Annotated in this window: 56 protein-coding genes and 1 pseudogene (2 of these 57 only partly in view); 29 read left to right on the forward strand and 28 right to left on the reverse strand. The window is 53.9% G+C overall.

Annotation, left to right across the window (positions count from 1 at the left end; all coding sequences use genetic code 11):
• The 6 genes from ACXIZX_RS22355 to ACXIZX_RS22380 form a co-directional block, all read left to right on the forward strand.
• Positions 1-751, forward strand: partial view of a metal ABC transporter substrate-binding protein gene (locus ACXIZX_RS22355; RefSeq protein ID WP_479405072.1) — the 3' portion only. Its footprint begins 152 nt before the window's first position; only the last 751 of its 903 coding nucleotides appear in the window; its start codon lies off the left edge, out of view; it ends in the stop codon at positions 749-751.
• Positions 748-1,554, forward strand: coding sequence for a manganese/iron ABC transporter ATP-binding protein (locus ACXIZX_RS22360; RefSeq protein ID WP_179452669.1), 807 nt, complete (start codon positions 748-750; stop codon positions 1,552-1,554). The genes ACXIZX_RS22355 and ACXIZX_RS22360 overlap by 4 nt, the downstream gene beginning before the upstream one ends.
• Positions 1,538-2,401: an iron/manganese ABC transporter permease subunit SitC gene (gene sitC / locus ACXIZX_RS22365; RefSeq protein ID WP_154157176.1), complete on the forward strand. Its 864-nt coding sequence runs from the start codon at positions 1,538-1,540 to the stop codon at positions 2,399-2,401. The genes ACXIZX_RS22360 and sitC overlap by 17 nt, the downstream gene beginning before the upstream one ends.
• The gene (locus ACXIZX_RS22370; protein WP_061719518.1) at positions 2,394-3,230 is read left to right on the forward strand and encodes a metal ABC transporter permease; all 837 of its coding nucleotides are present in this window, start codon (positions 2,394-2,396) and stop codon (positions 3,228-3,230) included. Before sitC ends, ACXIZX_RS22370 begins: the two co-directional genes overlap by 8 nt.
• 141 nt (positions 3,231-3,371) lie before the next feature.
• Positions 3,372-3,929, forward strand: coding sequence for a type IV toxin-antitoxin system AbiEi family antitoxin (abiEi, locus tag ACXIZX_RS22375; RefSeq protein WP_479405073.1), 558 nt, complete (start codon positions 3,372-3,374; stop codon positions 3,927-3,929).
• Complete coding sequence (locus ACXIZX_RS22380; protein ID WP_479405074.1) at positions 3,926-4,846, forward strand: nucleotidyl transferase AbiEii/AbiGii toxin family protein; 921 nt, start codon at positions 3,926-3,928, stop codon at positions 4,844-4,846. The genes abiEi and ACXIZX_RS22380 overlap by 4 nt, the downstream gene beginning before the upstream one ends.
• Before the next feature lie 109 nt (positions 4,847-4,955).
• On the opposite strand, the gene ACXIZX_RS22385 is transcribed toward ACXIZX_RS22380, so the two are convergent.
• The 5 genes from ACXIZX_RS22385 to ACXIZX_RS22405 all read right to left on the reverse strand — a co-directional run bounded on the left by ACXIZX_RS22385 (position 4,956) and on the right by ACXIZX_RS22405 (position 13,737).
• Positions 4,956-10,934: an autotransporter outer membrane beta-barrel domain-containing protein gene (locus tag ACXIZX_RS22385; protein ID WP_479405075.1), complete on the reverse strand. Its 5,979-nt coding sequence runs from the start codon at positions 10,932-10,934 to the stop codon at positions 4,956-4,958.
• Positions 10,935-11,283: 349 nt separating this feature from the next.
• Positions 11,284-11,844 carry a dCTP deaminase gene (locus ACXIZX_RS22390; protein WP_479405076.1) on the reverse strand — a complete coding sequence of 187 codons (561 nt, stop codon included), beginning with the start codon at positions 11,842-11,844 and terminating at the stop codon, positions 11,284-11,286.
• Positions 11,831-12,565: a dCTP deaminase domain-containing protein gene (locus tag ACXIZX_RS22395; RefSeq protein ID WP_479405077.1), complete on the reverse strand. Its 735-nt coding sequence runs from the start codon at positions 12,563-12,565 to the stop codon at positions 11,831-11,833. Before ACXIZX_RS22395 ends, ACXIZX_RS22390 begins: the two co-directional genes overlap by 14 nt.
• The gene (locus tag ACXIZX_RS22400; RefSeq protein ID WP_479405078.1) at positions 12,566-13,099 is read right to left on the reverse strand and encodes a dCTP deaminase domain-containing protein; all 534 of its coding nucleotides are present in this window, start codon (positions 13,097-13,099) and stop codon (positions 12,566-12,568) included.
• Between the two features lie 176 nt (positions 13,100-13,275).
• On the reverse strand, positions 13,276-13,737 hold the full coding sequence (locus ACXIZX_RS22405; RefSeq protein WP_479405079.1) for an Lrp/AsnC family transcriptional regulator: 462 nt from the start codon (positions 13,735-13,737) through the stop codon (positions 13,276-13,278).
• 235 nt (positions 13,738-13,972) lie between these two features.
• Between ACXIZX_RS22405 and ACXIZX_RS22410 the strand changes: the two genes are divergently transcribed.
• Entirely contained in the window at positions 13,973-14,395 is a 423-nt protein-coding gene (locus ACXIZX_RS22410; protein ID WP_479405080.1) for a DUF2000 domain-containing protein, read from the forward strand.
• Here ACXIZX_RS22410 and ACXIZX_RS22415 read toward each other — a convergent pair.
• The gene (locus ACXIZX_RS22415) at positions 14,392-15,294 is read right to left on the reverse strand and encodes a cupin domain-containing protein (protein WP_479405081.1); all 903 of its coding nucleotides are present in this window, start codon (positions 15,292-15,294) and stop codon (positions 14,392-14,394) included. The genes ACXIZX_RS22410 and ACXIZX_RS22415 overlap by 4 nt on opposite strands.
• A gap of 99 nt (positions 15,295-15,393) precedes the next feature.
• Here ACXIZX_RS22415 and ACXIZX_RS22420 point away from each other — a divergent pair, with 99 nt between their 5' ends.
• Positions 15,394-16,140 carry an SDR family oxidoreductase gene (locus ACXIZX_RS22420; RefSeq protein ID WP_479405082.1) on the forward strand — a complete coding sequence of 249 codons (747 nt, stop codon included), beginning with the start codon at positions 15,394-15,396 and terminating at the stop codon, positions 16,138-16,140.
• On the opposite strand, the gene ACXIZX_RS22425 is transcribed toward ACXIZX_RS22420, so the two are convergent.
• On the reverse strand, positions 16,137-16,739 hold the full coding sequence (locus ACXIZX_RS22425) for a helix-turn-helix domain-containing protein (RefSeq protein WP_179452678.1): 603 nt from the start codon (positions 16,737-16,739) through the stop codon (positions 16,137-16,139). The genes ACXIZX_RS22420 and ACXIZX_RS22425 overlap by 4 nt on opposite strands.
• 43 nt (positions 16,740-16,782) lie before the next feature.
• On the opposite strand from ACXIZX_RS22425, the gene ACXIZX_RS22430 reads away from it, so the two are divergent.
• The 3 genes from ACXIZX_RS22430 to ACXIZX_RS22440 are packed head-to-tail and all read left to right on the forward strand — an operon-like array spanning position 16,783 to position 18,368.
• Positions 16,783-17,478 (forward strand): B3/B4 domain-containing protein, encoded by a 696-nt coding sequence (locus ACXIZX_RS22430; RefSeq protein ID WP_179452679.1) that lies wholly within the window; start codon positions 16,783-16,785, stop codon positions 17,476-17,478.
• Positions 17,479-17,521: 43 nt separating this feature from the next.
• A complete protein-coding gene (locus ACXIZX_RS22435) occupies positions 17,522-17,986 on the forward strand; it encodes a GNAT family N-acetyltransferase (protein ID WP_179452680.1) in 465 nt (154 codons plus the stop codon).
• A gap of 10 nt (positions 17,987-17,996) precedes the next feature.
• A complete protein-coding gene (locus tag ACXIZX_RS22440) occupies positions 17,997-18,368 on the forward strand; it encodes a RidA family protein (protein WP_179452681.1) in 372 nt (123 codons plus the stop codon).
• On the opposite strand, the gene ACXIZX_RS22445 is transcribed toward ACXIZX_RS22440, so the two are convergent.
• The 3 genes from ACXIZX_RS22445 to ACXIZX_RS22455 form a co-directional block, all read right to left on the reverse strand.
• Positions 18,355-18,777, reverse strand: a complete 423-nt coding sequence (locus tag ACXIZX_RS22445; RefSeq protein WP_179452682.1) for a nucleotide triphosphate diphosphatase NUDT15 — start codon at positions 18,775-18,777, stop codon at positions 18,355-18,357. The two genes, ACXIZX_RS22440 and ACXIZX_RS22445, sit on opposite strands and share 14 nt — an antisense overlap.
• 40 nt (positions 18,778-18,817) lie before the next feature.
• Positions 18,818-19,321, reverse strand: a complete 504-nt coding sequence (locus tag ACXIZX_RS22450; RefSeq protein ID WP_179452683.1) for a DUF1543 domain-containing protein — start codon at positions 19,319-19,321, stop codon at positions 18,818-18,820.
• Between the two features lie 96 nt (positions 19,322-19,417).
• Positions 19,418-20,566, reverse strand: a complete 1,149-nt coding sequence (locus ACXIZX_RS22455; RefSeq protein WP_479405083.1) for an MFS transporter — start codon at positions 20,564-20,566, stop codon at positions 19,418-19,420.
• Positions 20,567-20,830: 264 nt separating this feature from the next.
• On the opposite strand from ACXIZX_RS22455, the gene ACXIZX_RS22460 reads away from it, so the two are divergent.
• On the forward strand, positions 20,831-21,325 hold the full coding sequence (locus tag ACXIZX_RS22460) for a MarR family winged helix-turn-helix transcriptional regulator (RefSeq protein WP_479405084.1): 495 nt from the start codon (positions 20,831-20,833) through the stop codon (positions 21,323-21,325).
• A 91-nt stretch (positions 21,326-21,416) separates the two neighbouring features.
• The gene (gene cybB / locus ACXIZX_RS22465; protein ID WP_179452685.1) at positions 21,417-21,956 is read left to right on the forward strand and encodes a cytochrome b561; all 540 of its coding nucleotides are present in this window, start codon (positions 21,417-21,419) and stop codon (positions 21,954-21,956) included.
• Here cybB and ACXIZX_RS22470 read toward each other — a convergent pair.
• A complete protein-coding gene (locus ACXIZX_RS22470; protein ID WP_008108770.1) occupies positions 21,953-22,831 on the reverse strand; it encodes an AraC family transcriptional regulator in 879 nt (292 codons plus the stop codon). The genes cybB and ACXIZX_RS22470 overlap by 4 nt on opposite strands.
• Before the next feature lie 111 nt (positions 22,832-22,942).
• On the opposite strand from ACXIZX_RS22470, the gene ACXIZX_RS22475 reads away from it, so the two are divergent.
• Positions 22,943-23,941: a class I SAM-dependent methyltransferase gene (locus tag ACXIZX_RS22475; protein ID WP_479405085.1), complete on the forward strand. Its 999-nt coding sequence runs from the start codon at positions 22,943-22,945 to the stop codon at positions 23,939-23,941.
• On the opposite strand, the gene ACXIZX_RS22480 is transcribed toward ACXIZX_RS22475, so the two are convergent.
• Positions 23,925-24,278 carry an MmcQ/YjbR family DNA-binding protein gene (locus ACXIZX_RS22480; RefSeq protein WP_110866968.1) on the reverse strand — a complete coding sequence of 118 codons (354 nt, stop codon included), beginning with the start codon at positions 24,276-24,278 and terminating at the stop codon, positions 23,925-23,927. The two genes, ACXIZX_RS22475 and ACXIZX_RS22480, sit on opposite strands and share 17 nt — an antisense overlap.
• 125 nt (positions 24,279-24,403) lie before the next feature.
• Here ACXIZX_RS22480 and ACXIZX_RS22485 point away from each other — a divergent pair, with 125 nt between their 5' ends.
• Positions 24,404-25,519, forward strand: a complete 1,116-nt coding sequence (locus tag ACXIZX_RS22485) for a metallophosphoesterase (protein WP_479405086.1) — start codon at positions 24,404-24,406, stop codon at positions 25,517-25,519.
• Positions 25,520-25,527: 8 nt separating this feature from the next.
• Here ACXIZX_RS22485 and ACXIZX_RS22490 read toward each other — a convergent pair whose 3' ends face one another.
• A complete protein-coding gene (locus ACXIZX_RS22490) occupies positions 25,528-26,151 on the reverse strand; it encodes a TetR/AcrR family transcriptional regulator (RefSeq protein WP_479405087.1) in 624 nt (207 codons plus the stop codon).
• 137 nt (positions 26,152-26,288) lie between these two features.
• Here ACXIZX_RS22490 and ACXIZX_RS22495 point away from each other — a divergent pair, with 137 nt between their 5' ends.
• On the forward strand, positions 26,289-27,512 hold the full coding sequence (locus ACXIZX_RS22495; protein WP_479405088.1) for an MFS transporter: 1,224 nt from the start codon (positions 26,289-26,291) through the stop codon (positions 27,510-27,512).
• On the opposite strand, the gene ACXIZX_RS22500 is transcribed toward ACXIZX_RS22495, so the two are convergent.
• Positions 27,484-28,125, reverse strand: a complete 642-nt coding sequence (locus tag ACXIZX_RS22500; protein ID WP_479405089.1) for an HD domain-containing protein — start codon at positions 28,123-28,125, stop codon at positions 27,484-27,486. The genes ACXIZX_RS22495 and ACXIZX_RS22500 overlap by 29 nt on opposite strands.
• A 113-nt stretch (positions 28,126-28,238) precedes the next feature.
• On the opposite strand from ACXIZX_RS22500, the gene ACXIZX_RS22505 reads away from it, so the two are divergent.
• Positions 28,239-29,201 carry a GlxA family transcriptional regulator gene (locus ACXIZX_RS22505; RefSeq protein WP_479405090.1) on the forward strand — a complete coding sequence of 321 codons (963 nt, stop codon included), beginning with the start codon at positions 28,239-28,241 and terminating at the stop codon, positions 29,199-29,201.
• A gap of 31 nt (positions 29,202-29,232) precedes the next feature.
• Here ACXIZX_RS22505 and ACXIZX_RS22510 read toward each other — a convergent pair whose 3' ends face one another.
• Positions 29,233-30,069, reverse strand: a complete 837-nt coding sequence (locus tag ACXIZX_RS22510; RefSeq protein ID WP_479405091.1) for an alpha/beta fold hydrolase — start codon at positions 30,067-30,069, stop codon at positions 29,233-29,235.
• Positions 30,070-30,180: 111 nt separating this feature from the next.
• Between ACXIZX_RS22510 and ACXIZX_RS22515 the strand changes: the two genes are divergently transcribed.
• Complete coding sequence (locus ACXIZX_RS22515) at positions 30,181-31,176, forward strand: GlxA family transcriptional regulator (RefSeq protein ID WP_479405092.1); 996 nt, start codon at positions 30,181-30,183, stop codon at positions 31,174-31,176.
• A gap of 71 nt (positions 31,177-31,247) precedes the next feature.
• Positions 31,248-32,453 (forward strand): MFS transporter, encoded by a 1,206-nt coding sequence (locus tag ACXIZX_RS22520; RefSeq protein ID WP_479405093.1) that lies wholly within the window; start codon positions 31,248-31,250, stop codon positions 32,451-32,453.
• Here the strand turns inward: ACXIZX_RS22520 and ACXIZX_RS22525 are convergent.
• A complete protein-coding gene (locus ACXIZX_RS22525) occupies positions 32,450-34,390 on the reverse strand; it encodes a methyl-accepting chemotaxis protein (RefSeq protein WP_479405094.1) in 1,941 nt (646 codons plus the stop codon). The genes ACXIZX_RS22520 and ACXIZX_RS22525 overlap by 4 nt on opposite strands.
• Positions 34,391-34,654: 264 nt before the next feature.
• On the opposite strand from ACXIZX_RS22525, the gene ACXIZX_RS22530 reads away from it, so the two are divergent.
• Positions 34,655-35,761, forward strand: a complete 1,107-nt coding sequence (locus tag ACXIZX_RS22530; protein ID WP_479405388.1) for a Fic family protein — start codon at positions 34,655-34,657, stop codon at positions 35,759-35,761.
• Positions 35,762-35,803: 42 nt separating this feature from the next.
• Here ACXIZX_RS22530 and ACXIZX_RS22535 read toward each other — a convergent pair whose 3' ends face one another.
• The 3 genes from ACXIZX_RS22535 to ACXIZX_RS22545 form a co-directional block, all read right to left on the reverse strand.
• On the reverse strand, positions 35,804-36,139 hold the full coding sequence (locus ACXIZX_RS22535; RefSeq protein WP_179452697.1) for a YebG family protein: 336 nt from the start codon (positions 36,137-36,139) through the stop codon (positions 35,804-35,806).
• Positions 36,140-36,212: 73 nt separating this feature from the next.
• A complete protein-coding gene (locus ACXIZX_RS22540) occupies positions 36,213-37,007 on the reverse strand; it encodes an SIR2 family protein (protein ID WP_008108794.1) in 795 nt (264 codons plus the stop codon).
• Positions 37,004-37,564 (reverse strand): non-canonical purine NTP pyrophosphatase, encoded by a 561-nt coding sequence (locus tag ACXIZX_RS22545; RefSeq protein WP_008108796.1) that lies wholly within the window; start codon positions 37,562-37,564, stop codon positions 37,004-37,006. Before ACXIZX_RS22545 ends, ACXIZX_RS22540 begins: the two co-directional genes overlap by 4 nt.
• 199 nt (positions 37,565-37,763) lie before the next feature.
• Here ACXIZX_RS22545 and ACXIZX_RS22550 point away from each other — a divergent pair, with 199 nt between their 5' ends.
• Positions 37,764-39,125: a putative bifunctional diguanylate cyclase/phosphodiesterase gene (locus tag ACXIZX_RS22550; protein WP_479405095.1), complete on the forward strand. Its 1,362-nt coding sequence runs from the start codon at positions 37,764-37,766 to the stop codon at positions 39,123-39,125.
• A gap of 188 nt (positions 39,126-39,313) precedes the next feature.
• Here ACXIZX_RS22550 and ACXIZX_RS22555 read toward each other — a convergent pair whose 3' ends face one another.
• The 9 genes from ACXIZX_RS22555 to ACXIZX_RS22595 form a co-directional block, all read right to left on the reverse strand.
• Positions 39,314-39,739 (reverse strand): hypothetical protein, encoded by a 426-nt coding sequence (locus ACXIZX_RS22555; RefSeq protein ID WP_286176355.1) that lies wholly within the window; start codon positions 39,737-39,739, stop codon positions 39,314-39,316.
• A 328-nt stretch (positions 39,740-40,067) separates the two neighbouring features.
• Positions 40,068-40,973: an ABC transporter substrate-binding protein gene (locus ACXIZX_RS22560; protein ID WP_479405096.1), complete on the reverse strand. Its 906-nt coding sequence runs from the start codon at positions 40,971-40,973 to the stop codon at positions 40,068-40,070.
• Entirely contained in the window at positions 40,973-41,767 is a 795-nt protein-coding gene (locus ACXIZX_RS22565) for an amino acid ABC transporter ATP-binding protein (RefSeq protein ID WP_479405097.1), read from the reverse strand. The genes ACXIZX_RS22560 and ACXIZX_RS22565 overlap by 1 nt, the downstream gene beginning before the upstream one ends.
• The gene (locus ACXIZX_RS22570) at positions 41,751-42,677 is read right to left on the reverse strand and encodes an amino acid ABC transporter permease (protein ID WP_008108808.1); all 927 of its coding nucleotides are present in this window, start codon (positions 42,675-42,677) and stop codon (positions 41,751-41,753) included. The genes ACXIZX_RS22565 and ACXIZX_RS22570 overlap by 17 nt, the downstream gene beginning before the upstream one ends.
• 9 nt (positions 42,678-42,686) lie before the next feature.
• Positions 42,687-43,199, reverse strand: coding sequence for a GNAT family N-acetyltransferase (locus ACXIZX_RS22575; protein ID WP_479405098.1), 513 nt, complete (start codon positions 43,197-43,199; stop codon positions 42,687-42,689).
• A 9-nt stretch (positions 43,200-43,208) separates the two neighbouring features.
• Entirely contained in the window at positions 43,209-44,141 is a 933-nt protein-coding gene (locus tag ACXIZX_RS22580; RefSeq protein WP_008108813.1) for an ABC transporter substrate-binding protein, read from the reverse strand.
• Positions 44,142-44,159: 18 nt separating this feature from the next.
• Positions 44,160-45,473 (reverse strand): LLM class flavin-dependent oxidoreductase, encoded by a 1,314-nt coding sequence (locus tag ACXIZX_RS22585; RefSeq protein WP_479405099.1) that lies wholly within the window; start codon positions 45,471-45,473, stop codon positions 44,160-44,162.
• An 82-nt stretch (positions 45,474-45,555) separates the two neighbouring features.
• Positions 45,556-46,713, reverse strand: a complete 1,158-nt coding sequence (locus tag ACXIZX_RS22590) for an amidohydrolase (RefSeq protein WP_222212584.1) — start codon at positions 46,711-46,713, stop codon at positions 45,556-45,558.
• 22 nt (positions 46,714-46,735) lie between these two features.
• Entirely contained in the window at positions 46,736-47,731 is a 996-nt protein-coding gene (locus tag ACXIZX_RS22595) for an MsnO8 family LLM class oxidoreductase (protein ID WP_179452703.1), read from the reverse strand.
• A gap of 370 nt (positions 47,732-48,101) precedes the next feature.
• On the opposite strand from ACXIZX_RS22595, the gene ACXIZX_RS22600 reads away from it, so the two are divergent.
• From ACXIZX_RS22600 to ACXIZX_RS22635, 8 genes and pseudogenes are all read left to right on the forward strand, one after another.
• Positions 48,102-49,079, forward strand: a complete 978-nt coding sequence (locus ACXIZX_RS22600) for a TRAP transporter substrate-binding protein (RefSeq protein WP_008108819.1) — start codon at positions 48,102-48,104, stop codon at positions 49,077-49,079.
• Between the two features lie 48 nt (positions 49,080-49,127).
• On the forward strand, positions 49,128-49,634 hold the full coding sequence (locus tag ACXIZX_RS22605; RefSeq protein ID WP_256698800.1) for a TRAP transporter small permease: 507 nt from the start codon (positions 49,128-49,130) through the stop codon (positions 49,632-49,634).
• A 12-nt stretch (positions 49,635-49,646) separates the two neighbouring features.
• Positions 49,647-50,933: a TRAP transporter large permease gene (locus ACXIZX_RS22610; protein ID WP_008108821.1), complete on the forward strand. Its 1,287-nt coding sequence runs from the start codon at positions 49,647-49,649 to the stop codon at positions 50,931-50,933.
• A gap of 224 nt (positions 50,934-51,157) precedes the next feature.
• Positions 51,158-52,780, forward strand: coding sequence for a TIGR04028 family ABC transporter substrate-binding protein (locus ACXIZX_RS22615; RefSeq protein ID WP_479405100.1), 1,623 nt, complete (start codon positions 51,158-51,160; stop codon positions 52,778-52,780).
• Between the two features lie 12 nt (positions 52,781-52,792).
• Entirely contained in the window at positions 52,793-53,737 is a 945-nt protein-coding gene (locus ACXIZX_RS22620; protein ID WP_175501720.1) for an ABC transporter permease, read from the forward strand.
• Positions 53,734-54,582 (forward strand): annotated as a pseudogene (locus ACXIZX_RS22625) (ABC transporter permease). The gene ACXIZX_RS22620 and the pseudogene ACXIZX_RS22625 overlap by 4 nt, the downstream one beginning before the upstream one ends.
• Entirely contained in the window at positions 54,579-56,189 is a 1,611-nt protein-coding gene (locus tag ACXIZX_RS22630; RefSeq protein ID WP_479405101.1) for a dipeptide ABC transporter ATP-binding protein, read from the forward strand. Before ACXIZX_RS22625 ends, ACXIZX_RS22630 begins: the two are co-directional and overlap by 4 nt.
• A protein-coding gene (locus ACXIZX_RS22635) for a putative FMN-dependent luciferase-like monooxygenase (protein WP_479405102.1) crosses the window boundary here: on the forward strand, positions 56,186-56,271 show its beginning. Its footprint extends 904 nt past the window's final position; only the first 86 of its 990 coding nucleotides appear in the window; the start codon lies at positions 56,186-56,188; its stop codon lies beyond the right edge, outside the window. The genes ACXIZX_RS22630 and ACXIZX_RS22635 overlap by 4 nt, the downstream gene beginning before the upstream one ends.

Raw genomic sequence — 56,271 nt, forward strand, 5'->3', positions numbered from 1 at the left:
GTCGATTACCAAAACCGGCGCAGAAATCCACGAATACCAACCCACGCCAGGCGATATTCGTCGCGCGCAGGGTGCCAATCTGATTTTGGTAAATGGCTTTAACCTGGAATTGTGGTTCAGCCGTTTTTATCAGCGTCTCAAGGATGTGCCGCAAGTCACCGTGACGCAAGGCATTGAACCGATGGGCATTACTGAAGGCCCGTACAACGGCAAACCGAATCCGCATGCGTGGATGTCACCGGATAACGCGCTGATCTACGTCGATAACATTCGTAACGCGTTGCAGAAATACGATCCCGCCAATGCCGCCATTTATCAGGCCAACGCCGAGCGTTACAAAGCGCAGATTCAGCAGACCATCGCGCCGATGCGTGCCGCTATCGACAAGCTGCCCGCCGATAAACGCTGGTTGGTGACCAGTGAAGGTGCGTTCTCTTATCTGGCGCGCGATTTCGGTTTGAAAGAGCTCTATTTATGGCCGATAAACGCCGATCAGCAAGGCACGCCGCAGCAGGTGCGTAAAGTGATCGATGCGGTGCGCGATCATCAAATTCCTGCCATCTTTAGTGAAAGCACCATCTCTGCCAAACCCGCGCAGCAAGTGGCGCGTGAAGCCGGCATTCATTACGGCGGCGTGTTGTACGTCGATTCGCTGAGCAACAGCGATGGCCCGGTGCCGACCTATCTGGATCTCTTGCGCGTCACCACTGAAACCGTGGTGAAAGGCATCACAGAAGGAAGCCAGAAATGAACCCAGCCGCAGGTTTACTCGTCGAGAATGTCGGTGTCACCTATCGCAACGGCCACACGGCGCTGCGCAAAGCCTCTTTTAGCGTGCCCGCAGGCAGCATTACCGCGCTGATTGGTGTTAACGGCTCTGGCAAATCCACGCTTTTCAAAGCGATCATGGGATTTGTGCCGCTCTCCTCAGGCGCGGTAACGCTGGCGGGTTTGCCGGCCAATAAGGCGCTGAAACACAACATCGTTTCCTATGTTCCACAAGCGGAGGAAGTGGACTGGAGCTTCCCGGTGTTGGTGGAAGATGTGGTGATGATGGGCCGCTACGGCTATATGGGCATGCTGCGTATTCCGCGTGCCGCCGATAAACTGAGCGTTGATCAGGCGCTGGAACGCGTGGGAATGAGCGCCTATCGCCATCGTCAGATTGGCGAATTGTCAGGCGGGCAGAAGAAACGCGTGTTTCTGGCACGCGCGCTGGCGCAAAGTGGGCAAATTATCCTGCTGGACGAGCCGTTTACCGGCGTTGACGTCAAAACCGAAGCCGCGATTATCGCCCTGCTGAAAGAGTTGCGCGACGAAGGCCGCACCATGCTGGTTTCTACTCACGATCTCAACGCCATCCCCGATTTCTGCGATCGCTGCGTGCTGGTGAAAAACACCGTGCTGGCGAGCGGCCTGCTGCATGACACTTTCACCGCCGATAATCTGGCGCAGACTTTTGATGGCGCGCTGCATGAGCGTAACGCGGTGCTGATGCAGCTGATGAAAGACAAAAATCCGGACCGGGGAGCGAACCATGTCGTGGATTATTGAGCCGTTTGGCTATCAATACATGCTGAATGCGATGTGGATCGCGGCGCTGGTCGGCGCGATTTGCGCCTTTCTCTCCTGCTTTCTGATGCTGAAAGGCTGGTCACTGATTGGCGATGCGCTGTCGCACTCGATTGTGCCCGGCGTGGCGGGCGCGTATATGCTCGGACTGCCCTTTTCGCTCGGCGCGTTTCTTTCCGGCGGGCTGGCGGCGGGCAGCATGCTGTTCCTCAATCAGCGCACGCGCTTAAAAGAAGATGCCATCATCGGCCTGATCTTCTCGTCGTTTTTCGGCATCGGCCTGTTTCTGGTGTCGCTCAATCCCACGTCTGTGAATATTCAAACCATCGTGCTGGGCAATATTTTGTCGGTTGCGCCCGCCGATATCTGGCAGCTCGGCGCGATTGGCTTTATCACCCTGACCATTTTGCTATTGAAGTGGAAAGATTTGATGGTGACCTTCTTCGACGAGAGCCACGCACGTTCCCTCGGTTTGAATACGCTGCGGCTGAAGATCCTGTTCTTTACCCTTCTCTCTGCGTCCACCGTCGCCGCGCTGCAAACCGTCGGCGCGTTTATGGTGATTTGTCTGGTGGTGACGCCCGGCGCGACCGCCTATCTGCTAACCGACCGTTTCCCGCGTCTGTTAATGATCGCCGTCGCCATTGGCAGCATCACCAGCTTCCTCGGTGCCTGGAGCAGCTACTTCCTTGATGGCGCGACCGGCGGCGTGATTGTGGTGGCACAAACGCTGGTATTTTTAGTGGCCTTTGTCTTCGCACCAAAACATGGCGTGCTGGCGGCGCGCCGCCGTGCGCGTCAGACTCTGGAGGACGGCGTAAATGGCTGAATTATTGTTGAGTCCTTTCCAGTTCGAATTCATGAACATGGCGCTGATCACCACTTTGGTGCTGTCGCTGCCGTGCGCGATGCTGTCGGCGTTTCTGGTGCTTAAAGGTTGGTCATTGCTCGGTGATGCGATGAGCCACGCGGTGTTTCCTGGCGTGGTCATCGCCTGGCTAATTGGCTTGCCGTACGCCATCGGCGCGTTTGTCGCCGGGATGCTGTGTGCCGTCGCGACTGGCTACATTAGCGAAAACAGCCGCATCAAACCCGACACGGTGATGGGCATCGTCTTCTCCGGTATGTTTGGCGCCGGTTTGGTGCTGTATTTGAAACTGCAGCCTGAAGTACATCTCGACCACATTTTGTTCGGCGATATGTTGGGCATCAGCCTGGCGGATATCATCCAGACCGCGGCCATCGCGGTGATTGTCAGCCTGCTGATTGGCATTAAGTGGCGCGATTTATTGCTGCACGCGTTCGATCCCAATCAGGCACGCGCTTGCGGCATTAACGGTAAATTAATGCATTACGGCTTGCTGTGTTTGATCTCGCTAACCATCGTCGCCGCGCTAAAATCGGTGGGCGTGATTCTTTCGATTTCGATGCTGATCGCGCCCGGCGCTATCGCCTTGCTGCTGGCGCGTCGTTTCGTGCAGGTGATGTTGCTGGCAATTGGCATTGCGATGGTGACAGGTTTCAGCGGCGTATACGCCTCATTCTTCCTCGATAGCGCGCCGGGTCCAACTATTGTAGTGATCTACGCGGCGCTGTTCGTGCTGGCGTTTTTGTATGTCACGGTGAGGGATCGCCGCACGCAGCAAGCGCATGGATGATGAAGTGGTCGCCATGAATTAAGTCACCTCTAACCCCTCATTCTTGAGGGGTTGAAAACAACTTATCTTGACTCACTCTATTTCACATCCTACTGTTATGTTAATGCTAACCCATTAAACATGAGGGGTTGAGATTAACTAATGAAAAGACTCGAGCTGATGAGTAAGCTTGCCGAGATGGACCGTAAAGGTATTTATGTGCTGCCAAAGAAGGATCTCGCGAAGCTCTTCCCACTTGAATCCGACAAATCGATGGAGCAATCGTTAAAGCGGATGGTCGATGATAAGTTGCTGCAGCGAGTCGCGCGTGGCCTGTATGTGAATCCGAACGCTTCATCCAGAAACCGCTGGATGATGGAAGAAATTGCTAAAGCACTTCGTCCGGGAAGCATGTCTTATGTGAGCCTTGAATCTGTGTTATCGGAATATGGGGTAATTTCTCAGATTCCTATTAATCGTATGACATTAATGACAACCGGTGCCAGTGGTTTAATTTATACGCCTTTTGGCACAATTGAATTCACCCATACCAAACGTAACGTTGCGCAAATTGTCAAAAACACCCTGGTCGCTAAAGGCCGGCCTTTACGCATCGCCACCCAAACTGCAGCAATTCGTGATCTGTTACGCGTTGGACGAAACACCAATATGGTGGAAGAAGAAGCAATGCAAGCATACCAGGAAGGGGAAATTGCATGATCATTGATAAAACCGATTTTAATCAACTCGTCGATTTAGCGATGGCTAATGCCTCACTGTCGAAGATGCGCCCGGTCGTTGAAAAGGAATTACTTCATTATGAAATTTTTCAAGCGCTTGATGCTGAAGGGTTGCTAAAAGACATTGTATTTCAGGGAGGAACATCGCTAAGGCTATGTCGAGGATCAGATCGTTTTAGCGAGGACCTCGACTTTGCTGGTGGTAGCGACTTCTCAGCAGATAGCATGCAAAAAATTAAGGCCTGTGTTGAGAGGCGAATCGGCGAGCGATTTGGGCTTAATGTCGTGGTAAACAATAAGCCCGCTAAAGTAGGAGAAGACGGCATAAATCACGTTCGCGTGGAAAAATGGTGGATCTCCATTGAAACCGCCCCAGAAAATCCCGCCATGCCACGCCAGAAAATAAAATTAGAAATCGCCAACATTCCCGCCTACACCCGCGAATTAGTCGCGCTTAGAATCAACTATGATTTTTTAGTCGGAATGCCAGTAGTGCTGGTTAACACCGAAACCCTTGATGAAATTCTGGCAGATAAAGTATTGGCTTTCCCTACTTCACTACTCGATAACCAGGGAAGAGCTGTAGCTGCAGACTCGGTAAAAATTCGTCATCGTGATATTTGGGACCTGGCTTGGTTGATCACACGTGGTGCGAAGCTCGTTCCTGAACTCGTTACAGCAAAAATCAAAGATTATGGTGTGGTGAATTACCCTGGCTTAGTTGAGCATGCGATCAAGCAACTTCCGGATATTCTCAGGAGCCGTGAATTTAACGCGCAAATGAGCCGTTTTATTGACTCCTCCACGCTAGAAAGAACGCTTTCTGTTGAAAGTTATCTCAGTTATCTGGATACATCCGTGCGTGGCTTATTTATGGAAATGAAAGCTGCCCTTTAAGGATAGAGCAGTGGCTGAGCTGGATCTGCTGCTGGAGATTGATGTGGTGATTATGGTGCCGCTGCAAGTTCCATATAAACGCGGTCGCCATTGATGGCGACCGCGTAGATTAAAACGACCACCTCACGCCCGCGTTATAGCGCCAGCCTTTGGCGCCGTTGCCATCAATCTCTTTGCGGTAATCGGCTTCGGCGTACAGCGCAACGTCCTTATTCAGCGTGGCGCTGCCGCCTAAGCCAACATCCCACATCTGACCAAACTTCCCGCTCTCAAAGGTTTGGCTGCCTTCCGCATCCGCCGAATCAATTTTAGTTTTCGCGGTGCCACCCCAGCCTTTGTAGTAGTTGGCGCGAAGGTACGGCGTGTAGGCATTCTGGCTGGCGTCCAGCCAGGTGCGATCCAGACGCGCGCCGAGTCGGCCGATGGTTTGATCGTAATCGTTGTACGACACGCGCGTGCGATCGCGATCGGTGAAGCTGTCCATTTTCATCTGTAGCCAGGTGATTTGCGCCTGCGGTTCAAGTCGCACGCCGTTGGCGAAGGTAAACGGATAGCCCGATTCAACCGATGCCGTCCAGCCGTTACCTTTCGGTGATGCCACCTCTTTCTGCCGTGCAATGTCGGTTTCTCCGCGATACCAACCCCAACTCAGCGAGCCATCCAGGTAGAATCCGCTGTCGCGCAGCCAGGTGCCGTACAGAGAAATGCTGTCGCTGTCGAAGCTGGTGGAGCTGTAACCGTCGGCGGCGTGAGGGCGAATCCGCGTGTTACCGCGCGTATAGGCCACGCCGCCGCGCAGGCTGTCTTGCGGGCCGTCGGCGCGCAGCACGTTGCCGCCCAGTTGAACCGCGCTGTAATCCAAATCGAAGTCGTAGCCGTAATCGGCCAAACCGCGATTGCTTTGGTATTTCAGATTGGAGCCGAGATAGCGAATAAACATCTCGCCGCCCACTACATCGGGCGCGGTTTGCTGCTGACGCAGTTCGCCAAGACGTTTATGCAGATCGTCGGTCACCGCCAACGAGTAATAGGCCAAACCAACCGGCGCGGAGATGTAGGACGGCACCTGCGGCGTCACCGCCAGCCGCGCAGCACGCTGATTGCTGCCCGCTTGCGGCTGGCACAGCGAACCGTCTTCACAGACAAAGGTGTTAGCGAGTCGATAATCCCATGTGCCCGCTGTGGAATTACCCGGCGCGAAGCTGGCTAAGCCGTATTGCCACGGACCCGACGCCACATAGCCGCCCTTCAGCGCAAAGCTGGCGGCATTGGCGCTGCCGGTGACCTGCGCCAGCGACACACCTTCACTGGCGGCAATTACGCCGTCGTTATTGCTATCCAGCAGCGGACCGCCGACCAGCGTATCCTCGATCAAGGTGGTGCCAGAGACATTGCCGTTTACGCGCAGGTTGTCACTCTGCGTGGCGGTTGAGTTGAGCTTCAGGCTGCCGCCCGCCGACGCCAGTTCGCCATCAATGGTTAAAACATTGGCCGCCGCGTTGCCGCCGTTAGTGAGGTCCAGCGTACCGGCGTTATTCACCACCAGCGAATCATCGGTCGCGCCTTGCAGCAGCGGATTGATGTTATCGCCAGCATACAGCGTACTGCCGGCGTCGATATTGATGGTGCTGTGCGCGAGTTTGATGTTGTCGGTTAGCGTCCATTTGGTGGCGAAGAAGTTGAGCGTGCTCCAGCCCGCGCCGAGGTTGGTGCCTTTGCTGGCATCATCGCGGGCAAATGAGCCGCCGCGCGCGGTTAACTCACTCAGATTGAGCGTGCTACCTGCGCCGTTTTCGGTGGTGATGTGGCGGGTGTCGGCCAGGCTAACTTTCTGCACCGTCGCCTGATTCGCCGCGCCGTTGCCCATCGTCAGGCTGCCGTTCAGCGTGCCGCCGGTAACGATCAGTTCATCGCTGCCGTCGCCGGTATTTACATCACCGATCACCGAACCATCCAGCAATGCGATAACATTACTGCCAGCGCCGCCCGCCACCACCACTTGATCCGGGAATGGCGCGTTGATGGTTCCCTGATTGATGAACAGCGTTTGCCCACCGCGCAGATCAATCAGCGGCGACACGCGACTTTGTGAACTGATGGTTCCCTGATTGATCACCTGGTTGGCATTGCGGGTGACAATCGCCGAGCCGCCATCCGCATCGAGAATGTCGATCACGCCGCGAGAAATCACTCTTCCGTCGGTGTTAGCGCGAATGCCCGTACCTTCACCCGACACCACAATCGAGTAATCTTTACCCAGCACCAGACTGTTGGTGGTGCTGACCCCATCGACATTTTCGAAAAGGTAGCCTGTGCCGTTGCCAGCCACATTGATGCGCACTTTACCGTTGGGATCCAACGACGTCACTGAACGCACACCATTGCCGCCGTAAACATCCAACACCACGTTTTTCAGGGAGATATTGGTGCTTTCGGCAATATTGTTGATCGCGCTGCCGCTGCTGTAGCTGAGAATAGTGATGTCGTTAGCTTCAAAGCCGCGAGCACCAGGCTCCAGTCGCACTCCATCCGCACCGCCTCGCGCCTGAATGGTGCTTGCGTCCTGACCATCGCCAACAATATTTAGCCAGCCAGCGTTACCGACTCGTATCGCTGCGATCCCATCATCGACCTGCAACCGGCCTTTTATCGGCACGTATTGGTTATAGCCGCTGCCGACATCGACGCCGATGCCGGAAGCAATGAAGATGCTGCCACGGTTGGTCAAATGGCCGCCGTTGTAGATGCGCGCGCCGGTGCTATTGTAACCGGTGAAATTCACCGAGCCTTGCTGCTGATTGACGAGGTGCGCGCCTGAACTGACGTCAAACGCGGTAATATTGTCTGCGCTGCCGGTGATCGGTGCGGCGACGGATACTTGCGTTCCGCCGCCGCTAGCGATTGCCGCCGTGCTAAATTCACCGTGCATCGCAATGTTACTGGTGATGAACGCTTTTGCATTGTCGCTGGCACGCAGCACTGTGACATTTTTGCCCGTGGTGAAGTAACTATCGGTGCTGGACACCAACGCGCCCGGACCGCTGACATCGATGCCGGTGGTGCGGTTTCCATATAGCGCGACGCTGCCCGGCGTTGCGGCATCCAGCCTCGCACCATTAACGATCTCATACAACAGCGCATTGTCGGCTCCGACTTGAGTAACGCCGCCGTGGGTGATCAAGCGCGTTCCGGGATCGGCGGCACGAAAACCGAATTGGTTGGGATCGTGAAACTCCACGCTATTGCCATCTCCCAACTCCAACAAGCCGCCAGCAAATACCGATCCTGCCATCGCGTTAGGGCCGTAAAGGTTGATAGTGCCGCTTTGGTAGATCCGCGCCAGCTCATTAAAGGCCACCACACCTTTGCTGGTGAACAAGTTCATGCCATCGACGCTATAAACGTTCAACAAACCGTTGTTGAATACCTGCGTCAAGCTTTGCCCATCACCGTATTGCGGATCGCCATTGGCATATAGGCCGGTACTGTTGCCTGTCACGGTAATTACGCCACGGTTAAAGGCGAACGCGCCAGATTCCGCCCGAATCCCGGTGGTGTTTCTCCCGCCTAAAGTGATGTCGCCGGTGTTAATCAGTTGCGCCTGATTTTTGACGATCAGCGCTTCCTGATCGTTGGCAACACCGCTCAGTGGCGCATGGTTGACCAACAACGTATCGGGATTGAACTGGGTTGCTGGATTGATCGCTTCGCCTTGCAGCGTGTATTTGTTGCCGTCAGCAATAGCGGCCGTCGCGCCGACGCCAATCAATTTGATGCGCGCGTTGGCATCAATGGTGGCTTGCGCACCATCGGTAATTTCAATACCGCGCGCATACATGCCAGAAATATTGAACCTGCCGCCATTAGTATTCACGTCAGTATACTGGCCGCTGCCGTACACGCCGGTGGCGAAGCTGTTGGTCATCGACAGCGTGCGGCCTGTGCCATCGAAGTCTGCGCCATCCTCAACGCGGAAAATCGTGCCGCCGTAAACCGATGAGAGATAACTGCCGTTGGCGGGTAAATTGATTCTGGCGTTGGGACCAATGGCGTAGAAACTGATTTGTCGTCCGGTGAACAGACTTGAGCTGGGCACGGAAACGGGAATTGAATTGGCGCTGACATCAATGGCGGCACTGCCTTCCGCGCGAATACCAATCCCGTTGGTGCCGCCGAGGCGAATCGGCCCGGTAAGATTGGCGTAGGCGGTGCCGCCGGGATCGCCCTTCACCCAAACCGCCGTGTTATAGGATGTTCCGTAGCGATCGCCATCGCCGAGAACGTTAATCGCACCGCTGGAATATGCCTCGGAATCATTGCCATCACGTGCGATGACTTTAAGACCGGTGCTGTTGAAGCCATTCACATTGATGGCTCCGGCATTGATCACTTTGTTGCTAAGGCTGCCGGAATCGAGCACCAACATGCCAACGTTTTCTGCCGGATTGGGCTGCGCCTGGCCGTTGATATCAATCACGCCGTTGTTGATGGTAGTCGCGTGCGGAGCCAGTTCCACGCGCATGCCCGTGGCATTTTGTACTTTGGAGCCGATAACAATATGGCCGTTATTGATGGCGCTGGAATCAAGCAGTTGCGAGATGCCGTTGACGCCGCCGCTCATGTTGACCGCGACATCTTGCGTGGCATCATTTTTGCGATTTTGCGGTGAACGTCCGATGTAAATCGTGCCGTCTTTGGCGTTCACAAAGCTACCTTGCCCATCGCTGCTCGGCATCACGCCAGACGCTGAGCCACCGTTGGAAACGTCACTGACGCCGACATTGATATTACCGTGATTGACTACCTTGCTGTTGTAGGTGGTGATGCCCGCGCTGTATCCAGCACCGGGTTGCAGATTGATCACGCCACGATTGATAAATTTGCTGCCATACGCGGCGCTAACCGCGGTTCCGCCGTTGCCGATAGTGCTGAGATCCACGCCTTTGCCATCAGCGTTGTTAAGGAAGCCACTGTTGATGACGCCGTTATTAAATCCACGCGCGCCCTGTAGTAATTCCAAACCCGAACCGGTGCTGGAAAGCTTGCCGTTGATAATCGCTTTCGCGCCGTTGCTGGCGCGCATTACCGCGCTATCGCTGTTCACCACTTCGAGCGTTTTGCCACGATTGATTTTGACTGTCGCTTTTGGCCCATCAGCGCTGAGTACCACTTGATCGAATATCGGCAACGCCACTTCATCATCGTAATTGTTGGTGCTCATGCGATACACCACGCGGCCATCGCGCAGTTTAAAAGCTTTATTAAATTCGGTGTTGTAGTTTTCGGTAATGATGTTGCCGTTGGAGAGTTGACCAATCAGCCAGTCATTGTATTTGCGCAATTCGTAGAGATTAGTGACGTTGAATTGTGTGGTGCCACCATCGTAAGTGCCCACGCTAAATTCACCGGCATATTCCACCACGTTGTCGACATCATAAGCTAAACGATCGCCACCATACGGCGTGGTGCCCGCGGTAAAGGTGATGCGGTTGTTAGAATTCCAGTTCAAATTCCCTTTCTTACTGGCGGTAAATAACTGGCTTTGCTTCGCTGCCATTGACCAGCTATTACTGAAGGAATTGATTGCGGCATCGTGTTTACCAATATCGACGTTCAAGGTTCCGTTGCTGACTGACGCAACACGCGCATCGATATATTGTTTGTCATTAACATCAAAATAATCTGGTACGACGGTTTCGAGATTAACCGAAGGTAAATCAACCAGTTCCGCGCTATTAAACACCTGATAATTGTTATAGATATGATAATTGGGATCGAGAATGCCAATGGTGTAATTCTGCGGCCCAATTTGTAATCGTTCCGCACCAATGACGTTATCATTGATAATACGGCCAATCGACCGCAACTCGCCAATCGTAACGCTGCCCACGCCACTTTCACCGGGTGTAAAGCGCGGCAATCCGCTTAGGGTTTGCGTGCTGCCATTGCAAAGACAATAAGCGCCAACTTTATTGTCATTCACTTCAGGCGTGTAAGGTCTTAATATCGCAGCCGTTGTCGGCAACACAGGGAACATTACGCCTTGCGCGGCCACAAGGCTTAGTAACACCGGATTTAATTTAAACACGTTGTTTTCCTCATGCAGAGAAAAGACAAAACGCGCACGGTTTATTACCGCTGCGCTTTAGGTTTGTTTAAGTAATTGAATTATTTTGTTTCAGGTTTTTAATGTTTGAAATCGGATGAAATGAGTATCGACGCTTTGTCTGGGAAACGTCCAGTTTGAGTTAAGGAATTGTGAGATGGGAGAGAGGATTTAGGAATTTAGCTAAAAAGTGCAATATTAATGATGGTGCTAAAACAATCCTAACCTTACATAGAAGTAGTTAGAAAAGTTTCTTAAGACTGAAATTTTCATTGATTATCATAAGACCTAAAATGAGTCTCTGCTTGAAGAAAAGACTCATTTAATCTATTTAGTTCTCATATCCATCAAAGTTTGGAATTGTAGGAAATTCAGAATTAGCATACCTTCCAGAATATGGGGAACTAGTCTTCATTGAGCAACCAAATAAATATAACTGACCAATCTTACTAAAAAAAGGTATTTCAATACAGTATTTAGATAGATTAACTATTTCTAAGGTTATATGTCCTTCAAAACCTGGTTCAATTTGTCCATCGTTGCATGTTATCTGTACAAAAAGTCTAGCTAAACTTCCTTTGGTTTGTATTAATCCAAATACGTCATTCGGCAATTTGTAACGGTCATGGCTACATGCAAGTATCTGCTCACCAGGTTTAAGAGTAATGCTGCTTTTTTTATGGGAATCTTCATCAAAACAATATAAGTCGTCGATATCGTCATTAGAGTAGCCATAACGTATTATTTTATCTTGCCCTTCAGCCAGATCTCTTAATTTATAAATATTATTTGAAAGTCTGACTTGTAAGCAAAAAGTTTCAACTAAATTTTTATTGGCACAAATAGATTCCTCGGTAACAAGTGACTTAAGATTATCATCAATTATCAACATTATCATTATCTCCCTTAATGCCACTTTTCAACTGCAGTGCAGAATTTTCTATAGGTTTTTCTTTATGAAATACGCCATAACCAGTAAAAACGAGTGATAATAATGCGATGAGCATCATAACAAAACTTGGGCCATATGACACCCATTGTTGTTTACATATATTCCACATCCTTTTAATACGGCCTTTTTTAGGCATATTTGTACTTTCTGAGTTTGTGGCTTCTATAAAATCTGGTGTATGAGCGGTTTGAAAAAAAATGGCTGAAGCAATTTTCTGTCCTTTCTTTAACTCTACTTTTTTTGTAGAGTAATTTACCAGCCTCAACTTTAGAACTCCAGAATAACCAGGTTCAATTTTGGCGCTTGGTGATTGAATACCATCCTGTAGGAAAATGCTTCCAGTAGACATAACCATCCCAAACCAGTTGTTGGGTATTTTCATAGATTCTTTAACGGTAACAACAACAGATGTCCTAGGTGCTATCGTAATATGTTCATTTTCTATTAAAAACAGGCCCTTATCATTATATGAGTAATTCTCATTCCATGAATTACCCAAAGTTAAATCCAATGAAAACTCATCAATTGGAATTTCAGTTTTGTCTTTTTTATTTTTCTCATCATCATAGCAAAGATATAACTTACTATTATAAGACTTTTTATTTTTCTCAAAAACTCCATTATTACTAGTTACTCTATCTTTCAAGTGAATAACGCTCATTTATATTTGTCTCTCGCTCTTATTTTGCGACACTCGACCACCATTCCATTGGCCGGCATAAGGATTTGAATTACCCTTTACAGAATAAAATACAGCTGTTGAAAAGCGAGCATGCTTTTCAAGAAAGAAAGGTTTTTTTCCAAAATTAGTCAAATTAAAAAGCATTGGCCCCACATATCCATGAGAAAGAATGCTGGATTGAAATATGACCCCACTTCGAAAGAGAGTGCTTCTTGGGAAAAATTGGCAGCTAATCTCTTCTGGTAAGTTAAAGACCTCAACAGTTTCAACTAGATACGACATTCCTGATTGCAACTCAAAAACACCATCTTTACTGGGACGCAATTCTTTTGAAGATGGTGTTTTTCTAAACTCTTTGCCTAAGAAAGCAATTTCATCACCGATCAAATAAACTGCCCGAGCGGACAGATCAATACCCACTCCTTCAGAGTTCTCAACTTCACGCTTATTAACATTGCTAATAATTCCTTTAGCAATGAATTCAGATAAATGAGACTTAATCGATAAAATCATAATTAAAATTCTGCAACATAAAAAATTAAAGAGCTATTATAACATAATCTAATAGTAAATGTTAACAACATTATTAATGTTACTTGATCGCATTAAAATACACATTAAAATTTAGTGATTATTTTATTGCATTTTATAGCCTTGCCCACAAGCTTATAAAACACGTATTATTTATTTTAATTCAAAGGCCAAGCCGCCAATCCCTTTATCTCCTTCAACACAAACATACTCTGCATCTCCTTTATGCCCGGCAATCTGCGAATAACCGACATAGCAAACTCCGCATACGCATCCATATCCGCGGCCACCACCTGTAATAAGAAATCCGCATCGCCGCCGATGCTGTAACAGGAAACCACATTATCCAGTGCCATGACTTTTTGTTCGAATTTGCGCGCTTCGGCTTCGCTGTGGCTATCAATAGTTACGCGTACAAACACCATCACATTAAGGCCAATCTTTTTTCGATTAAGTACCGCGCGATAGCCCTGAATCACTTCGTCTTCTTCCAGCTTGCGCACTTTGCGCCAGGTTGGCGATGCGGAGAGGCCAATTTCGTCGGCGAGATGTTGGTTGGTGATGCGCGCATCCTGCTGCAAATGCTGAAGGATTTTGATATCTGTCTTGCTTAAGCTCATAAGTGGATAATCCTTTCCATAGATTGGCGATTAAGGGATTTTTTATCCTTAATCAGTTCCTTTTGCAACGTATTCAGAAAGCACTTTCCTTTGGGGTTGCGGCATACTTTTTGTCTGGTGATTACCGACAGAGTCATTGCGCGGATGTGGCCATGTCGCCATGAATGGCGACCCTACGGCGCACGCATTTATGCGCGGCGCGTACCTATAACCCACTCAAAGTGAAGCCTGAATCATGGATTTCGACGCAAACACCCATCGCTGCACCATCGTGATTGATCAGCAACTGCCCGCCGGATTGGCGATGAACGCTTCAAGCGTTATCGGCATTAGTTTTGGAAAATTGATAGGAAATTTGGTGGGGCCGGATCAGCAAAGCCAGGATGGCGTGAATTATCCCGGCGTCATCTACGCGCCGCTGCCGGTGTTATTAGCTGACGGCAATTACCTGCGCGAGTTGCAGCAAATCAGCGGCGCGGATAGCGAGATCTTTGCGATGCCGTTCAGCGCGCTGGCGCAATCCTGCAAAACTTACGAGGAATATGGCGAGCGTATTACTGACGCGCACAGCGGTCAGATTGAGTTGGTGGCGATCGGTTTGATCGGCCCAAAGAAAAAAATTACCCGCTTAACCGGCAATCTGAAACTTTATCGCTAAACATCCTCTTCAGCGGCGAACCACGCGGGCGGTTGGCCAACGTAGCGACTGAATGCCACGCTGAAAGCGCTGGCGGATCGATAGCCGACGCGCTCGGCCACTTCTGCCACCGCCATGCTTTTGCCGCGCAGCAGATTTTTCGCCAGCGCCATGCGCCACGTCAGCAGGTAGACCATCGGCGCCACACCAACGGCTTCGCGGAAGCGCACAAAGAATGATGAACGTGACAGCGCGGCGGCTTTCGCCAGTTCGACCACCGTCCAGCTGTGTGCCGGGTTGGCATGTATCGCGCGGATTGCCGCCGCCAGTCGTTCGTCGGCTAACCCGCTCATCACACCAGGACACGCATTGCAGATCGGCATCGACCGCAGCGCTTCAATTAATAGCAGCTCCAGTAAACGTTCCAGCACCACGTGACGCGCCGGACGCTGCGCGCGGCACTCGTCCATCACCAATTCCACCAGCGTGGTCAGGCGCGATTCGCCGCGCACGTGAATAAACTGCGGCAGCAGCGAGACAATCAACCCGGCATCGGGCGCGCCGAACTGGCAATAGCCAATCAATGTTTGTACGTCGGCGGGCTGCTGTTGATCGCCAATCCAGAATTCGCCGGGCGCGAGCATCTGTGGCGTGGTTTCGGGCGCATCGTCGGCGGGCGGTTCGGCACTGGTCATGCAAAATTCCCACGCCGCCGGGATCAACACAAAATCGCCCTGCTCCAGCGTGATCGGCGCATGCCCTTTCATCTTCAGCTGGCTGCGACCTTCCAGCACCAGACAATAAAACGGCTGACCGGTTTCACTGCGCTGCACGCGCCAGCGGCCATTAGCACGCGCGCGTTTGGAAAACGCCGCTTGCGGCTGCAGCAGCGACACCATTTCCGCTAAGGGATCGATCATTTGGACTCCTGCAAATGAAAGCTGGACTTTGCGTTGTAGTGAGTCCAGTTGGTTGACTCTATAGTGATCGTCTACCCCAATGCAATGCAGGAGTGAAAGATGAAAACGATTCTAATCACCGGCTGTTCTTCCGGCTTTGGTCACGCCACCGCGCTCTATTTTCTGGAACGTGGCTGGAAAGTGATCGCCACCATGCGCACTCCGCGCGCCGACTTATTCACGGCGTCGGAAAATCTGCGTCTGCTGCCATTGGACGTCAGCGATGCCGCCAGCATCGAAAGTGCCGTCGCTGCGGCGGGCGATATCGATGTGCTGGTGAATAACGCCGGGATTGGCGTGCTGTCATCTCTGGAAGGCACGCCGATGTCGACGGTGCGCGACGTGTTTGAGACTAACACGCTCGGTACCATCGCACTGACGCAGGCTGTGCTGCCACAATTTCGCGCGAAGCAAAGTGGCACGGTGATCAACGTCACCTCGACGGTGACGCTGAAATCGCTGCCGCTGCTGGCGGTTTACACCGGAAGCAAAGCGGCGGTGAACGCCTTTACTGAATCGCTGGCTTTGGAGTTGCAGCCGTTCAATATCAAGGTGCGTCTGGTGCTGCCGGGTTTGGCGCCCACCACCGATTTTGGCAAGAACGCCATGCCGCGCATGGAGAACACCCAGCTTGAGCCGTATCAGCCGCTGTTAGATGGCGTGTTCAGCGCGATGCAGCAGCCGCAACCAACCACCAAAGCGCTGGATGTGGCCGAAGCGGTGTGGCGCGCGGCGACCGATCCGCATGCTCCGATGCGCATTCCCGCCGGTGAAGATGCGGTGGCGCTGGCGAACGAGGTGGGTTAACTGTGAATTTCGGCGACTGCCATGGTGAAAATCAGCGGCAGTTCGCCGAGGTTCGCATAACTGTGCGGCGCAGCGGTTTTCGCCACCGCTGAACTGCCGCGCGGCACCTGCAACTGCTGTTCATCAACCTTCAGCGTGAGTTCGCCCTGCTCGACATGCATCAGTTCGTAAGTGCGCTGCGGATGGCCCGGCGAGGCAAACTGTTCGCCGGGAAACATCGTCCAACGCCACAGCTCGATCATATCCGGCCCTTGGGTTCCCGCCAGCAAACGCGCCGTGCCGCCCTTGTCGCCTTGCCACAGCACCGGAATGTCCTCTTCAGCGACCAGATGCGCGAGCGGATCGGCGGTAACATTCACAATATCGGCCACCGATATTCCCAGCGCAGCCGCCACTTTGCACAGAATGGCGATACTGGGATTTGCGCTACCTTTCTCAATCTCAACTAACATGCCTTTACTGACGCCCGCACGGCGTGACAACTCATCCAGCGACAGTTTTTGCCGTTGGCGGAAGCTTTTCACGCTGGCTGAAACGGCGGCGCTGACGTAGTCGATATCAGAACCTGTTTCGGTCAATTTATTGACTTTCGTCTTCATCGGTCACTATCATGGAATAAATTAGTCATTACAGGATTATGTTATGTTCGCCTTTAGCCCGTCAATCGATCCTTCCGTTTCTGCCTTAGCGCCTGACTTTACCGCGCTCAGCATTTTAGTTCAGGCTGCGCCAGTGGAGCGTCCGCACGTTGGTGAAGAAGCCTTAGCGCAAGCGTGTCGCGACATGTTGCAGGATGACTTTCCGTGGGCAGAAGCACATCTGATGCAATGGGCTGAGATGTTCAAACGCTTTGGCGCTAAACCGAAGCGTACGCCTTGCTCGGCAGATGCGCTGCGCAAGCGCGTGCAGCGCGACGGAAATATGGCGGCCATTGATCCGATCGTTGATCTCTACAATGCGGTAAGCATTCGTTTCGCCATTCCGGTCGGCGGTGAGAATGTGGCCGCTTACGTGGGCAACCCGCGGCTGACGCGCGCCGATGGCAGCGAACCGTTCGATGTCTATAAAGAAGGCGTGTTGAGCCATGAATCTCCAGAACCTGGCGAAGTGGTATGGCGGGATGACGCAGGCGTAACCTGTCGGCGCTGGAACTGGCGACAAGGCGTGCGCACGCGTCTCAGTATTGAGCAAGCGCAGATGTGGTTTGTGCTGGAACGTTTACCGGCGATGCCGCTCGAATCACTGCAACAAGCGGGCGATATGCTGGAGCACGGTATTCTGCAGATTATGCCTGGCGCTACTGTCGAACGCCGTTTGCTTGGCAATATCAATAGCTAACCGCTATGTTGTCACTCTCGCCCGCCCACCTTTAGGATTCGAAATGCACATCAACCTGCTGGCGCAGCAGCCACAGTTATTTGATGCAGTAACGCAAATGCTGCATCGCGAATGGTCGGATTTCCCCAACTGGCGTGATGCGGCGGTGATTCAGCAGCGTTTGCAGGCGCGCAATCAAGCGGAGGCAAAAACGCTAACGCTGGTTGCCACCACATCCGATGGCGAATTGATGGCCACCGCCAGCATTATTCATTACGAATTGGGTGATAGCGTCGATCGCGAGTTTTGGCTCGGCGAAGTGATTACTGCAGCTGAACATCGCGGTAAAGGGTTGGCGAGTACTTTGGTGACGCGCTTGATTACTGAAGCGCGTCTGCGTGGGATTGCCGCGCTGTGGCTGTATACGCCGGATCAACAAGCGCTTTATCGCCGCTTCGGCTGGCAGGATGTGGAGCAGCGCGTAATGGCTGATGAAGAAGTTACGGTGATGGTGCTTAAAATCGTTTAAGGAGAAACAGATGCTGATGCGTAAAAACTATCCGCAATTGGGTGAAGTCAAAGCGCCTTACGTGCATGCGGTAAAGCACAATGAAACCTTGTATGTTTCTGGCCTGACCGCCTTTGGTACGCCAGCGCAGCAATCCGATATCGCTTCGCAAACAGAAGCCATTTTCCAGCAGTTGCATACCATCGCGGCTGAGGAAAAGAGTTCGCTGGAAAAGCTGATCAAGGTGACGATTTTCATCACCTCATTTGATGAGATCACTGCCATACGCGCCGTACTGTTTAAGCATTATGGCGATCATCTGCCCGCCAGTTCGCTGGTACAAATCAGTCAACTTTTCTCGCCGGATTTGAAAATTGAGATCGAGGCGATTATCGCGCTGTAGCCAATGCTTTTAGCGCCGCCAATCCATCGCGTGCAATCCAGGTGCGCAGCGGCGCAAACAGCGGTTGCGGCAGATCTTCAGGCGCAAACCATTGCCAGCCGTGGCACTTTTCAGGCTCCATCAACTGCGGTTCACCGATAGCATCCTGCGCCACCATCAGCAGCGTGATGTAGTGCTTGTTGACGTCGGGAAACACATCGCTAATGAACGCGCCGTTTTGCAGTTCACCAAGCTGTAGGCCGGTTTCTTCCAGCACTTCACGACGTGCGCAAGACTCCGGCGATTCGCCAAACTCCAGATGCCCGCCCGGCGCAGACCAGTCGCCCGCGCCGTGGCTGCCTTTGCGTTGTCCTAATAACAGCTTCCCGCCGCGGAAAATTAAAACGCCGATTCCCACTTGTGGTGACATAGTTGCTCCTTGTTTTGCCAGGTCGTCATAAATGACGACCCTACGATCCAATGGGTTGATAACCTTGCCATTCAGGGCGGAACGGTTCGCCATTGGCGTCTGGCGTAAGATGGATGTAGAGATCGCCCACCTTCTCAAGCAGCAAACAATCATCCACATCTTTGAGATTGTCTTTGTGTTGATGATCTGCGCCGGGCAGCAAGTTCGCTAAGCCTTTGGCTTTGGCCTCTTTGACGTTTTCCGCCACAAACAGATCGAACGCATGCAGTTCCGCCAGCGTCGAAGGATGGTAAGCACCGGCATTGACAAAGAAAAGCTTTTTACTGCCCGTTGCCGGTTCTGCCGACAGAGAAACGCGATAACCATCGGCCCAGGTCACGCGCGCATAGCCATCGACGTGGATTTTATCGGCATCGCCAAACCAGGCTTCACGCAATGCGGGCCAGGCGTCTTGCGGTTTTTCAGCGGCAACGAATTGGATGTCGTGCACTTCGATGTTGGATTTTCCGGCATTACCGCCAACGTAAAAGATGAACAGGTTCACGTAGTCATTTCCTTTTGTTGAACAAAGAAGAGCGTGCGAAGCGTTATAAAACAACATACATAACGAGACAACCTTTTCATGCCGCAACAATGCCGGTTATCTATGCGGTTTAAAGCGCAGCGCCATCACCATCAGCAGCACAATACCCACGCTCATGATTACCCACGCGCTATCCAGTGAAGCGGCGCGGTCGCGCACGATACCGGCGATCAGCGGCATCAACGCCGCCAGCAAGTAGCCGCCACCCTGTACAAAGGATAGCAATGCGCCCGCTTCTTCCGGGGTGTGCGCGTGATCGAGCGTAACGATCAGCGAGAGGGGAAATAGCGCGCCAATGCCCAATCCCAGCAGCAAAGTCGGCAGCCATGCCTGCGCGCCGCCCAGCGTTAGCAAACTGATCAAACCCAGCAGAATCAGGGTTAACACCACCAGCAACGGACGGCGACGATCGCGGAAGCGATGGATCAGCGCCGACAGCACAAAGCCCGCAGCCACTTCCGTCAGCGTCAGCGCGCCCAGCACGTAGCCGCTCTGCTCCGGTCGCCAGCCGTGCTGCATATAAAACGGCGGCAGCCACGCCAGCACTAAGGTGTACGCGCCGGTGCCGATGCCAAAGAAGATCATCAACAGCCAGGCACGCGTTGAGCGAGCGGCACGTGGAGGTTGAGTGCTTTGTATCGGCGCGATGCCGCGTGAAATCGTCAGCCACAACAACAGCGCGATGATTGCGGGCACGACCGGAATCGCCAGTGTTAACGCCAAACCTTGCGCATTGGCTAACGGCGCGGCGCTGGCGGCGGCAATCGCTGCACCCGCCATAATCCCGGTGGTGAACAGCGCCATTAGCGTGCCTGCTTTTGCACCGAAGTGACGTTTGATCTGCGCGGGCATTAAAGCCTGAATTAAACCTATTCCGCTGCCCGCGACCAGCGCACTGATAATTAACATGGTGGCGGATTGTTCGAATCCACGCGCAATGCTCGCCAGCGCCAGCAACAGCAATCCGGCAGCGATACCACGCACTTCGCCAAGCCGGCGCAACAGCAGCGGACCGGCTAACGCCGCTAATCCCATCATGATCACCGGCAATGTGGTGAGCAGGCTAAGCTGCGTGGCGTTGAGCTGGGCATCGCGCTGCAGTAGCGGAAACAGCGGCCCCATCGCCGCCATAATCGGCCGCAAATTCAGTGCGATAATAAAAACCAGTAAGGCAAACATCCCAACCGCAGGTAAAGTACGATTCACTTTGCATCTCCTTGCACATTAAAAGTATCTTAACGTTAAGATACTTTCCGAAGCAGCAATAGCCCATGCGCACAAAGCAACAAATTGGGATGCGATGTGGTCGCCATAAATGGCGCGTTTTTCGGTCACCATGAATGGCGACCCTACAAAGGATTAGCGCGTTTTTCGGTCGCCATAAATGGCGACCCTACAAAAGATTGGCGCGTTTTTCGTAGGGTGCGCATTCATGCGCACCTTCTCACATGAAACTCAGGAGTTAGCCGTTTGACCGATCATGTTGATTTTGTGGTGCAACAGTGGGCCAGCGCGATGCCGGAGTTGGATGCGTCGTCAATGGCGGTTTTTGGCCGCATGCTGCGCATCATGAAACATCTGGCGAAAACCCGCGCTGAAGCGCTGGCACCGTTTGGCTTTCGCGATGGCGAATTTGATGTGCTCGCGACGCTGCGACGCGCAGGCGCACCCTATCGCTTATCGCCGACGCAGCTGTATAAATCGTTGCTGGTGACATCGGGCGCAATGACCAATCGGCTCAATCGGCTGGAAGAAGTGGGTTCGATTGTGCGCGTTGCCGATCCCGAGGATAAGCGCAGCATGCTGGTGGCGCTCACCGATGAAGGCTTAGCAAAGATCGAGCAAGCACTGCTGGTGCATACGCAAACGCAAAACAGCCTGCTGGCAACGCTGGATGCCCCGCAGCAAGCGCAGTTGAAAACCTTGCTAAGTCAGTTATTGGTGGCAACTGAAGCGGAAAAGTAAAAACGCTGTTGCTGATGCGTCAAAATATGAATTAATTCAGCACATTTTCCCTTAAAGTAGTCGTCCCGCCAGGCATTTTTACGGACTAGAGATGAGCAATAAATACGCCCCATCGCAGATTTTTCTTCATTGGTTGACCTTCCTGTTGGTCGTCACTGCGTATTGCACCATGGAATTTCGTGGATTGGCGACGCGCGGTTCGTGGCAAGGCTTTGCGATGATCATTGGTCACTTCAGCGCAGGAAGTTGTGTGCTGGTAATTATGCTGTCACGCATCCTGCTGCGTTTTCGCCATCGCAGCCCGGCGATTGTGCCCAAGCCGCCGCATTGGCAAACCGGCCTGGCGCATCTGATGCATCTGGCGATCTACGTGTTTTTCATCGTCTTACCGACGCTGGGGATTCTGTCGCGTTTCTATATGGGACGAACCTGGTGGATTTTCGGCATTCCGATGCCGGTAAGCGGCGATCCGGATCCGGATTTTGCCGACACGATTGCAGGCTGGCATGAAACCCTCGCGCCTTATGGTTACTGGCTGATCGGCATTCACGCCGTTGCCGCGCTGGCGCACCATTATCTGTTCAAAGACAACACCTTAGTGCGCATGATGCCATCGCGTCGATCACGTTAATACTTCTTTTTCCGCCCGGTGATCGCACTTGCCGGGCGGCCAAAATAGCGCTGGAACGCCACGCTGAAATTACGTGGATGTTGATAGCCAACCTGCCACGCTGCCTGCGCAACCTGAAATCCTTGCTCCAGCAAGGTGTGCGCGTGCTCCATACGCATTTGCAACAGCATCGCGCCTGGCGTGCAGCGAAAATGCTGCTGAAAGCCCTTCTTCAACTGGTAATCACTTAATCCCACGGCTGTGGCTAATGTTGATAAAGCAAAGGGTTGCGACAGATGTTTGCACATCCATTCACGCGCCTGCTCCAGACGCTGCACGGTATGCGGATGCAACCTTGTCACATCGCTGCATTGCAGCTGTAGTTGATGCCGATGCAGCGCCAACAGGCTTAGCGCCTGAATCTCCAGCATCAACGGATCGTCATTAATCTGCGCAAGTTGTGCCACCGTGGCGTGACCAAAACGGCTGAAAAGATGACGTTTAAGCTGCGGCTGGAACAGTCGTTCAGCCTGCTCATCGCCAAAATAGTGGCTAGCGCTGGCGACATTAAGAATCAAACGCAACTGCTGCACGCGTTCGCCTGCGCGATATAGCCGCTCGCCCGCGCTGTGCTGAAAGCTGGTGACGGTAAGGTGTCCGGCGCTAAAGGCAACTTCGTGACCACTGCCAGCGCGGAAACGCGATTCTCCGCTCAGACCAAAGGTCAGCACCAACTGCGGCTGGAGATGTACGGCTTGCGACGATTCGGTCAGCGCCGCCAACGGGCGATAATCTGATTGCACCAGCCGCATACCACGCGCCAAATCCAGCTGGCGCACGCGCAGATCGCCCAGTTGCGGCGTATGTTGCCGCCAGTGCAGCATTCTGTTTTGCATCCCATCATCCTCGCGCAGAGTTAATCCGCCGTATCGCAGACAAATGAGAATAAATTGCATTTGAGTGAAAGGCTAGTCTGTTGTTCTGACTCAATGACCCAGGATTCTGCCATGTCTTCACCGTTACCCATTCTCGATGATTTACTGGCGCAGCAGGCGCTGAACGGCGCGATTGCGCTGGCATTCGACAACCAACTATTTGATTTCCTCAACCTTCCCGCCAATGCCGCGCAGGTAGCTGAGCATTGCGGCTGGCGAACCGCGCCGGTTGAACATCTGCTCAGGCTGTTGTGGAGCAGTGAACTGCTTTCGCGTGAAGGAGAAAACTATTTTGTCGCATCTGATGCACGTCAATACTTGTGCCGCGCAGGCGAGCGCTATATCGGCGCTGCGTGGCGCTATCGTCATCAAACATTGCAGCAGTTTGTTACGCGTCTGCCGCAGTTATTGCAGCAAGCCGCGCCCGGCTGGCAGGATCCGCTGCAAATCGATACCGCCTGGGCCGATGCCGCGCTGCACCAAATTGCGCAGGAGCAACGCGCGCTCAGCGCCGATACCGCCTGCGCGATTGCGGATAAATTGGCCGATTTTCAGCGTCCGGCGCTGTTGCTGGATATGGGCGGCGGGCCGGGATTGATCGCCATCGCACTGGCGCAGCGTTTTCCCCATCTTTCAGCGGTGGTGCTCGATTTGCCGCAAACCGCCACTGTGGCACAGCGCAATATCGAAAGAGCCGGATTAACCGATCGCTGTTGCGCGCTGGCACAGTTCTCGGAAAATCGACAGGTTGATATTATCTGGTGTTCTTCGTTTCTCTATTTCATCGAGGATAGAGAAGCGATGCTCAGGAAATGGTTTGAACAGCTCAGGCCGGGCGGATTATTGATCAGCGCGCATGCTGAAGTGCCCTGCAACCCAGCCGACGCGCGCCGCATCTTGCCGTTCTTCACGCCATTGATGATGCGTGGTTACAGTGTCACGCAAGAGGGCGAATTGGCACTTCAGTTACAACAAGTGGGATTTGTGCTTGAACAGCAACAGCGGCTGCAACCGTTCCCAATGTCACCGCTTTATGTACTGCTGGCGCGCAAGCCTAAAACGTCAGACTAAAGCTGTCATCGAGCAGCGCGAGAATCTCGCTATCCGGCAAGCCGTTCTCCAGCGTGATGCTCAGCCAATGCTCTTTATTCATGTGGTAAGCCGGATAAACGCCGGGCAGCTGGCGCAGCGATCCAATGAGTTCAGGACGCGCTTTGATGTTCATCACATCGATAACCGGCCCATCCGGCAAACCGAGTTTGTGACTCTCCAGCGGGAATACCAATGCAAACCACTTACGGTGCCGCGGATGACGCAGCACCGCATATTCACTGTGCTTTTTCCACGGATAATCGGGTTCTACCTGATAGTGCTGATTAATGTAGTCGAACAGCTGCTGGCGTTGCATGCATCCTCCGTGGTGAATCGCGCCTAAATAAAGCACGTGCGAAGCCACAATAGTAATCAGTTAAGGCTACACTGCGTATTGATTTTTTGCGCTAAATCAGCGCCCTTAGACCAGGGAAGTAAGTGATGTTTCATCTGATTTTCAGCATACCGAGCTGGTATGTGATCGCACGATTTTTGTTCCCGCTAGCCATGCCATTGCTGTTAAAAATCATTCTGTCTTTACTGGTGTTGCTGGCTTCGCAGTATCTGTTGGTGAGCCGTTTTACCTCTGGCAGCATGTTCTCACCAGAAATGCCGCGCGCGATTGTCATCCTGTTCAACTGGGGTTTCAGCGCCGTACTGTTTCTCGCGCTGACACAGTTTGTGATAGATGTTGTGGCGCTGGTTTCGCTGTTGTTCCGTCATCCGTTTGAAATCGTGCCGGCAGTGCGTTATGTGGCGGCGGCCTTTGCTTTGATTCTTGCCACGGTTGGCGTTTATCAGGCTATCCGCGTGCCGCCGATCAAAGATGTGACCATTGAGATTGACAACCTTCCGCGCGAATTCGAAGGCTATCAACTGTTGCAGTTGACCGATATGCACATCACCAAACTCTTCAATGAAAAATGGACGCGCGCGCTGGTGCAAAAAGCCATGACGCTGGATGTCGATCTGATTTTGGTAACCGGCGATGTGATTGACGGCACGCTGCAGAATCGGCGCGCGGACGTCGAGCCGCTGCGCGGATTGCATGCCCGCGATGGTGTTTATGCGATTACCGGCAATCACGAATATTTCTTTGAGCAGGAGCGCTGGACCGCGCATCTGGCATCGCTGGGCCTGGAACCGTTACTCAATCGCCATACGGTAATTAAGCGCGATAACGCCGAGTTGGTGATCGCCGGCATGCCGGATACCTCAGCTTCACGACGTGGTGCAGTCGGCCCCGATCTGGAAAAGACGCTGGCCGGTGTGCCGGAAAATGCGCCGGTAATCCTGCTCGATCACCAACCGCGCAACGCGCGGCAAAACGCACTCAAAAACATCGATCTGCAACTCTCCGGCCATACGCACGGCGGCCTAATCATTGGCTTTGACCGACTGTTTGCCAAACCCAACGCCGGCTTCGTCTCCGGGCTGTATCAGGTCGATGGCATGCAACTTTACGTCAACAACGGCACCGCGCTTTGGCCTGGCATGGCGGTACGTTTGGGCCGACCATCGGAGTTGACCCGCATTACGTTGCAGCGCAAACCTTAACGCGTTGTTTAAGGTTGTGGGGTTGTCCGCGAGGCATCCCATAACCTCATCATCTGGGCGATTCCCCGCTCAATTTCGGCGAGAGGAACGTCATCCCGCGCCAGCGTCGAGATTCCCAGCATAAAACTGTTGAAGCTCAACGCCAGGGAAAGCGTCTCCTCATCACCCCGCAATTCACCGCTGCTGATCCCTCTTTCAACGCAATCCTTGATCCCTTCACGGGTGCGCATGCGCGATGCTTCAAGCGGTTTTAACACGTGGCGGTTTTCATCGGAGCAGGAAGACATCACGCTCAGCGCAACCATACATCCGCGTGGATGTGAAGGATCGTACTGCATTCTGGCGGAGTTGAGCAGCGCAGTTTCCAGCGCCTGGCGGGCGGGCACGCTGGTATCCCACAAGGCTTCCGTGACCTGCGCATGGGTTTGCAAATAACAGTTCACGGCTTCAGCAAAGAGTGCCTCTTTCGATCCAAACGCGGCATAGAAGCTTGGCGCGGTTATGCCGTTGCCTATTGAGGCTTTGAGCTGCGCCAGAGAGGTTGATTCATAGCCGTTTTCCCAGAAAAGGTGCATCGCTTTGATTACCGCTTCATCCCGGTCAAATTGTCTTGGTCTGCCTGTTCTCATCATCACATCCTCCGCTATTTATACTAATCGATACAGAATTCATTGACAACGCACAGCTTGCCTCCGCAATATAAATACCGATCGATACATATATCCATGGTGCTTTACGAAGCTGTTGCAAATCACAAGCAGGTTAAATAATGAATTCACAATTAAATAATGAAGAAGCCCAACAGCTGCCGGTACTGGCGCTTTTGGCGCTCGCAATGGCCGGTTTTATCTGCATTTTGACCGAAACCATACCCGCTGGTTTGCTGCCACAAATCAGTCAGGGACTCAATATTTCACCCTCGCTGGCCGGACAATGGGTTACCGCCTATGCAGCCGGTTCACTGCTGGCCGCGATTCCGCTGACATTGCTGACCCGAAGCTGGTCGCGCCGGGCTGTGCTGTTGAGCACCGTGTGCGGATTTCTGCTGTTTAACACCCTCACCGCCGTCTCTTCTGACGTCGTCATCATTTTAATAGCGCGATTTTTTGCTGGGGCTTCAGCAGGTTTAGCGTGGAGTCTGATTGCAGGCTATGCGCGGAGAATGGTGGTTCCATCGCTACAGGGACGCGCGTTGGCGCTCGCCATGGTGGGCACGCCAATCGCCCTTTCGCTCGGTGTTCCAGCCGGAACATGGATGGGATCATTGCTGGGATGGCGTCTGACTTTTGCTGCTATGTCCGGACTTTCTATCATTCTTATTGGCTGGATTTTGCTGGCTGTGCCGAACTATCCCGGCCAATCTGCCACGCAAAAAATGCCGCTCGGCGCAGTATTACGACTCCCCGGCGTATGTGCCGTGCTCGGCGTGGTGCTGACCTGGATGCTGGCCCATAACATTCTCTATACCTACATCGCGCCGTTCATTGCTTCAGCCGGTCTGGCGCATCGCGTGGATGTAGTGCTGCTGATCTTTGGCATTGCGGCATTGGGCGGAATATTCATTACCGGCAAGATCATTGATACCCATCTGCGCAAGGCTGTGCTGCTATCACTCTCCATCTTTGCTGCGGTGTCGGTGATTTTTGGTCTGAGTACGCCAATACCCGCCGTGATCTATGCGGGAATTGCCGTTTGGGGACTCACCTTCGGCGGTGCCGCGACGCTGCTGCAAACGGCGCTGGCAGATGCCGCCGGTGAATATGCCGATGTTGCGCTCTCCATGAATGTCGTCACCTGGAACAGCGCTATCGCCCTCGGCGGTTTGACGGGCGGAATGTTGCTTAAACATGTCGGCTCCCAATCTTTTCCGTGGGCGATTCTGCTATTGATGTTGGTCGCGTTAGGGATTGCATTGCGTGCTAAACAGGGTTTCCCGGCTGAGAACAGCCGGGCGAAAACCACACTCAGCCCGGCCAGCGAGACTGACGGATAACGCTACAGAAATTGAGCGGTGAGAAATCCGGCTGTTTATCCTTAATCACATCGGCTTTCACATTGCCAAAAGTGGTGTCCGGTTTATGCCGGATGCCATCATAAAAGGCCTGAATAATCTCCTCCTTGAACGCCGCCGGGCGCGGATAGTTTGCTGTCACGCCACCAATCTCCTCTTCAGTAAACTTCTCAAAGCCGATGCCCAGCACGTCCATCTCCACGCCAGCGGTTACCAGCGCGATCTCTGGCGCCATAAACTCTGGGATTCCCGGCGTGGTATGCAGCGCAATCGCGGTCCACACCTTGTCGATATCGCTTTGCGCGATGCCGTAGCCCTGCAGAAATTCCCGCGCGGCATTGGCACCATCCACTTCGAAACGCTTATCGCAGCTGCAGTGTTCGTGCGCCAGACCAATGTCATGGAACATGCAGCCGATATACAGCAGCTCGCGATCTACGTTAAGTCCACGCTGCTGTCCCGCCAGTGCGCCCCAGTAATAGACGCGGCTGGAGTGGTTAAACAGCAACGCTGATTCGGTATCGCGCACAAACTCTGTCGCCTCGCGCGCCATTTTGCTGTCCGGGATGTGGATGCCAGTGATGTTCAAACTCATTTTCTCTCTCCGGTTGGTTGTCTTTTTCCACCATAAAGCGCAGGCTAAAAGTCTTAAAGTGACTATTACAGACGATTAAAGACATTGTGATGTTTTGCGACATGAGGAATTGAATGCGTCATGAAATAGCGATTCTGGCGGTGCCGGGCGTGCAGCTACTCGACGTTTGCGGCCCGCTGGATGTGTTTGCCGAAGCCAACCGTCTGCTGCAGCGGCAGATTTATACGCCACGCATTATTGCGGTTAATGGCGGCGAAATTCATGCATCATCCGGCGTGCGCCTTAGCGCAGATTTGCTGCTGGCTGAAACGCAGAACTATGCGCCGCATACCTTTCTAATCGCGGGCGCGCCGGGCATAGAAGATTTTGCTGCCGATGAAACCCTGCTGCATGCGCTGAGCGGTTTATGCCAGCGCAGCCAGCGTTTTGGCTCGGTGTGCAGCGGCGCGCTGCTGCTGGCGCGTACCGGATTGCTGGCCGGTAAACGCGTGACCACGCATTGGGAAAGCGCAGCTTTGCTGGCTTTGCGCTTTCCAGATGTAACCGTAGATGCCGATGCGTTATGTGTGGCAGATGGGCGCGTGCGCACCGCTGCGGGCGTTACGTCCGGGCTGGATTTAGCGCTGCGTCTGGTGGAAGAAGATCTTGGACGTGAAGTTGCGATTGAGATCGCTGCGCATCTGGTGATGTTTTTCCGTCGTCCAGTCAATCAGACGCATTTTATGCGCAGCAACAGCGCGTCGTTGAGCGGCCGTTCGGTGTTGCAGGAATTACAGCGTTGGGTGATTGCGCATCTGGCGGATATCAAAACCGTGGCGATGATGGCAGAACATATGGCGATCAGTGAAAGGCATCTGACACGCCTGTTCCGCAATGAGTTGGGAATGACGCCGGGACAATGGCTGGAGCGTGAGCGCGTGGCCAAAGCGAAACAGCTGCTGGAGCAGAAATCGCTGCCGGCAAAAACGCTGGCATTAGAGTGCGGATTTTCCGGCGCTGACGTGATGCGGCGGGTGTTCAGCCGGGTAACCGGCATTACACCCGCCGCATACCGAAAAATAACGCGTTTGTCGTAGGGTCGCCATTCATGGCGACCAGGTGCACATCCTACGCTTTCGCAAACGCCAGCAAATCAGGGTTAATCAGCTCAGGATGCGTCGCAAACATGCCGTGCGACAAACCTGGATAGGTTTTCAGCGTGCCATGCTTAAGCAGCTTAATCGCCTTATGCGCCGAATCATCAATCGGCACTACCTGATCGTCTTCCCCGTGCAGCACCAGCACCGGCACCGTGATCGCTTTCAAATCCTCGGTAAAATCAGTTTCCGAGAAGGCCGTAATACAGTCGTATTGCGCCTTCGCGCCACCCGCCATGCCCTGACGCCACCAGTTATCGATCAAGCCCCGACTAACTTTCGCACCCGGACGATTGAAGCCATAAAACGGACCCGCAGGCACATCGATGAAGAACTGCGCGCGGTTGGCTGCCAGCGCCGAGCGGAAACCGTCAAACACCGATTTCGGCAAACCTTCCGGATTGGCGGCGGTTTGCAGCATGATTGGCGGCACTGCGCCCATCAACACCGCCTTCGCCACGCGGCCTGGCTCAGCGTGTGCTACATAACGCGCCACTTCACCGCCACCGGTTGAGTGACCGATATGGATAGCGTTGCGCAGGTCCAGCGCTTTAGCCAGTTCTGCCACGTCGGCGGCGTAAGTGTTCATATCATTGCCGCTATCGGTCTGATCGGAACGGCCATGACCGCGACGGTCGTGGGCGATAACGCGATAACCTTGCGCCAGGAAGAACAACATTTGGTTGTCCCAGTCATCGGCGCTTAACGGCCAGCCGTGATGAAACACCACCGGTTGGGCATTTTTCGGGCCCCAGTCTTTGTAGAAAATGCGGGTGCCGTCTTGAGTAGTAATGATGCCGTTGCTCATGAGAATGTCCTCTGTATGTGATTGTTTGCGTTCGATGGGCTTATTGTCATGGAAAGCGGCAGCGGCTAATATTGTCAAATATGACACATTAAGGGCTGTAAGTGACAAATCATGAAAATTGCTGAAGACAACGTTGTGGCGGAGATTGGCCTGGTGATCTATCCCGATTGCCAGCTTGCGGCGATTTATGGCTTAACCGATATGTTCAGGATTGCTGCGGAATGGGCGGAAGCGATTTCCGGAGAGGCGAGCAAACGGACGATCCGGGTGTCGCATTGGCAGATCGATGCGCAGAGCGACAAAATGGCCTGTGTCTGGGATAGCCATCCCGATACGCCACATCGTTTGAGCCACGTGATTGCGCCGCCAAGCCTGGTGCAACCGGCAAAAATGGTGCCAATGAAGGTGCCCGCCAACTGGATGAGCGCGCTTTATGATCAAGGCGTAACGCTCTGTTCGGTTTGCGCCGGTGCTTTTGTGCTGGCAGAAACCGGACTGATCGATCACCGTCGCGCCACTACGCACTGGGCCTTTGCGCAAGCATTGTCGGAGCGTTTTCCTGCGGTGAATGTCGCGGTGGAAAATATGGTGATCGACGACGGCGATATTATTACCGCTGGCGGCATTCTGGCGTGGACCGATTTGGGTTTAACGCTGATTGAAAAAGTGCTTGGCACCGGCACCATGCTGGCGACTTCGCGCTTTTTGTTGATCGATCCGCCGCGCCGCGAGCAAAGCACCTACTCCGCGTTTATCCCCAATTTCGATCACGGCGACAGCCTGATTCTGCGCGCACAACATCATCTGCACGCTCATTTTGCTGAACAGCACAGCATTGAGAGCATGTCAGCGCTGGCGAGCATGACGCCACGTACCTTTCTGCGCCACTTCCAGAAAGCGACCGGCCTGCGGCCAACGGATTATGTGCAGCAGGTACGCATTATGAAAGCGCGTGACGCGCTGGAACTCAGCAATCGTTCGGTTGATCAGATCGCCTGGGAAATCGGCTACGGCGATCCTTCTGCCTTCCGCAAAATATTCCGCAAACTCACCGGCGTTACACCCGGCCAGTATCGGCAGCGGTTTGGCACCACCCAGAGCGATTAACCGCAGGCAAAGTGCTGTTTTCCTGCCATGATTATGATCGTTTCCTTCCCATTGAATCGATGAGAATTCATATGCCACTGCGTTCGCTTCAGGCTTTGTGTCTGGTTAACTTTTTTATGGCTGACGTTCGGGACGGGCTCGGCCCCTTCCTCGGCATCTTTCTCACCGAACGTCACTGGAATGCGGGCGATATCGGCTGGGTGATGACCGCCGGTGGCCTCGCCGGGCTTGTCGCTACGCTTCCGGCCGGCCTGGCAACTGACGCTACGCGCCATAAACGATCGCTGCTGCTTGCCGGTTCAATGCTGATCACTTGCGCCACTTTGCTGCTCTGGTATTTCGATCAAGCCTGGATCACCGTTTTGTCGCAGATTGTCACTGACCTCTCAGCGGCGCTCATTGCGCCTGTACTGACCGGCATTACTCTGGGTTTAACCGGCCCGGACGGTTTTGGTCAGCAAATGGGGAAAAATGAAGCCTTCAATCATGGCGGAAACATGACCGCTGCCATCATTGCTGGCGCTGCGGTGTGGTACTGGGGAACCGGCGCGGTGTTTGTGCTGATGACAACCATGGCGCTGTGTGCTGCGCTGGCTGTGCTGTTCATTCGCAGTGAAGAGATTGATGACGTTGCCGCGCGCGGTATGACAAGCGCTTCATCCGGCGATACCCTTCCGCGCCTCAGTCATGTTGTTCGCCACCCGGCGTTGATCATTACCGCGTTAACCCTGCTGCTGTTTCATCTGGGCAACGCAGCGCTGTTGCCGATGTTAAGTTTGCGCGTTGCCTCAGCGCACAGTGCTGAAATCAGCCCTGGACTTTACGCGGCCGCAACGGTGGTGATTTCTCAGTGCGTCATGATCCCGATGGCGCTCTATGCCGCACGCCATGCCTCGCGTTTCGGGTATACAAAGTTAATCACTTTGGCACTGTTGGTGTTACCGGTGCGTGCGCTGATTGCCTCCCTGTTTGACAGCACGTTTTCGATGGTTCCGGTGCAGATACTGGATGGGATGGCGGCAGGTCTGCTCGGCGTGGCGATCCCCGGCTACATTGTCAAAATCTTGCAAGGGAGCGGACATACCAACGCGGGACAGGGTTTTATCATGCTGATGCAGGGGATCGGCGCGGCAATGAGCCCAGCGCTGGCTGGAAATATTGCGGCTGCCTACTCCTATCATGTGACCTTTGCCGTGTTAGGCGTGATCGCCTGCGCAGCGCTGATGACATGGTGGATGGGCAGCCGACTATCGAATAAATCAGCCGTTCATACTTAGCTCAGTTGGAACCGGCCAACCGTGTTCGCCAGTTGCGAGGCCTGATCTTCCAGCGAACTGGCGGCGGCAGACATCTCCTGCACCAGCGCGGCGTTCTGCTGCGTGGTGCTGTCCATCTCGTTCACCGCGATGGTCACCTGGCTAATGCCGCGCGCCTGCTCATCGGACGCAATCACAATTTCACCGATGATGGTGCGCACTGAATTCACCGCCTGCGTCATCTCCTGCATGGTTCTGCCGGCATCCTGCACCAGCTGCACGCCGCTGCCGACGCGCTGCGTAGATTCCTCAATCAGCGCACCGATATCTTTCACCGCATTGGCGCTGCGCTGGGCCAGATTACGCACTTCCGACGCCACCACAGCAAAGCCGCGCCCTTGTTCCCCGGCACGCGCCGCTTCTACTGCGGCGTTAAGCGCCAGAATATTGGTCTGGAAGGCGATGCTGTTGATGATGGCGGTGATGTCACCAATCTTCTTCGCGCTATCGTCGATCTGCGCCATGGTTTGCACCACTTCGCCCACCAGCGTTTCACCGCGGCTGGCGATATGCGTGGCATTGTCGGTCAACGTTGTTGCCTGATGCGCGTTGGTGGCGTTGTGTTTCACCGTGGCGGTGATCTGCTCCATGCTGGCAGCCGTTTGCTCCAGCGCGGCGGCTTGCTGCTCGGTACGCGAGGCAAGATTGAGGTTGCCGCTGGCGATTTCCCCCGCGCCCTGACGCACCGACGAACTGGCATCCTGAATCTGTCCCACGATATCGCGCAGTTGGTTTTGCATGGTATGCAGCGCGTAGAACAAGCTGCTGTTATCTCGCCCTTTCAGCGTGATGACGTTATCAAGTTTGCCATCAGCGACGGCCAGCGCGATAGTTGCAGCTTCCAGCGGTTCGCCACCAATCGGCTTCAGCACCTTGCGGCTGAACAGCATGCCAAGCAGCGTACACACCACCAGAATGCTGATGATCATCAGGATCACCGCGTTGATCAGTTGACGATGTGCGGCAGCCATCACCTGGCTGACCGGCGCAACCACGCCGAGATACCATTTCTGATCGCTGTTACCAATTACCACCGGCTGCCACGTCACCAACACATCTTCACCCAGCAACGCATCATGATGCTCCATCACGCTGCTGCTGAAATTGTTGGTATCGCCTTTCCACGGCTTGCTGGTCTGGCTTTTATCCGGATAAGAAACCACATTGCCCGCGCTGGAGAGCAACATTGCATAGCCGCTGCCTTCCCACGGTTTGATTTTGTTGACCTTCTCCTGCAGCGACGCCAGTGAAATGTCGGACGTCACTACGCCCCACAATTTGCCCTGGCTGACAATCGGTGCAGCCACCGAGGTCAGCAGCGTCGGCACACCGTTGTAAGCGTAGCTGTATGGCTCGATCAGCATGTCTTTCTGGCTTTTTTGCGGCAGTAGATAGTAATCGCCCTGACCCGGCGTGAAGATTGAGGTCAGCGGATGCATGTTGAATTTGCCGGCTTGATCGCGATCGACAAAGAACGCGTAACGACCTTTCGGTGCCGCATTGGGTTGGGTGGCAAACTCCGCGTCGCGTCCGTCGAAGGCGTTCTCTTCGAAGATCACCGAGATCGACAGATAATCGGGATTATCACGCAGCGCCGATTCCATCAACTTATCGGCGACTTTACGATCCTGAATCCCTGCCGCTGGCAACGCGATTAGGCTGTGTCCAAGGTTGTGCGCCACATCGCGCGCATAGCTGAGTTGATGCTGAATTTGCAGCGCCTGGCTTTGCGCTATCTGCTGCAGGTAGTTTTCAGCCAGCGACTTTTGTTCATTACTGGATTGCCAGCTAAGCACGCCGATGGTCACGGCAAAGCCGAGCGTGATGGTTAAGGCGCCCGTCAGCAGCATCTGTGTGCGGGTGCTCATTTTTTTCTTAGGTGATGCGTGTTTGGCCATTATGGCGCTCCTGGAGTTGACACTTTTCGGTAATCAGAACCACTCCCTGTGCGCGTACATCCCTTTGAACACTCTATCGGCGCGCGGCGAGGGAACTTGATGGCGATACACTAAACTCCGTAGGGTCGCCATTCATGGCGACCGGCTTTAGGTCAGCGCCCGCTCCCTTCTGGTCATTGAGCCGATTAGAGGCTATTATTCAGCTCACTACATGAGCCGAATATCAATCCTATTCAGCTCATGCAATTCAGGAGTGAGCTTATGATGTGGATTTGGCAACAGCCCGATTGGCCGCAGTTTCGCTGGCAGGATGAAAAATTACTTCCGCGCCTGCGCCAGTTGCAGCAGCAGCGCGGCGTGTTGCTGGGCCGTGCCAGCGTGCAAGATAACAGCGAGCAACAAACGCTGGATACGCTGCTCAGCAATATCCTCTCTTCCTCAGCGATTGAAGATGAGCGCGTCAACGCGCAGTCGGTGAGATCTTCGCTTGCCCGCCGTTTAGGCGTTTCGCTCGATCAGCCTTACCCGGTTTCCGAACGTTCAGAGGGTTTGGCAACCATGATGCTGGATGCCATAACGCAACGCGATCAGGAATTGACGTTGGCGCGTTTATGTCAGTGGCATCGCTGGCTGTTTCCCGAAAGTGAATGGACCATCAAGCGGCTGAATGTGGGCACGCTGCGCGGCGATGAGCCAATGCAGGTGGTTTCAGGCCGTATCGATCGCCCAACGGTACATTTTGAGGCGCCGCCACGCGCTGGGCTGGAAGCACAGCTGGAGGAATTTATCGCCTGGTTTAATCACAGCCGCGAGGATCCGCTGCTCGATCCGCTGTTGCGCGCCGCGTTGTGCCACTTGTGGTTCGTTACGCTGCACCCGTTTGATGACGGTAATGGACGTATCACTCGCGCCCTCACCGATTTGGCGCTGGCGCAGGCTGATAGCCAGAGCATCCGTTTGTATGCCATGTCCGCATCGATTCTGGCACGTCGCGCGGATTATTACCGCATTCTGCAGGAGACGCAGCGCGGTGCAATGGACGTAACCGATTGGTTGCTGTGGTTTTGTGATGTGCTGAATGACAGTCTTGAACAGGCACTGGAAACCGTCACACGCACGCAAAATAAAGCGCGCTTCTGGTTGATGCATAACGCGGCCGAGTTGAGTGCGGAACAAACCCGCGTGCTGAATCGCTTACTGGATGGCGGAGAACAGGGATTTAGTGAAGGCATCAGCGCAGGTCAGTATCAAAAAGTGGCGAAAGTGAGTAAAGCCACGGCTACGCGACATCTGACTGAATTGCTGGCGAAAGGGTGTCTGGATAAATTACCGGGCGGCGGGCGTAGTACACGGTATCAAATTAAACTTTGATGTGTAACCAGGTGCGCATAAATGCGCACCCTACAAAACCTCTTACGCTGCTTTAACCGCGCGAACTTTCTTTTCCGGCGCTGGAGCTTCGGTTTCCGCAGAAGCTTCAGGCGCTGCCTCAACCTCTTCTTCCTTTACGATATCCGGCAACTTGCTGGTGCGCAGAATATGCTGCACCGCATCTTTCTGTTCAGCCAACAGCAGACCCAATGCTTCGGCCTGCGCTTCACCCAGTTCTGGCTGATGCTGCTGCAGCCAATCGGTGAAGGCGTCTGCCATATCAAGCATTTTGTCCCAGGCATCCGCGTCTTTTTTATTGGCAAACGTCATCTTTTCTTCACCCTTTCTGACTACAACATATTTGGTTTCGACTGCCATGATGCACCTCGGTTAACTGTATTTATATACAGTATATTCTGATCAAACTTTTCCAGGCAATGACTTTCTGCCCTTAAGCCAGTAATTCTTCCAGGAACAGCGCCAACGCTTTGCGCGGATCGTCCTCTTCCGAGACGATCATCTCAATGCCCCACTGCCCCAACACCTCTTTCGCCACCGGATTATTACGGTTAGTGAACAGGTACGATTTGGGACGAGCAGTGGCCAATCCGGTGCGGCCCCACATTTTTGTCAGGCGGTAGAATAACAGACGGATGTTGAAATCACTGATGCTGTAGCCCACAAACAACACCGAGTTGCCCATCACGTCGTGCGTGAGTTTGATATCCAGCGGCGAATCAAAATAGAGGCGTTCAAAGTAGCTGCTTTCATCCAGCACGATGGAGGTATCGTCGTCGAAATCACCATGTAGCTTGATGATATGGCGCTTATCTTCGGTCAACGATACCAAATCTGCTGCGTTCGCCACTTTGCTGTAAGGCACGTTGTGCGCCTCATGCGCCATCTCCAGCCAGCGATCGTAATTGGTGGTATAGATGCGCGAGAAGTTGCCTTGCGTGATCATGGTGTGAATTTCAGAACTGCGCACGTCGATATCCGGACGATGCCATTCACGATCCATCCAGCTGCGCAGCGGTCCCAGCGAGCCTTTACGCTGTTTGTAATACTCCGCCAGCGACAAATGCGTACCGTAGGTGTTGAAGATTTTCGGGTCGTAGCCCAGTTCTTTAGCCAGATGCGCAATCAGCTCATGCCATTCCGGCAGGCCAAGATTGCGCGAAATGCCCGCACCGGCAAACAGGATTAATTTACCGGCATCGTAGGCGCGTTTTAGCTCGGGTTTCATGCCAATCCCCGCGATGTTTTCAAAAAGGTAGCGAAGCGATCCAGTGCCAGGCGACGCATCGAAATCTCATTCTTCAGCTCGCCCATTTCGGCGAAGGTCTGCGTGTGCCCTTCCGGGATAAACACGCAGTCCCACTGAAATTCACGTGGACCGGCCGGCTCGGTGGCGATGGTGCCACGCAGTTCGCCTTCGAACTGATACATTTTTTGCCCGTCACAATAGCCGAGCACGGTTTTCGCCGTGACGCATGGGCTATCGAGACCGTTCACCAGTTTAGTGAAGCGCTCGGCATTCAAGCGGCTCCAGAAGATGCGCGTCAGCCCGGCAGGTAAGCCGTTCAGGCCATCCAGATAGAGCCCGGTGTGTTCGACAAACAGCGGACGACCAATAATCGAGAACGCTTTGGTGAGCTTGTCGCGCACCAGTTCGACCTCATTTTCAGTCTGAATCTCTTCAATACGGCGTGCGATAGGCAGCACTTCGACACCGACCGGCTCAAGGATGGTACGCACCTCGGCCAGCTTTAGCTCGTTGGCAGACAGGAATCGTATTTTCATTGCAATCAGTACGTTGAAAGTGGGTTTAAGCTCGGTAAAAGCCTCTCCGTTGGTAGTTGATTCTAACGTGCATACCGGGAACTGGGTAGGAACAATCAATTATTTAAGTAAACAAAACTATGACTTTCACCAGCCATGAATCTAAAATAATTATGCGCCGCTATTTGAAAAATATGACAAAGAAAAATGAGAACCTCAGATGATCTCTTATTTTAATTCCAGATATTCCATGCTAAGAGATTTGCCCTTCATTTTGCAGGGTGATAATCCAGAGAAAAAATTACGCTTAACGCTGCTCATTGCTGGATTTTCCAGCATCCTGGCGGGTTTTTATATGGTAGCGACTAATTTCATTAGGGGAGAAATTGGTGTTACAGCCTTATATTGCCTGAGCACCGCGATAGGGTTTTATAATGTCGTAGCGGCTTTCAGTAACCGGCTGAACAAACATCTCTACATCATCGTCCATGCTTTGTTACTGATCATAATGCTGCTTTTCCTGCTGGATAATGGTCATGCGGTAGAGAAACACTCCGAGTACAATTATTTGGTGGCGTTAACCGTGGGTTCGGCATTGGTATTGCGCCAGCAAACCACTTACTTAAGTAAAATATTCCCGTTAATCTGCCTGGCGGTTTATCTCTTTTTTATCTCGACTGGATTAACATGGCAACATAGCGCCTTTCAGCTCAATATTCCGCATGAGTCCGGCTTTTATATCGTTAACTGCGCTGTGCCGATGATCGCACTCTTGTTGACGGCATTCACACTGCGTGGCAACTACTCCGAAACCGATTTAATCAAACGCGAACTTTCGCAAGCCATCGAAAAAAATCAGCTGGAACTCTATTACCAGCCACAGGTGGACAACAATAAAAAACTGATCGGATTTGAAGCCTTGCTACGCTGGAAGCATCCCTCTAAAGGCTTTATCTCGCCAGAAGTGTTTATTCCTGTTGCCGAGAAAAGCGGTTTGATAATAGAGATTGGCAAATGGGTGATGGAACGCGCCTTGCAGCAAATCGCCGAATGGGATCGCGGTCAATATCTCGGTGATTTGGCCTTTTCCATTAACATCAGTCCGCTGCAGTTGATACACCGCGATTTCACTCAGGATACCTTGCTAACGCTGTCGCATTATAAAATCCGTCCGGAACGTCTCAAGTTTGAAATTACTGAAACTACCTTTGTCTATGATCAAAAGCGCATTGGCGAGGTGATCAGCCATTTTAGTCAATTGGGTGTTAAATGGGCGATTGATGACTTTGGCGTCGGCTATTCATCGCTTAAGTCGATCAGTGATTTTGCTATTAATGATATTAAGATCGATAAATCGTTAATCATGCAGATTTTTAAAAATGAATCATCGGCGATTGTGGTGCAGAAAACCATCGAGTTATCGCGTGAAATGGGACTGAATGTGCTCGCCGAAGGCATTGAGAGTGAGGAGTATTTCACCTACCTGCGCGATAAAGGCTGTCATCTGTTTCAGGGCTACCATTTCGCCCGTCCGCTGCCGGTTGCAGATGCGCTGGTATGGATTAAAAAAGCGAAAATATAACCCAGCTTTGTAGGGTCGCCATTTATGGTGACCAGGTGCGCATAAATGCGCACCCAACGAAAACCACAACATATATTCGCATGATCGCCATTTATGGCGACCAGGTGCGCATGAATGCGCACCCTACAAAAACCGCGTTATATATTTGTAGGGTCGCCATTCATGGCGACCGTTCCAGCACATACAATTTAAAACAGCAGTTTCGCAAGAGAAAGTCCCGCGCCTAAGGTTACAAACTGGGTTGTCACCATCCATTTGGTTTGTGTGATCATCGCTTTATACAAATCGACCTTTATCGCCGCAACATCCTCCTTAGTGGCGTAATTGGACTTGATCACCGCCACATCGGCTTTTACCGCAGCCACATCCTCCTTAGTCGCATAATTTGACTTGATTACCGCCACATCCGCTTTGACCGCCTCGACATCCTGTTTCGTGGCATAGTTTGACTTAATCACCGCCACGTCAGAGACCAATTCGGTCACATTGTCTTCCAGCCTTTTAACACGCTCTTGCATTCCTTTACCTCCGCTCGGTGGTTGTCCGCCCTGCTTGCGTTTACGTTGACGGCACGCATAATTGATAACACTCTTATTTAACGGTTCAGCTAACATTATTTCACCCCAATCGTTTCCATTTTTGATTGGATAATGCAGGTCGACGGTAGGCCATACAATCAAATTCCCTTTTGCAATGGTAAACGTTAAACACCGCACTCGCCCAAGACCGTGAACATCTTAGCACTGGTTTTTTTCACAAACATTAGTGATTTGAATAAGAAATTTAAAATAATTGTCAAAAAAACAAAGAAGACAATTAATTAACAGAGCCAGTAATAATCCACCTACAAATAAATGTGAGCCAACCTAAAACCCAATGAAATAAAAAAGCTCACAACTATTACATCGTGAGCTTTCTCGCAAAATTAAGCGTATTAGAAAATCACTGATAAACAATCCCTGGCGGATTGACCTGCGAGGTTTCCACCGCCTCTTCCTGTTCGCCCCAACGGGCTAACACTTGTTTGTACTCGCCGCTGGCAATCGCACCATTAATCGCCTGCTGCAGCGCCACATCCAATCCATTGCCTTTTTTAGTGGTCACCGCCACCCATGCGCGGAACGGGCCGTGGCCGACGATTCTGGTTTGCCCGCGCGAAGCAACTTTCCAGGCTGCCATCGCCTGCGGACCAAACGAGGCATCGGCACGCCCGGAAAGCAGTGCCAGCGTGGCTGCCGCATCATCATTGAGGTAGATCGGCTGCACCGGCGCTAAGCCCTGCGCGCGGTTCTTCTCATCCCAGCTGAGTAAAATCCGCTCCTGATTGGTGCCTGATCCGACGATAATGCGCTTACCTGCCACATCTTCGCGGCCTTTTATCGCGGTGATCGCGCTGTTGGTTTTCACCGCAAATGCATGGTTATCCGCACGATAGGTGGCGAAATCGAACTTCTTTTTACGCTCTTCGGTGACGGCAATATTGAACATCGCCACGTCATAACGTCCGGCGGTGATGCCCAGCGGCCAATCTTCCCAGGCAGCTGGCACCAGTTTCAGTTTTAAGCCCAAACTGTCCGCCAGCAAACGTGCAATATCCGGATCGCTGCCAATCAGCGTTTTATTATCCGACGCCCACAACCCGATTGGCGGCGAATTCATCGACGTGGTGGCTACGGTTAAATAGCCCGGATTCACGAAATGAAAACCCGCCGGAATTTTCGCGATAGCCTGTGGATTCGCTGCAATATTGATTGGCGTTTCGTTATTTTTGGCATCCAGCGTTTCTGCTGCGATGGCTGGCGCGCCTAACATCACTGTCAATAACGCCGTAATAATTACTCGTTCCATTAAAGTACCCGTGCCAGAAAACGTTTGGTGCGCTCGTGGCGCGGCTGATTCAATACCTGATGGCTGCTGCCCTGCTCGACGATGCGGCCATCGACCATAAACACCACGTTATCCGCTACTTCACGCGCAAAACCGACTTCGTGTGTAACGATTACCAAGGTGGTGCCGGAACGCGCCAGCTTTTTGATCACATCCAGCACTTCGCCCACCAGCTCGGGATCGAGCGCTGATGTTGGTTCATCAAACAGCATCACACGTGGATTGAGCATCAAGGCTCGCGCAATGGCGATGCGCTGTTGCTGACCGCCCGACAGGTGGCGCGGCCAGGCATCGGCTTTGTGACGCAAACCCACCACATCCAGCAGCTCACCAGCACGATCAATCGCTTCGCGGCGTGACAACTGACGATGCGCAATTGGCGCTTCAATCAGGTTATCCAGCACCGTCAGATGCGGAAACAGATTGAAGTTCTGGAACACGTAGCCAACGTTGATGCGCTGACGCAGAATCGCCTTCTCTTTCAGCTCATACAGCTTATCGCCGCGCTGCTGATAACCGATGTAATCGCCATCGATCTGGATATAGCCTTCATCGACGCGCTCCAGATGATTGATGGTGCGCAGCAGCGTCGATTTACCCGAGCCGGATGGCCCGAGAATCACCGTCACCGATCCCGGTTCCAGCTCCAGCGACACATCATCCAGCGCTTTAAGTTTGCCGAACGACTTGCTCACGCCGGTGATGCTGATGGCGCCAGCGCTATGCAGATTGCGGTAATCAATGGCTTCGGACATGGGAAAGCTCCTCGGTTGCAGGTTTGGCGCTGCGATTACGCCATTGACGCCAGCGCGACGGCTGCGGTTCACGGGTGACACTGCGCGCCAGCCAGCGCTCAACGCTGTGCTGCAGCAGTGACAATACGGTGGTGATGATCAGATACCAGGCCGCACCAACCATCAGCAGCGGAATCACCTGCTGCGTGCGGTTGTAGATCATCTGGATGGTGTAAAACAGTTCCGGCATCGCCAGCACGTATACCATCGAGGTTCCTTTGGCGAGGCTGATGATTTCATTGAAGGTGGTGGGAATAATCGCGCGCAGCGCCTGCGGCAGAATGATGCGGAAGGTGCGACGCGTGGAGGATAATCCCAACGCCGATGCTGCTTCAAACTGCCCATGATCGACACCCAAAAAGCCGCCGCGAATGATTTCGGCGCTATAAGCGCTCTGCACCAGCGTCAAACCAATCACAGCTGCCGGGAACTGGCCGAGCACATTGATGGTCTGGAAGTGGCCCCACGACAGCGCGGTAAACGGAATACCAAGCGACAGCGTGTCGTATAAATACGAGAAGTTGTAGAGGATGATCAGCACCACAATCAGCGGCAGCGAGCGGAACAGCCAGATATAGCCGAACGCCAGCGTACTCAGCAGCCAGGATGACGAGAGGCGCGCCAGCGCCAGCAAACCGCCGAAAATCAGGCTAAGGATGGTGCCAAACAGCGTCAGCAACAGCGTTTGCCCCAAACCGCTGAGGATCACCGGATCAAAAAACCATTTGGCGAACACGCCCCATTCCCAGCGCGGATTAAAGGCAACAGAATCAATCACACTGGCCAGAATAAACAGCGCGACAATCGCGCCGACGGTACGTGCCGGATAACGCGCCGGCACCACGGTTAAACGTTGTGGTTCATTACTCATAACAACTCCTTAGCTGGCCTGCGCCACGCTATGCACATCGATCACTTTCAGGAAGCGCAAGCGTCCATCGTGTGGCGGCTGGCTATAGACTTCCATATCCTCCAGCAGCGCAAACTGCGGCTGATAACCGTGGCCGATATACAACTTCACCGCTTCCGGCTGGCGGAAACCGGTGGTGAGAAACACGCGTTGATAGCCCGCACGCAGCGCGCGACGCTCCAGTTCCTGCAGAATCAGCAGCGCCAATCCCTGACGTCGTAGATCGCTGCGCGTCCAGATGCGTTTAAACTCAGCGGTCACCGCGTCATAAGGTTTGTACGCGCCCATCGCGATGATCTCGCCGTCACGCTCCAGCACGATAAACAGCCCGCGCGGCGGCAAATACCATTCGGTCAGCTCAACCTCTTTTTGGTTGGTAAAGAACGCGCCGTAGCGCGCGGCGTATTCACCAAATAGTCCGGTCAAAATCGGCTGCAGCTCAGGCGCTTCCGGTGACACTTCGCGGAACAGTTGCTCGCTCATGCGGCCTCCTTAATCGCCCAATCCGGCCGGATTGATCTCTGAACTGTCGATACGCTCAACGCCTTCACCCCAACGCTTCAGCACCTTGTCGTAATCGCCGTTTTTGATTACGCCATTCAGCGCGGTGTTGATCGGCTGCACCAGGCCGCCATCTTTCTTCACCGTCACCGCGATGTGCGCCGCTTTCGGCCAGCCACCATCAACACTGCCAACCAAACGCGTCTGCTTAGTCAGCGCCGCTTTCCATGCGCCAATCACGTTCGGACCAAAAAAGGCGTCGGCGCGACCGGACTGCAGCGCCAGCGTTTGTGCCGCATCGTCTTTGGTATATACCGGCGTAAACGGCTTCAATCCTTTGGCCTGATTCTCTTTATCCCAGGCCAGCAGGATCGATTCCTGATTGGTGCCAGAGCCGACGATAATGCGCAGTCCGGCAATATCTTCCGCTTTGGTGATCGCCTTAATTGGGCTGCTGGATTTGACGTAAAAGCCGAGTGAATCTTTGCGATAGGTGGCGAAATCGAAGCGCTCTTTGCGCTCTTTGGTAACAGTCACGTTACTGATCGCCGCATCGTATTTGCCTGAAGCCACGCCCAGCGGCCAGTCTTCCCACGAGGTTGGCACCACGTTGAGTTTCAAACCCAGGCTGTCGGCGACTAAGCGGGCGATATCCACTTCGCTGCCGAGCAGGGTTTTGTTGTCATCACTGAATACGGTTAATGGCGGCGAATTCAGCGCGGCCACCGCCACGGTGAATGAGCCCGGCACGGCGAAGCGATGTCCGGCTGGGATCTGTGCTACTGCGGCAGCATTCTTCGCGGTATTGATCGGCGTTTTGTTGGCTTCAACACTGACGTTCTGACCGTTCACCGCCACATCTTCGGCGAATACAGCGCTGCTCATGCCTAGCAACAGCAGCGCGATAAGGGATTTTTTCTGCATAGCGTTTATTCTCGTGTTTTATTTTTGTGTGTATTGGTTAACCGGATCTTTCAGACCAAAGCTGGCGCGCAGCGTGGTGCCGGGATATTCGCTGCGGGTTAACCCGCGCGCTTGCAGAATCGGTACCACGCGATCGACAAAGCGTTCGAAGGTATCTGGCGTGCCGCCCTGAATGATGAAGCCATCGGTCGCTTCGCTCTCAAACCACAGCTGCAAACCGTCGGCCACCTGCTCTGGCGTACCGTGAAACAGCGGACGCGGCGTGGCGGCTTCCAGCGCTGCCTGACGCAGCGTGTGGCCGTGCTCGCGCGCCTTGCGCTTGATTTCATCGGTGGTGCTGCGGAAGCTGTTTTGACCGATATCGCCGAGTGCCGGGAACGGCTCATCGAGCGGATATTGTGCGAAGTCGTGATGATCAAAGAAGCGACCGAGATAGTTGAGCGCATCTTTGATGGAAACCAGCGCGGCGGTGGTTTGATACTGCTGCTCCACATCTTCTGCACTGTCGCCCACAATCACGCCAACGCCCTGGAAAATGTGCAGATCGCCCGGCTCGCGGCCATTCGCTACCAGCTGTTTTTTCACATCGCGGTAGAATTCCTGCGCTTCTTCGCGCGTCGGCTGATGGGTAAAGATGGCGTCAGCATGTTTAGTGGCCAGCTTGCGGCCATCTTCCGATGCGCCCGCCTGGAACACCACCGGACGACCTTGCGGCGTGCGTTCGATATTCAGCGGTCCTTGCACCTGGAAAAAATCGCCGTGGTGATTCAGCGTGTGCAGCTTCTCGGGATCAAAGAACTGGCCGCTCTGTTTATTACGCACGAAAGCATCGCCTTCCCACGAATCCCACAGCCCTTTCACCACTTGCAGATACTCGTCGGCGATGCGATAGCGCAGCGCGTGTTCTGGGTGCTGCTGGCGCGAGAAGTTCTTCGCCGATCCTTCCAGCGGCGAAGTCACTACGTTCCAGCCTGCACGACCGCCGCTCAGATGATCGAGGCTGGCAAACTGACGTGCCACGGTAAACGGTTCGCTATACGAGGTGGAAACCGTGCCGACCAAACCGAGATGCTCGGTAACGCCCGCCAGCGCCGACAGCAAGGTCAGCGGTTCGAAGCGATTGAGGAAGTGGGGAATCGATTTTTCGTTGATGAATAGGCCATCGGCAACAAACAGGAAATCCAGCTTGCCCGCTTCCGCCTTGCGCGCAATATGTTTGGCGTAATCAAAATTGATGCTGGCATCCGCCAGCGCCGCCGGATGACGCCACGCGGACATATTGCCGGATGCGCCATGCAGAATGGTGCCCAAACGCAGTTGTCTTGCAGTCATAATGTTCTCTCTTTTGCCAAAGCGCAGCCTGACGGCGACATCGTGTCGCCGTGCAGAATCGAAATGAAATCAGTGAATCGAGCTAGTTCAGAATGGCGTCACGACATCGCGCATTGAGGTGCTGCAACGCTTGCTGAGCCAGTTGCGTAAAGTAGTGTGCAGCGGGGGCAATCAGCGCTTCATCGGGGTTGAAGCCGCCATGATGCAGACCAAATTCGCTTGCGCTGCCAATGCTGACAAACGCGCCGGGGATCTGCTGTAAGTAGTAAGCGAAATCTTCGCCGCCGAGGTGCAGCTCAGCGGTCTGCACGCGGTAGCCCGCCTGCTGCGCCACGTTGCTGGCAAACTGCGCCCAACGCGCATCGTTCTCCAGCACCGGCGGACCGGGATGCCAGCTAAAAGAGGCGCTGGCACCGTTGGCGGCGGCGATGTTCTCGACCAGCGTGCGGGCGCGCTGTTCCAGCTCTGCGCGCACCTGTTTGTCATGGGTGCGCACCGTGCCGCCAAATTCGGCCTCGCCGGGCAGCACGTTCCAGGTTTTTCCGGCGTCGATGCGCGTAACGCTGAGCACCAAGCTGTCCAGCGTGTTGAAGCTGCGGCTGGTGAGCGATTGCAGCGCCTGAATGATCTGGCTGGCGACCACAATACTGTCCACGCCCTCTTCCGGATGCGCGGCGTGCGCCCCTTTGCCGGAGACGCGCACGATAAACTTATCCGCATTGGCGTAAAACGCGCCGCCGCGGGTGGCGAAGGTGCCGGTCGGCAAACCGGGTTCATTGTGCATACCGAAAATCGCCTGCACACCGTCCAGTACGCCCGCATTGATCAACTGACGTGCGCCGGTGGCGTTCTCTTCCGCCGGTTGGAAAAGAATGCGGATGCGTCCCGGCAATTGATCTTCAACGGCTTTCAGCTGCAAGGCTGCGCCCAGCATTACGGCGCTGTGAACGTCATGACCGCAGGCGTGCATCACGCCGCTATTACGTGAACGGTAAGCCAGTCCGGTGGCTTCATGAATCGGCAGCGCATCGATATCCGCGCGCAGTGCAATCAGCGTGTCGCCGCGCCCCACTTCCACGATCACGCCGGTTTCCAGCGGATAATCCAGCAGACGCAAACCGGCGTCCTGTAACCAGCGACGCAGGCGAGCGGTGGTTTCGACTTCGCGACCGGATAACTCCGGCCAGCTGTGCAGCTCACGTCGCCAGTCAATCAGCTGATGTTCGCTAAATTGCGTCATACCTGCCTCCGTAAGCAGCAAATCAAGCCGTGACTAAACGATGAGTGGCCAGCAGTTCGAGTGATTTCACGCGCGCCTGCTCTTCAGCCACCGGCGTATCAATCACAAACTCTTCAATGCCGAAATGCTGATGCAGCGCATCCAGCTTGGCATGCACCTGCGCGGCGGTGCCTTTCAGCAGCGATGGCGTGCGCGGTTCAATCACGTAATCGCTGTAACCGCCCTGACGCACGTAGCGTTCGGCCTGTTCGACGCTACCGACATTCACGCTTGGGCCATCTTTCACGCTGACGTGATACACGCGCAGGTTATCCACCAGCAGATCGGCTTCCGCCGGAGAATCTGCCACCACCACTTGCACCGCCACCAGCGCGCGCTGGCCGTTGCTGTGCTGGCGATAGCTGTTAAGCACTTTTTCCATTAATTGCGGATCGCCGTTGTGATGTGCAGCGAACACCAGTTGCCAGCCGAGTTCCGCCGCCAGTTTGGCGCTCTCTTCACTGGCACCCAGCAGGAAACGATTAGCCGGACGCGGCGGCTGCGGCGTGGCGCGCAGAATCTCTTCATCGCCCACCGGCGGCACTTGCAGCCAGCTATCCAGCAACGTCAACTGCTCGGCGAAGCTGCCTTTCTCCTGCAGATGCACGCCAAGCTGCAGCGCACGCGTCGAGAGCGGCAAACCGCCCGGTGCTTTGCCGACGCCGACGTCGATACGTCCCGGCGCTAATGACGCCAGCAGGTTGAAGTTTTCCGCCACTTTGTAAGGGCTGTAGTGTTGCAGCATCACGCCGCCGGAGCCGACGCGAATATGTTGCGTCTGGCCGATGATCCAGGCGATCAGCAGTTCCGGCGACGGGCTCGCCAGACGATCGCTATTGTGGTGTTCCGCCAACCAGAAGCGGTGATAACCCCAGCTTTCCGCCTGCTGCGCCAGCTGTAATGTGCGGTGAAGCGCGTGGCTGGCTGTCTCTCCATCAGCAATCGGCGATTTATCCAGCAAACTCAGTCGGTATGACATGCGCCTTATCCTTTTCGTCATGAATATGGCGAGTAGTGTGTGGCGCAGAAGGCGGGTTCGTAAAACATGATATTGTCGTATCTATATTTACTTTATGCATATCAGGGAGATAGATTGGACCGTTTGGTTTAAACTCCTTTGAAAACACACAATTATCCCCGCTTAATATGGATTGTTGCGGCGATGTTTTGAAAATGTGATATTCAATATAAAATTATTAAAACATCGTTTCAAAATGTGACGCAATTCATCCAATCGCAATTCCCTTATTTTTCCAGCCACTATTTTCTCTATGCTGGCACCACGCGGCACCTCTCGACAAAATCAATGCGCCGCACCTTCCTGCCTCCCCCTTAGCTGGAGAAAAAGCATGACGTTTAAAAAATTACTTCTGGTAGTTTCGTTATCCTCTGCGGCAGCGTTTTGCCCTGCTGTGGCGTCCGCTAAAGTCATCAAAGTAGCCGAAGTACAACCAGCGGGTTATCCCACCGTGGTGGCACTTGAACACATGGGCGAGAAGCTGAAAAAAGCCACTGACGGGCGGTTAGAAATGAAAGTTTACGCCGGTGGCGTATTGGGTGATGAAGACCAAACCCTGCAGCAGGTGCAACTAGGCGCGATTGATATGATTCGCGTGTCGCTGGCACCGGTCACCAGCATCGCGCCAGAAACCAGCGTATTAACCTTGCCATATGTTTTCCGCGATGAGGATCATATGCACAAGGTGCTGGATGGTGATATCGGGAAAAATATCGTCGAGAAATTCGATAACGATCCCAACGCCCGCATGATTTTCCTCGGCTGGACCGACGCCGGTGTGCGCAACATGATCACCAAAAAACCGATCGCCAAACCCGAAGATCTTAAGGGCATGAAAATCCGCGTGCAAAACAGTGCGATCTCGTTGGCGACCTTGAAAGCGATGGGGGCGAATCCGGTCGCGATGGGCGTGAGCGAAGTGTTTAGCGCCATGCAAACCGGCGTGGTGGATGGCACTGAAAACAACCCGCCCACCTTTGTCGCCCACAACTATATGCCCGTCGCCAAGTACTACACCCTCACCGGCCACTTCATTCAGCCTGAAATGATTCTCTACTCCAAACCGTTATGGAATCGTCTCTCTGCGGATGACCAGGCGTTGCTGAAGAAATTAGGCAAAGAGGCGCAGGAGGAAGAACGCCAGCTTTGGGCAACCTACACCCAACAATCTATCGAGAAGATGAAAGCCGGTGGCGTCACCTTCCAGGAAACCGACCGTGAAACCTTCATGAAAGCCACGCAGCCGGTGCGCGATCAGTTTGGCGGCAAATATCAGGATTTGATGAAACAAATTGCTGATGTGAAGTAATCCTCCCCACGCCACGTGCCTGCGTGGCGTTTTAACCAGGTAAACATTATGACTGCATATTCTCGTCTGATGGATGGGCTTTATTTGCTGTGCATGGCGATTGCCGCCGTTGCCTTGTTAATCATGGTAACGGTGATTCCCATCGGGATTTTCTCACGCTATGTGCTGAACGACGCGTTATCCTGGCCAGAACCGGTCGCCATCATTTGCATGATCATCTTTACCTTTATTGGTGCGCCAGTCGGGTTCCGCGCGGGTACGCATATTTGTGTGTCGATGATGACTGACCGGCTCTCGCCGGCGAATCAGCGCTGGCTGCTGAAGTTGTCTGATGCGCTGATGATCATCACCTGTCTGGTGATTTTCCGCGCCAGTTACAACCTGTGTGAAGCGATGTGGGTGCAAACGCTGGCTTCATTGCCAGTGGTGACCTACGGCGAAATGTATTTGCCTATTCCGGTCGGCGCGATCTTTACGCTGTTGTTTGTGATTGAGCGATTGGTTAATGGCGATCAAAGCCAACGCGCCATCGTGACTCTTGGCGGCACCCACTAAGCGGAGAAGAAAATGGACGCACTGATTTTGATAGGCAGTTTGGTGGTGTTGCTGCTGGTGGGTTTTCCGGTGGCATTCGCCGTAGGATTGAGCGCCTTTATCGGCGCATGGTGGATCGACTTACCGCTGGAAGCGGTGGTGATTCAGATTACCAACGGCATCAATAAGTTTTCGCTGCTGACCATTCCCTTCTTTATTTTGGCTGGCGCGATTATGGCGGAAGGCGGCATTGCCCGGCGGCTGGTCAACTTCGCCTATATTTTCGTTGGCTTTATTCGCGGCGGTTTGTCGCTGGTGAATATTGTCGCCTCAACCTTCTTTGGCGCGATTTCGGGATCTTCGGTAGCAGATACCGCCTCGATTGGTTCGGTGATGATTCCGCAGATGGAGGAGAAAGGTTATCCGCGTGATTTCGCTGCGGCGGTGACCGCCAGCGGCTCGGTACAAGCAGTATTAACCCCGCCCAGCCACAACTCGGTGATTTATTCGCTCGCCACCGGCGGCGTTGTCACCATCTCTTCCCTGTTTGTCGCCGGGATCATTCCCGGCCTGCTGTTGGGTTTCTGTTTGATGGTCATGTGCCTTGGCTTTGCGCGTAAACGTGGTTATCCCAAAGGCGAGCGCATCCCTTATAAGCAGGCGTTGAAAATCTTCTTCGATGCGTTTTGGGGCCTGTTCACCATTTTCATCATTCTCGGCGGGATTCTTTCGGGCGTGTTCACTGCTTCAGAATCGGCGGCCATCGCCTGCATCTGGGCGTTCTTTGTCACCATGTTTATTTACCGTGATTTCAAATGGACGCAATTGCATATTCTGGTATTCCGCACCATTAAAACGGTAACCATTGTGATGGTGTTGATTGCCTTCGCGGCCGGTTTCGGTGCGGTGATGACCTTTATGCAATTACCCACCATCATTACCGAAGCCTTTACCCAATTCTCCAGCAACAAATATGTGATTTTGATGTGTATCAACCTGCTGTTGCTGGTGGTGGGAACGCTAATGGACATGGCGCCGCTGATCCTGATTTTAACCCCGGTACTGTTACCGGTGGCCACCGCGCTGGGCGTCGATCCGGTGCATTTCGGTATGATTATGCTGACCAACCTGGGCATCGGTTTAATTACGCCACCGGTCGGCACGGTATTATTTGTCGCCAGCGCAGTGAGCAAACAAAAGATTGAGCAAGTGGTCAGCGCCATGCTGCCTTTCTATGGCATGTTGTTTATTGTGCTGATGCTGATTACCTATATTCCGGCCATATCGCTGTGGTTACCGCGTTTAATGGGCGTGATGTAAAAAGGTGCGCATGAATGCGCACCCTACGAAAAAATCACCGTAGGGTCGCCATTTATGGCGACCTCAATATATGTTCCGCAATAATTAGATCGCCATAATTGGCGATCTAAACTTCTATTTATTATTTTCGGCAAAGCTTAGTGCAATTCCTTGGTTCAACTCCCGTGTGCGGCATTCAATGATGAAAACCGCCCGTCGGGCTATTGATAAAAAAGGGAAACACCATGACTAAGCATTTTCACTTGCAGGCGTTGAGTTTGGCCCTGCTATCAGGGATTTTTAGTGCCCACGCGGCGGATACGCCGGTTAAAGGCGGCACGCTGGTTTATCTCGAACAACAAGCGCATACCAACCTTTATCCACCCGCTGGTGGCTTTTATCCCAATGGCGGAATTCTGAATCAAATCACCGATAAACTGACGTGGCAGAATCCAAAAACATTACAAGTTGAACCCTGGATTGCCGAAAGCTGGAGCAGCAACGCCGATAAAACCGAATATACCTTTAAAATTCGTCCCGGCGTCACCTTCTCCGATGGCACGCCCTTAGATGCCAATGCGGTAGCCAAAAACTTTGATACTTACGGTCTGGGGAATAAAAATCAGCGCCTGCCGGTATCCGAAGTGATTAATAATTACGATCGCAGTGAAGTTATTGATCCTCAGACGGTGAAATTCTATTTCAAAAAACCGTCACCCGGTTTTTTACAGGGTACAGCAACGATTGGATCGGGATTAGTTTCTCTCAGCACGCTGCAACGTAGTTTCGATCAACTCGGCGATGCGCGTCATATTATCGGTTCCGGTCCATTTGTGGTCAGCGATGAGAAACTCGGGCGCGAAGTCGATTTAACCGCGCGCAAAGATTATCAATGGGGCCCGAAAAATCTCGCCCAGCAAGGTCCAGCCAATCTCGACGGCATTAAATTCATCGTCACGCCGGAAGACAGCGTGCGCATTGGCGCGCTGCTGGCGGGTCAGGCCGACTTTATTCGTCAGGTGCAAGCCTATGACGAAAAGCAGGCGCAGCAGCAAAACTTCCCGATTTACGCGGCGCCCACGCGCGGCGTCAACGACAGCATCAGCTTCCGCCCGGATAACCCGCTGGTCAGCGATGTGAAAGTACGCCTGGCACTGCTGCACGCCACCAACGCGCAGCAAGTGGTGCAAACCCTGTTCTCCCCAAACTATCCGCAGGCCACATCGGTGATCGCCACTTCGGCGGCCGGTTACGTTAACCTGGCCGACAAGCTGAAATTCGATCCGGCATTGTCGAAAAAACTGCTGGATGAAGCGGGCTGGAAACCGGGCAGCGACGGCATCCGCGAGAAAGATGGCAAGAAACTGGCGCTGACCATTTATGAATCGCTGCCGCAGCCGCAAAACAAAGAGGTGCTGCAGCTGGTGGCACAACAGTGGCGTCAGGTTGGCGTCGCGCTGGCGGTGAAAGCCGGTGATGCTGGCAGCCGCGTGCTGGATAACCTCGATCCGCTGAAAACCCCGCTTACCGTTTCCGAAGTGGGCCGCGCCGATCCTGACGTGGTGAAAAGCCAGTTCTATCCAACCAACCGCGATGCGCTGCTGCAGAAAGGCGGCTCCAGCGACAAAGTGCAGAACTTCCGCGACGACAAACTCAACACGCTGTTGCTGGGCATCTCTTCGGAAGTCGACCCGGCGAAACGCCTGGCGGTGACCGGCGATGCGCAGCGTTATCTGCTCGATCAGGCGTATGTGATTCCGATCTTTGAAGAACCGCAGGTGTTTGCCGGTGCGCCGTGGCTAAAAGGCGTGAATTTCGAAGCCGTAGGTCGTCCGTCGTTCTACGGCGCGTGGCTGGAAAAACACTAAGGCAGGTTAATGATGCAACGTTCACTGCTGCGAAGAGTGGGTCAAAGCGTTTTGGTGCTGTGGGCCGCGTTTACCCTGTCGTTCTTTCTGCTGCAGGTGCTGCCCGGCGATGCGGTGCTGATCAAGTTTCAGAACCCGGATCTGGGCCTCAGCCCGGATCAGATCGCCGAAATGCGACTGGCTTACGGCGCGGATAATCCGCTCTGGCAGCAGTACGTGCACACGCTGCTGGCGATGCTGCGCGGCGATTTTGGTTACTCGGTGCAGGCGGGCGTGCCTGTCAGCGAACAGCTGATCAGCAACCTGCCCGCCACGCTGCAACTGGCGCTGCTCGGCTTTGCGCTGGCAACGATTATTGCGTTCGCGCTGGCGGCGTTATCGCGCTTGCCAGCGCTGCGCTTCCTGCGTTCCGTGCTGCAATCGGTACCGGCGCTGTTTATCTCGCTGCCGACCTTCTGGCTCGGCATCGCGCTAATTCAGCTGTTCTCCTTCCAGCTGCGCTGGATTCCGGTGATCAATCCATCGGCGCTGCAGGGTTTGATTCTGCCGGTGATTACCGTGGCGATCCCGATCTCCGCGCCGCTGGCGCAGATTCTGTTACGTAGCATCGATCAGGTTTCTACCCAGCCGTTTGTGGCGGTGGCGCGCGCCAAAGGTGCCAGCGAAAGCCATGTGCTGTGGCATCACGTGATGCGCAATGCGCTGCTGCCGGTGCTCAACGTGGCCGGTTTGCTGCTCGGTGAACTGATTGCTGGGGCGCTGATTACCGAAACCGTGTTTGGCCTGAGCGGCGTCGGCCAGTTGACGCAGCAGGCGGTGAATAATCAGGACGTCGCAGTGTTACAGGCGGTGGTGATGATCTCCGCGCTGGCGTTTGTACTGATTAACCTGCTGGTCGATGCGCTGATGCCGCTGTTCGATCCACGTCTGCAATCCATTGCCGGAGGCCACCGATGAGCCTGGTCGATTACTCAACTGCACGGCAAAAAATCAGCACAACGCGCGTGTTCAACATCCAGCCCGGATTATGGCTGGCGTGGGGCGTGATGCTGCTGGCGCTGCTGGCGGCGTTTGCGCCTGCCCTGTTTACCCACTTCAGCCCGACCTAAGGCGTGCCCGGCGCGCAGCGTCTGCCGCCGCAGGCCGCGTACTGGCTCGGCACCGATCAGCTGGGCCGCGATCTCTACACGCGCATTATCTATGGCTCGTCACAGTCGCTGTCGGCGGCGGTCGCAGCCGTTGCAATGGGGCTGATTGGCGGCACTACGCTCGGCGTGCTGGCGGGCGCGATTGGCGGTCGCACCGAAAACTGGCTGATGCGCTTAGTGGATGTGCTGCTATCAATTCCCTCGCTGCTGCTGTCGCTCAGCATTCTGATTCTGCTGGGTTTCGGCACGGTTCACGCCGCGCTGGCGGTGGGCATCGCTTCGATTGCCAGCTTTGCCCGCCTGGCGCGCGGCGAAGTAGTGCGCGTGCGCCGCAGTGAATTCGTCGAAGCGGCTTACGGCAGCGGCGGCAGTTTCTGGCGCGTGTTATGGCGTCACATTTTACCCAACTCGCTGACGGCGGTGATCGCCTTCGCCGCTTTGCAGTTTGGTCAGGCGATTCTGGCGCTGTCGACGCTGAGCTTTCTCGGCTACGGCACGCCGCCGCCAACGCCAGAATGGGGATTATTGATCGCCGAAGGACGTAACTATCTGGCGACCGCGTGGTGGCTCACCACCTTCCCCGGCATTGTGGTGGTCGCCGTGGTCCTGGCCGCTAACCGCATCAGCCGTCAACTGGCCGGAGGTGACGCATGAGCGCGTTATTAGCCATTGAAAATTTAACCCTCAGCTATCGCCAGCGCGGCGAGTGGCGCGCGGTGGTTCACAACGTCAGCTTTGAATTGCAGCCCGGTGAAATGGTGGCGCTGGTTGGTGAATCAGGTTCCGGCAAAACCACTACCGCGCAGGCGATTATTGGTTTGATGGCGGAAAACGGCCGCCGTGACAGCGGCAGGATTGTGCTGAACGGCACCGATATCGCTGGCTGGTCATCGAAACGTCTTGATAGCCTGCGCGGCGTCAGCATCAGCTTAGTGCCGCAGGATCCGGGCAACTCGCTTAATCCGGTGAAAACCATCGGCGATCAGGTCGGTGAAATGCTGCAGCTGCACCTGAAAATCAGCAAAGCCGAACGTCAGCAGCGCGTGCTGGAGCTGCTGCAAAAAGTAGGGCTGAGCCATCCGGAACAGCGCCTCAAGCAGTATCCGCATCAGCTCTCCGGCGGCATGAAACAGCGCGTATTGATCGCTATCGCCCTCGCCCTGCGTCCGCAGATCATTATTGCCGATGAGCCCACCAGCGCGCTGGATGTCACGGTGCAAAAACGCATTCTCGATCTGCTGGATGTGCTGCGCCGTGAATCCGGCACCGCAGTGCTGTTTGTCACGCACGATTTAGCCTTGGCGGCAGAACGCGCCGATCGCCTGCTGGTATTTCGTCATGGCGAGGTGCAGGAACAAGGCCCGGCGGCGCAGGTGATCAACGCGCCCAAACATGCCTATACGCGGCAGCTATTAAAGGATGCCGATCCGGGCGACAGCGCGCTGTCGGTGCCGACTCAAGCCAACTTCTCGTCACCGGCGATTCAGCTCTCCGGCATCAACAAACAGTTTTCCCTTGGTCGCCAGCAGCAGCTACAGGTGGCGAAAGAGGTGTGCGTCACGGTGGCGCGCGGCACCACGCACGCGCTAGTCGGCGAATCCGGCTCAGGAAAAACCACGCTGGCACGTATTCTTTTAGGCTTTGAGCAGGCCGACAGCGGCCGCGTGGTGATCGATGGCATCGACGCCACCGCGCTGCGCGGTGAAGCGCAACGCCAATTGCGCCGCAAGATTCAGTTTGTCTATCAGAACCCGTTTGCCTCGCTCGATCCGCGCCAGACGCTATTCGCCATCATCGAAGAGCCGCTGCGTAACTTTGAGAAACTCAGCAGCGAAGAGCGCCGTGAACGCGTCGCCGCCGTGGCGCAGCGCGTAGCGTTACCGCTGGAGTTGCTGACGCGCAAACCGCGCGAGTTGTCCGGCGGCCAGCGTCAGCGCGTAGCCATCGCCCGCGCCCTGATTCTGCAACCGGCGATTCTGGTGCTGGATGAAGCGACTTCGGCGCTGGATGTCACGGTGCAGGCGCAGATTCTGCAACTGCTGCAACAGCTGCAACGCGAACTCGGCCTCACTTATCTGTTTATCACCCACGACCTCGCCACCGTGCGCCGCATTGCGCACAGCGTCACCGTGCTGCGCGCCGGTGAAGTGGTGGAGCAAGGTGACACCGTCACGCTATTTAACGCGCCTCAGCATCCGTATACCCGATCGCTGATTGACGCGATTCCCGCTTTCCGTCCGCTGATTAAGGAGTCTGCATGACGCGTAAACGCATTGGATTTTTCACCCGCCTGCTGGATGACACTACGGCACAGCAGCGCTATCGCCTGGCAACCGAGCAGAT

Source organism: Candidatus Pantoea symbiotica, assembly GCF_056491525.1.

Excerpts from the sequence above, each read along its gene's own strand:
- ACXIZX_RS22425 (WP_179452678.1), bottom strand. The coding sequence starts at position 16,739 with ATGAAGACGAAAGTCAATAAATTGACCGAAACAGGTTCTGATATCGAC.
- ACXIZX_RS22395 (WP_479405077.1), bottom strand. The coding sequence starts at position 12,565 with ATGAGCGTTATTCACTTGAAAGATAGAGTAACTAGTAATAATGGAGTT.
- ACXIZX_RS22590 (WP_222212584.1), bottom strand. The coding sequence starts at position 46,713 with ATGACGCAATTTAGCGAACATCAGCTGATTGACTGGCGACGTGAGCTG.
- ACXIZX_RS22445 (WP_179452682.1), bottom strand. The coding sequence starts at position 18,777 with ATGTCACCACAAGTGGGAATCGGCGTTTTAATTTTCCGCGGCGGGAAG.
- ACXIZX_RS22545 (WP_008108796.1), bottom strand. The coding sequence starts at position 37,564 with ATGAAAATACGATTCCTGTCTGCCAACGAGCTAAAGCTGGCCGAGGTG.
- ACXIZX_RS22475 (WP_479405085.1), top strand. The coding sequence starts at position 22,943 with ATGTCTTCACCGTTACCCATTCTCGATGATTTACTGGCGCAGCAGGCG.
- ACXIZX_RS22540 (WP_008108794.1), bottom strand. The coding sequence starts at position 37,007 with ATGAAACCCGAGCTAAAACGCGCCTACGATGCCGGTAAATTAATCCTG.
- ACXIZX_RS22630 (WP_479405101.1), top strand. The coding sequence starts at position 54,579 with ATGAGCGCGTTATTAGCCATTGAAAATTTAACCCTCAGCTATCGCCAG.
- ACXIZX_RS22595 (WP_179452703.1), bottom strand. The coding sequence starts at position 47,731 with ATGTCATACCGACTGAGTTTGCTGGATAAATCGCCGATTGCTGATGGA.
- sitC (WP_154157176.1), top strand. The coding sequence starts at position 1,538 with ATGTCGTGGATTATTGAGCCGTTTGGCTATCAATACATGCTGAATGCG.
- ACXIZX_RS22525 (WP_479405094.1), bottom strand. The coding sequence starts at position 34,390 with ATGGCCAAACACGCATCACCTAAGAAAAAAATGAGCACCCGCACACAG.
- ACXIZX_RS22435 (WP_179452680.1), top strand. The coding sequence starts at position 17,522 with ATGCACATCAACCTGCTGGCGCAGCAGCCACAGTTATTTGATGCAGTA.
- ACXIZX_RS22390 (WP_479405076.1), bottom strand. The coding sequence starts at position 11,844 with ATGTTGATAATTGATGATAATCTTAAGTCACTTGTTACCGAGGAATCT.
- ACXIZX_RS22580 (WP_008108813.1), bottom strand. The coding sequence starts at position 44,141 with ATGCAGAAAAAATCCCTTATCGCGCTGCTGTTGCTAGGCATGAGCAGC.
- ACXIZX_RS22405 (WP_479405079.1), bottom strand. The coding sequence starts at position 13,737 with ATGAGCTTAAGCAAGACAGATATCAAAATCCTTCAGCATTTGCAGCAG.
- ACXIZX_RS22440 (WP_179452681.1), top strand. The coding sequence starts at position 17,997 with ATGCTGATGCGTAAAAACTATCCGCAATTGGGTGAAGTCAAAGCGCCT.
- ACXIZX_RS22585 (WP_479405099.1), bottom strand. The coding sequence starts at position 45,473 with ATGACTGCAAGACAACTGCGTTTGGGCACCATTCTGCATGGCGCATCC.
- ACXIZX_RS22565 (WP_479405097.1), bottom strand. The coding sequence starts at position 41,767 with ATGTCCGAAGCCATTGATTACCGCAATCTGCATAGCGCTGGCGCCATC.
- ACXIZX_RS22605 (WP_256698800.1), top strand. The coding sequence starts at position 49,128 with ATGACTGCATATTCTCGTCTGATGGATGGGCTTTATTTGCTGTGCATG.
- ACXIZX_RS22505 (WP_479405090.1), top strand. The coding sequence starts at position 28,239 with ATGCGTCATGAAATAGCGATTCTGGCGGTGCCGGGCGTGCAGCTACTC.
- cybB (WP_179452685.1), top strand. The coding sequence starts at position 21,417 with ATGAGCAATAAATACGCCCCATCGCAGATTTTTCTTCATTGGTTGACC.
- ACXIZX_RS22495 (WP_479405088.1), top strand. The coding sequence starts at position 26,289 with ATGAATTCACAATTAAATAATGAAGAAGCCCAACAGCTGCCGGTACTG.
- ACXIZX_RS22535 (WP_179452697.1), bottom strand. The coding sequence starts at position 36,139 with ATGGCAGTCGAAACCAAATATGTTGTAGTCAGAAAGGGTGAAGAAAAG.
- ACXIZX_RS22420 (WP_479405082.1), top strand. The coding sequence starts at position 15,394 with ATGAAAACGATTCTAATCACCGGCTGTTCTTCCGGCTTTGGTCACGCC.
- ACXIZX_RS22470 (WP_008108770.1), bottom strand. The coding sequence starts at position 22,831 with ATGCAAAACAGAATGCTGCACTGGCGGCAACATACGCCGCAACTGGGC.
- abiEi (WP_479405073.1), top strand. The coding sequence starts at position 3,372 with ATGAAAAGACTCGAGCTGATGAGTAAGCTTGCCGAGATGGACCGTAAA.
- ACXIZX_RS22510 (WP_479405091.1), bottom strand. The coding sequence starts at position 30,069 with ATGAGCAACGGCATCATTACTACTCAAGACGGCACCCGCATTTTCTAC.
- ACXIZX_RS22415 (WP_479405081.1), bottom strand. The coding sequence starts at position 15,294 with ATGATCGATCCCTTAGCGGAAATGGTGTCGCTGCTGCAGCCGCAAGCG.
- ACXIZX_RS22360 (WP_179452669.1), top strand. The coding sequence starts at position 748 with ATGAACCCAGCCGCAGGTTTACTCGTCGAGAATGTCGGTGTCACCTAT.
- ACXIZX_RS22410 (WP_479405080.1), top strand. The coding sequence starts at position 13,973 with ATGGATTTCGACGCAAACACCCATCGCTGCACCATCGTGATTGATCAG.
- ACXIZX_RS22380 (WP_479405074.1), top strand. The coding sequence starts at position 3,926 with ATGATCATTGATAAAACCGATTTTAATCAACTCGTCGATTTAGCGATG.
- ACXIZX_RS22370 (WP_061719518.1), top strand. The coding sequence starts at position 2,394 with ATGGCTGAATTATTGTTGAGTCCTTTCCAGTTCGAATTCATGAACATG.
- ACXIZX_RS22490 (WP_479405087.1), bottom strand. The coding sequence starts at position 26,151 with ATGATGAGAACAGGCAGACCAAGACAATTTGACCGGGATGAAGCGGTA.
- ACXIZX_RS22480 (WP_110866968.1), bottom strand. The coding sequence starts at position 24,278 with ATGCAACGCCAGCAGCTGTTCGACTACATTAATCAGCACTATCAGGTA.
- ACXIZX_RS22500 (WP_479405089.1), bottom strand. The coding sequence starts at position 28,125 with ATGAGTTTGAACATCACTGGCATCCACATCCCGGACAGCAAAATGGCG.
- ACXIZX_RS22530 (WP_479405388.1), top strand. The coding sequence starts at position 34,655 with ATGTGGATTTGGCAACAGCCCGATTGGCCGCAGTTTCGCTGGCAGGAT.
- ACXIZX_RS22430 (WP_179452679.1), top strand. The coding sequence starts at position 16,783 with ATGTTCGCCTTTAGCCCGTCAATCGATCCTTCCGTTTCTGCCTTAGCG.
- ACXIZX_RS22485 (WP_479405086.1), top strand. The coding sequence starts at position 24,404 with ATGTTTCATCTGATTTTCAGCATACCGAGCTGGTATGTGATCGCACGA.
- ACXIZX_RS22600 (WP_008108819.1), top strand. The coding sequence starts at position 48,102 with ATGACGTTTAAAAAATTACTTCTGGTAGTTTCGTTATCCTCTGCGGCA.
- ACXIZX_RS22555 (WP_286176355.1), bottom strand. The coding sequence starts at position 39,739 with ATGTTAGCTGAACCGTTAAATAAGAGTGTTATCAATTATGCGTGCCGT.
- ACXIZX_RS22620 (WP_175501720.1), top strand. The coding sequence starts at position 52,793 with ATGCAACGTTCACTGCTGCGAAGAGTGGGTCAAAGCGTTTTGGTGCTG.
- ACXIZX_RS22560 (WP_479405096.1), bottom strand. The coding sequence starts at position 40,973 with ATGGAACGAGTAATTATTACGGCGTTATTGACAGTGATGTTAGGCGCG.
- ACXIZX_RS22520 (WP_479405093.1), top strand. The coding sequence starts at position 31,248 with ATGCCACTGCGTTCGCTTCAGGCTTTGTGTCTGGTTAACTTTTTTATG.
- ACXIZX_RS22550 (WP_479405095.1), top strand. The coding sequence starts at position 37,764 with ATGATCTCTTATTTTAATTCCAGATATTCCATGCTAAGAGATTTGCCC.
- ACXIZX_RS22570 (WP_008108808.1), bottom strand. The coding sequence starts at position 42,677 with ATGAGTAATGAACCACAACGTTTAACCGTGGTGCCGGCGCGTTATCCG.
- ACXIZX_RS22575 (WP_479405098.1), bottom strand. The coding sequence starts at position 43,199 with ATGAGCGAGCAACTGTTCCGCGAAGTGTCACCGGAAGCGCCTGAGCTG.
- ACXIZX_RS22400 (WP_479405078.1), bottom strand. The coding sequence starts at position 13,099 with ATGATTTTATCGATTAAGTCTCATTTATCTGAATTCATTGCTAAAGGA.
- ACXIZX_RS22610 (WP_008108821.1), top strand. The coding sequence starts at position 49,647 with ATGGACGCACTGATTTTGATAGGCAGTTTGGTGGTGTTGCTGCTGGTG.
- ACXIZX_RS22615 (WP_479405100.1), top strand. The coding sequence starts at position 51,158 with ATGACTAAGCATTTTCACTTGCAGGCGTTGAGTTTGGCCCTGCTATCA.
- ACXIZX_RS22515 (WP_479405092.1), top strand. The coding sequence starts at position 30,181 with ATGAAAATTGCTGAAGACAACGTTGTGGCGGAGATTGGCCTGGTGATC.